The 53,549-nt window shown below is 62.9% G+C and carries 65 protein-coding genes and 1 tRNA gene (2 of these 66 cut by a window edge); 18 read left to right on the top strand and 48 right to left on the bottom strand.

Translation table 11 applies throughout. The features are described from left to right. From ACSC1S_RS12450 to ACSC1S_RS12415, 8 genes are all read right to left on the bottom strand, one after another. On the bottom strand, positions 1–5 hold the start of the coding sequence (locus tag ACSC1S_RS12450; protein ID WP_435364560.1) for a type IV pilin domain-containing protein. 463 nt of this gene lie to the left of the window's left edge; the window shows 5 of its 468 coding nt (coding positions 1–5); it begins with the start codon at positions 3–5; its stop codon lies beyond the left edge, outside the window. A 1-nt stretch (position 6) separates the two neighbouring features. Then, positions 7–423 carry a type IV pilin domain-containing protein gene (locus ACSC1S_RS12445; protein ID WP_435364559.1) on the bottom strand — a complete coding sequence of 139 codons (417 nt, stop codon included), beginning with the start codon at positions 421–423 and terminating at the stop codon, positions 7–9. A 928-nt stretch (positions 424–1,351) separates the two neighbouring features. Continuing rightward, positions 1,352–2,404: a tyrosine-type recombinase/integrase gene (locus tag ACSC1S_RS12440; protein WP_435364558.1), complete on the bottom strand. Its 1,053-nt coding sequence runs from the start codon at positions 2,402–2,404 to the stop codon at positions 1,352–1,354. After that, positions 2,401–2,721 (bottom strand): hypothetical protein, encoded by a 321-nt coding sequence (locus tag ACSC1S_RS12435; protein WP_435364557.1) that lies wholly within the window; start codon positions 2,719–2,721, stop codon positions 2,401–2,403. Before ACSC1S_RS12435 ends, ACSC1S_RS12440 begins: the two co-directional genes overlap by 4 nt. Further along, positions 2,718–2,873: a hypothetical protein gene (locus tag ACSC1S_RS12430; RefSeq protein ID WP_435364556.1), complete on the bottom strand. Its 156-nt coding sequence runs from the start codon at positions 2,871–2,873 to the stop codon at positions 2,718–2,720. The genes ACSC1S_RS12435 and ACSC1S_RS12430 overlap by 4 nt, the downstream gene beginning before the upstream one ends. A gap of 2 nt (positions 2,874–2,875) precedes the next feature. Further along, positions 2,876–3,688, bottom strand: a complete 813-nt coding sequence (locus ACSC1S_RS12425; protein ID WP_435364555.1) for a DNA polymerase sliding clamp — start codon at positions 3,686–3,688, stop codon at positions 2,876–2,878. Then, complete coding sequence (locus ACSC1S_RS12420) at positions 3,688–4,431, bottom strand: helix-turn-helix transcriptional regulator (protein WP_435364554.1); 744 nt, start codon at positions 4,429–4,431, stop codon at positions 3,688–3,690. Before ACSC1S_RS12420 ends, ACSC1S_RS12425 begins: the two co-directional genes overlap by 1 nt. Beyond that, entirely contained in the window at positions 4,431–4,625 is a 195-nt protein-coding gene (locus ACSC1S_RS12415; protein WP_435364553.1) for a ribbon-helix-helix domain-containing protein, read from the bottom strand. The genes ACSC1S_RS12420 and ACSC1S_RS12415 overlap by 1 nt, the downstream gene beginning before the upstream one ends. Before the next feature lie 518 nt (positions 4,626–5,143). On the opposite strand from ACSC1S_RS12415, the gene ACSC1S_RS12410 reads away from it, so the two are divergent. Further along, positions 5,144–6,967, top strand: a complete 1,824-nt coding sequence (locus tag ACSC1S_RS12410) for a pentapeptide repeat-containing protein (protein ID WP_435364552.1) — start codon at positions 5,144–5,146, stop codon at positions 6,965–6,967. A 331-nt stretch (positions 6,968–7,298) separates the two neighbouring features. Here ACSC1S_RS12410 and ACSC1S_RS12405 read toward each other — a convergent pair whose 3' ends face one another. From ACSC1S_RS12405 to ACSC1S_RS12390, 4 genes are all read right to left on the bottom strand, one after another. Beyond that, positions 7,299–7,547 carry a hypothetical protein gene (locus ACSC1S_RS12405; RefSeq protein ID WP_435364551.1) on the bottom strand — a complete coding sequence of 83 codons (249 nt, stop codon included), beginning with the start codon at positions 7,545–7,547 and terminating at the stop codon, positions 7,299–7,301. Between the two features lie 104 nt (positions 7,548–7,651). After that, on the bottom strand, positions 7,652–7,918 hold the full coding sequence (locus ACSC1S_RS12400) for a DUF8156 family protein (protein ID WP_435364550.1): 267 nt from the start codon (positions 7,916–7,918) through the stop codon (positions 7,652–7,654). A 5-nt stretch (positions 7,919–7,923) separates the two neighbouring features. Beyond that, positions 7,924–8,112: a hypothetical protein gene (locus ACSC1S_RS12395; RefSeq protein ID WP_435364549.1), complete on the bottom strand. Its 189-nt coding sequence runs from the start codon at positions 8,110–8,112 to the stop codon at positions 7,924–7,926. A gap of 154 nt (positions 8,113–8,266) precedes the next feature. Beyond that, on the bottom strand, positions 8,267–9,076 hold the full coding sequence (locus ACSC1S_RS12390; protein ID WP_435364548.1) for a hypothetical protein: 810 nt from the start codon (positions 9,074–9,076) through the stop codon (positions 8,267–8,269). Between the two features lie 542 nt (positions 9,077–9,618). Here ACSC1S_RS12390 and ACSC1S_RS12385 point away from each other — a divergent pair. From ACSC1S_RS12385 to ACSC1S_RS12365, 5 genes are all read left to right on the top strand, one after another. Further along, positions 9,619–9,990 (top strand): type IV pilin domain-containing protein, encoded by a 372-nt coding sequence (locus ACSC1S_RS12385; protein ID WP_435364547.1) that lies wholly within the window; start codon positions 9,619–9,621, stop codon positions 9,988–9,990. A 1-nt stretch (position 9,991) separates the two neighbouring features. After that, the gene (locus ACSC1S_RS12380) at positions 9,992–10,417 is read left to right on the top strand and encodes a type IV pilin domain-containing protein (protein ID WP_435364546.1); all 426 of its coding nucleotides are present in this window, start codon (positions 9,992–9,994) and stop codon (positions 10,415–10,417) included. Then, positions 10,417–10,941: a type IV pilin domain-containing protein gene (locus ACSC1S_RS12375; protein WP_435364545.1), complete on the top strand. Its 525-nt coding sequence runs from the start codon at positions 10,417–10,419 to the stop codon at positions 10,939–10,941. The genes ACSC1S_RS12380 and ACSC1S_RS12375 overlap by 1 nt, the downstream gene beginning before the upstream one ends. A 119-nt stretch (positions 10,942–11,060) precedes the next feature. Next, positions 11,061–11,714, top strand: a complete 654-nt coding sequence (locus ACSC1S_RS12370; protein ID WP_435364544.1) for a recombinase family protein — start codon at positions 11,061–11,063, stop codon at positions 11,712–11,714. Between the two features lie 729 nt (positions 11,715–12,443). Further along, positions 12,444–12,887: a hypothetical protein gene (locus tag ACSC1S_RS12365; protein WP_435364543.1), complete on the top strand. Its 444-nt coding sequence runs from the start codon at positions 12,444–12,446 to the stop codon at positions 12,885–12,887. A gap of 33 nt (positions 12,888–12,920) precedes the next feature. On the opposite strand, the gene ACSC1S_RS12360 is transcribed toward ACSC1S_RS12365, so the two are convergent. Next, positions 12,921–13,100 carry a hypothetical protein gene (locus tag ACSC1S_RS12360; RefSeq protein ID WP_435364542.1) on the bottom strand — a complete coding sequence of 60 codons (180 nt, stop codon included), beginning with the start codon at positions 13,098–13,100 and terminating at the stop codon, positions 12,921–12,923. 51 nt (positions 13,101–13,151) lie between these two features. Between ACSC1S_RS12360 and ACSC1S_RS12355 the strand changes: the two genes are divergently transcribed. Further along, on the top strand, positions 13,152–13,298 hold the full coding sequence (locus ACSC1S_RS12355; protein WP_435364541.1) for a hypothetical protein: 147 nt from the start codon (positions 13,152–13,154) through the stop codon (positions 13,296–13,298). A gap of 6 nt (positions 13,299–13,304) precedes the next feature. Here the strand turns inward: ACSC1S_RS12355 and ACSC1S_RS12350 are convergent, their stop codons facing one another. The 10 genes from ACSC1S_RS12350 to ACSC1S_RS12305 all read right to left on the bottom strand — a co-directional run bounded on the left by ACSC1S_RS12350 (position 13,305) and on the right by ACSC1S_RS12305 (position 19,457). After that, complete coding sequence (locus tag ACSC1S_RS12350) at positions 13,305–13,505, bottom strand: hypothetical protein (protein WP_435364540.1); 201 nt, start codon at positions 13,503–13,505, stop codon at positions 13,305–13,307. Continuing rightward, the gene (locus tag ACSC1S_RS12345; protein WP_435364539.1) at positions 13,502–13,891 is read right to left on the bottom strand and encodes a DUF5658 family protein; all 390 of its coding nucleotides are present in this window, start codon (positions 13,889–13,891) and stop codon (positions 13,502–13,504) included. Before ACSC1S_RS12345 ends, ACSC1S_RS12350 begins: the two co-directional genes overlap by 4 nt. Next, positions 13,878–14,189, bottom strand: coding sequence for a hypothetical protein (locus tag ACSC1S_RS12340; protein ID WP_435364538.1), 312 nt, complete (start codon positions 14,187–14,189; stop codon positions 13,878–13,880). Before ACSC1S_RS12340 ends, ACSC1S_RS12345 begins: the two co-directional genes overlap by 14 nt. A 172-nt stretch (positions 14,190–14,361) precedes the next feature. Next, a complete protein-coding gene (locus ACSC1S_RS12335; protein WP_435364537.1) occupies positions 14,362–15,534 on the bottom strand; it encodes a hypothetical protein in 1,173 nt (390 codons plus the stop codon). A 3-nt stretch (positions 15,535–15,537) separates the two neighbouring features. Next, a complete protein-coding gene (locus ACSC1S_RS12330) occupies positions 15,538–16,401 on the bottom strand; it encodes a DUF8125 domain-containing protein (RefSeq protein WP_435364536.1) in 864 nt (287 codons plus the stop codon). Beyond that, the gene (locus ACSC1S_RS12325) at positions 16,398–16,964 is read right to left on the bottom strand and encodes a DUF8063 family protein (protein ID WP_435364535.1); all 567 of its coding nucleotides are present in this window, start codon (positions 16,962–16,964) and stop codon (positions 16,398–16,400) included. The genes ACSC1S_RS12330 and ACSC1S_RS12325 overlap by 4 nt, the downstream gene beginning before the upstream one ends. 25 nt (positions 16,965–16,989) lie before the next feature. Then, on the bottom strand, positions 16,990–18,603 hold the full coding sequence (locus ACSC1S_RS12320; RefSeq protein ID WP_435364534.1) for an Env/VP5 family phage fusion protein: 1,614 nt from the start codon (positions 18,601–18,603) through the stop codon (positions 16,990–16,992). Beyond that, positions 18,590–18,838, bottom strand: coding sequence for a hypothetical protein (locus tag ACSC1S_RS12315; protein ID WP_435317946.1), 249 nt, complete (start codon positions 18,836–18,838; stop codon positions 18,590–18,592). Before ACSC1S_RS12315 ends, ACSC1S_RS12320 begins: the two co-directional genes overlap by 14 nt. After that, a complete protein-coding gene (locus ACSC1S_RS12310; protein WP_435364533.1) occupies positions 18,835–18,987 on the bottom strand; it encodes a hypothetical protein in 153 nt (50 codons plus the stop codon). The genes ACSC1S_RS12315 and ACSC1S_RS12310 overlap by 4 nt, the downstream gene beginning before the upstream one ends. A gap of 35 nt (positions 18,988–19,022) precedes the next feature. Then, positions 19,023–19,457: a DUF8023 family protein gene (locus tag ACSC1S_RS12305; RefSeq protein WP_435364532.1), complete on the bottom strand. Its 435-nt coding sequence runs from the start codon at positions 19,455–19,457 to the stop codon at positions 19,023–19,025. A 130-nt stretch (positions 19,458–19,587) separates the two neighbouring features. On the opposite strand from ACSC1S_RS12305, the gene ACSC1S_RS12300 reads away from it, so the two are divergent. Further along, on the top strand, positions 19,588–20,802 hold the full coding sequence (locus ACSC1S_RS12300) for a hypothetical protein (protein WP_435364531.1): 1,215 nt from the start codon (positions 19,588–19,590) through the stop codon (positions 20,800–20,802). Between the two features lie 15 nt (positions 20,803–20,817). On the opposite strand, the gene ACSC1S_RS12295 is transcribed toward ACSC1S_RS12300, so the two are convergent. The 10 genes from ACSC1S_RS12295 to ACSC1S_RS12250 form a co-directional block, all read right to left on the bottom strand. Then, positions 20,818–20,958 carry a DUF7563 family protein gene (locus ACSC1S_RS12295; protein WP_435364530.1) on the bottom strand — a complete coding sequence of 47 codons (141 nt, stop codon included), beginning with the start codon at positions 20,956–20,958 and terminating at the stop codon, positions 20,818–20,820. A gap of 269 nt (positions 20,959–21,227) precedes the next feature. Further along, positions 21,228–21,728: a hypothetical protein gene (locus ACSC1S_RS12290; protein ID WP_435364529.1), complete on the bottom strand. Its 501-nt coding sequence runs from the start codon at positions 21,726–21,728 to the stop codon at positions 21,228–21,230. Positions 21,729–22,054: 326 nt separating this feature from the next. Continuing rightward, complete coding sequence (locus ACSC1S_RS12285) at positions 22,055–22,540, bottom strand: hypothetical protein (RefSeq protein WP_435364528.1); 486 nt, start codon at positions 22,538–22,540, stop codon at positions 22,055–22,057. Continuing rightward, on the bottom strand, positions 22,537–22,773 hold the full coding sequence (locus tag ACSC1S_RS12280) for a hypothetical protein (RefSeq protein WP_435364527.1): 237 nt from the start codon (positions 22,771–22,773) through the stop codon (positions 22,537–22,539). The genes ACSC1S_RS12285 and ACSC1S_RS12280 overlap by 4 nt, the downstream gene beginning before the upstream one ends. Before the next feature lie 86 nt (positions 22,774–22,859). Continuing rightward, positions 22,860–22,930: transfer RNA gene (locus ACSC1S_RS12275), tRNA-Pro, on the bottom strand. A 70-nt stretch (positions 22,931–23,000) separates the two neighbouring features. Continuing rightward, a complete protein-coding gene (locus ACSC1S_RS12270) occupies positions 23,001–23,876 on the bottom strand; it encodes an RNA-guided pseudouridylation complex pseudouridine synthase subunit Cbf5 (RefSeq protein WP_435364526.1) in 876 nt (291 codons plus the stop codon). A 2-nt stretch (positions 23,877–23,878) separates the two neighbouring features. Beyond that, on the bottom strand, positions 23,879–24,454 hold the full coding sequence (gene cmk, locus ACSC1S_RS12265) for a (d)CMP kinase (RefSeq protein ID WP_435364525.1): 576 nt from the start codon (positions 24,452–24,454) through the stop codon (positions 23,879–23,881). Positions 24,455–24,559: 105 nt separating this feature from the next. Further along, positions 24,560–25,468: a DUF106 domain-containing protein gene (locus ACSC1S_RS12260; RefSeq protein WP_435364524.1), complete on the bottom strand. Its 909-nt coding sequence runs from the start codon at positions 25,466–25,468 to the stop codon at positions 24,560–24,562. 36 nt (positions 25,469–25,504) lie between these two features. Next, complete coding sequence (locus ACSC1S_RS12255) at positions 25,505–26,155, bottom strand: adenylate kinase (RefSeq protein ID WP_435319170.1); 651 nt, start codon at positions 26,153–26,155, stop codon at positions 25,505–25,507. 141 nt (positions 26,156–26,296) lie between these two features. Further along, on the bottom strand, positions 26,297–27,889 hold the full coding sequence (locus ACSC1S_RS12250) for a S8 family serine peptidase (protein WP_435364523.1): 1,593 nt from the start codon (positions 27,887–27,889) through the stop codon (positions 26,297–26,299). Positions 27,890–28,148: 259 nt separating this feature from the next. Between ACSC1S_RS12250 and ACSC1S_RS12245 the strand changes: the two genes are divergently transcribed. Next, positions 28,149–28,607: an NYN domain-containing protein gene (locus ACSC1S_RS12245; protein ID WP_261652140.1), complete on the top strand. Its 459-nt coding sequence runs from the start codon at positions 28,149–28,151 to the stop codon at positions 28,605–28,607. A 143-nt stretch (positions 28,608–28,750) separates the two neighbouring features. Here the strand turns inward: ACSC1S_RS12245 and ACSC1S_RS12240 are convergent, their stop codons facing one another. Continuing rightward, entirely contained in the window at positions 28,751–30,625 is a 1,875-nt protein-coding gene (locus tag ACSC1S_RS12240; protein ID WP_435364522.1) for a S8 family serine peptidase, read from the bottom strand. 288 nt (positions 30,626–30,913) lie between these two features. Continuing rightward, positions 30,914–32,536, bottom strand: a complete 1,623-nt coding sequence (locus ACSC1S_RS12235) for a S8 family serine peptidase (RefSeq protein WP_435364521.1) — start codon at positions 32,534–32,536, stop codon at positions 30,914–30,916. A 187-nt stretch (positions 32,537–32,723) separates the two neighbouring features. Here ACSC1S_RS12235 and ACSC1S_RS12230 point away from each other — a divergent pair, with 187 nt between their 5' ends. The 5 genes from ACSC1S_RS12230 to ACSC1S_RS12210 all read left to right on the top strand — a co-directional run bounded on the left by ACSC1S_RS12230 (position 32,724) and on the right by ACSC1S_RS12210 (position 39,147). Beyond that, positions 32,724–33,563, top strand: coding sequence for a TatD family hydrolase (locus ACSC1S_RS12230; protein WP_435364520.1), 840 nt, complete (start codon positions 32,724–32,726; stop codon positions 33,561–33,563). A 102-nt stretch (positions 33,564–33,665) separates the two neighbouring features. Continuing rightward, positions 33,666–34,247: a DUF2150 family protein gene (locus tag ACSC1S_RS12225; RefSeq protein WP_435319165.1), complete on the top strand. Its 582-nt coding sequence runs from the start codon at positions 33,666–33,668 to the stop codon at positions 34,245–34,247. 49 nt (positions 34,248–34,296) lie between these two features. Next, positions 34,297–36,651: a PKD domain-containing protein gene (locus ACSC1S_RS12220; RefSeq protein WP_435364519.1), complete on the top strand. Its 2,355-nt coding sequence runs from the start codon at positions 34,297–34,299 to the stop codon at positions 36,649–36,651. Between the two features lie 151 nt (positions 36,652–36,802). Then, positions 36,803–38,140: a hydroxymethylglutaryl-CoA synthase gene (hmgB, locus tag ACSC1S_RS12215; RefSeq protein WP_435364518.1), complete on the top strand. Its 1,338-nt coding sequence runs from the start codon at positions 36,803–36,805 to the stop codon at positions 38,138–38,140. A gap of 83 nt (positions 38,141–38,223) precedes the next feature. Then, a complete protein-coding gene (locus tag ACSC1S_RS12210; RefSeq protein WP_435364517.1) occupies positions 38,224–39,147 on the top strand; it encodes a hypothetical protein in 924 nt (307 codons plus the stop codon). Positions 39,148–39,149: 2 nt separating this feature from the next. Here the strand turns inward: ACSC1S_RS12210 and ACSC1S_RS12205 are convergent, their stop codons facing one another. Further along, positions 39,150–39,932 carry a hypothetical protein gene (locus ACSC1S_RS12205; protein ID WP_435364516.1) on the bottom strand — a complete coding sequence of 261 codons (783 nt, stop codon included), beginning with the start codon at positions 39,930–39,932 and terminating at the stop codon, positions 39,150–39,152. Between the two features lie 153 nt (positions 39,933–40,085). Between ACSC1S_RS12205 and ACSC1S_RS12200 the strand changes: the two genes are divergently transcribed. Then, positions 40,086–40,565, top strand: coding sequence for a DoxX family protein (locus ACSC1S_RS12200; protein ID WP_435364515.1), 480 nt, complete (start codon positions 40,086–40,088; stop codon positions 40,563–40,565). 5 nt (positions 40,566–40,570) lie between these two features. On the opposite strand, the gene ACSC1S_RS12195 is transcribed toward ACSC1S_RS12200, so the two are convergent. Then, positions 40,571–41,278, bottom strand: a complete 708-nt coding sequence (locus ACSC1S_RS12195; protein WP_435364514.1) for a helix-turn-helix domain-containing protein — start codon at positions 41,276–41,278, stop codon at positions 40,571–40,573. 102 nt (positions 41,279–41,380) lie between these two features. On the opposite strand from ACSC1S_RS12195, the gene ACSC1S_RS12190 reads away from it, so the two are divergent. Together ACSC1S_RS12190 and ACSC1S_RS12185 are read left to right on the top strand one after the other, a co-directional pair. Beyond that, positions 41,381–42,022: a metal-dependent hydrolase gene (locus ACSC1S_RS12190; RefSeq protein ID WP_435319158.1), complete on the top strand. Its 642-nt coding sequence runs from the start codon at positions 41,381–41,383 to the stop codon at positions 42,020–42,022. 56 nt (positions 42,023–42,078) lie between these two features. Next, positions 42,079–42,567, top strand: coding sequence for a GNAT family N-acetyltransferase (locus ACSC1S_RS12185; RefSeq protein ID WP_435364513.1), 489 nt, complete (start codon positions 42,079–42,081; stop codon positions 42,565–42,567). Positions 42,568–42,583: 16 nt separating this feature from the next. On the opposite strand, the gene ACSC1S_RS12180 is transcribed toward ACSC1S_RS12185, so the two are convergent. Next, on the bottom strand, positions 42,584–43,201 hold the full coding sequence (locus tag ACSC1S_RS12180) for a DUF7978 family protein (RefSeq protein ID WP_435364512.1): 618 nt from the start codon (positions 43,199–43,201) through the stop codon (positions 42,584–42,586). Between the two features lie 227 nt (positions 43,202–43,428). On the opposite strand from ACSC1S_RS12180, the gene sod reads away from it, so the two are divergent. Continuing rightward, positions 43,429–44,031, top strand: a complete 603-nt coding sequence (sod, locus tag ACSC1S_RS12175; RefSeq protein WP_435364511.1) for a superoxide dismutase [Mn] — start codon at positions 43,429–43,431, stop codon at positions 44,029–44,031. Positions 44,032–44,146: 115 nt separating this feature from the next. On the opposite strand, the gene ACSC1S_RS12170 is transcribed toward sod, so the two are convergent. From ACSC1S_RS12170 to ACSC1S_RS12125, 10 genes are all read right to left on the bottom strand, one after another. Further along, entirely contained in the window at positions 44,147–44,770 is a 624-nt protein-coding gene (locus ACSC1S_RS12170; RefSeq protein WP_435364510.1) for a GNAT family N-acetyltransferase, read from the bottom strand. A gap of 2 nt (positions 44,771–44,772) precedes the next feature. Then, positions 44,773–45,396 (bottom strand): GNAT family N-acetyltransferase, encoded by a 624-nt coding sequence (locus tag ACSC1S_RS12165; RefSeq protein ID WP_435364509.1) that lies wholly within the window; start codon positions 45,394–45,396, stop codon positions 44,773–44,775. A 155-nt stretch (positions 45,397–45,551) separates the two neighbouring features. Then, positions 45,552–47,009, bottom strand: coding sequence for a hypothetical protein (locus ACSC1S_RS12160; RefSeq protein WP_435364508.1), 1,458 nt, complete (start codon positions 47,007–47,009; stop codon positions 45,552–45,554). 92 nt (positions 47,010–47,101) lie between these two features. Next, positions 47,102–47,338: a hypothetical protein gene (locus ACSC1S_RS12155; RefSeq protein ID WP_435364507.1), complete on the bottom strand. Its 237-nt coding sequence runs from the start codon at positions 47,336–47,338 to the stop codon at positions 47,102–47,104. Positions 47,339–47,405: 67 nt separating this feature from the next. Further along, positions 47,406–47,861, bottom strand: a complete 456-nt coding sequence (locus ACSC1S_RS12150) for a pyridoxamine 5'-phosphate oxidase family protein (RefSeq protein ID WP_435364506.1) — start codon at positions 47,859–47,861, stop codon at positions 47,406–47,408. An 81-nt stretch (positions 47,862–47,942) separates the two neighbouring features. Then, positions 47,943–49,553, bottom strand: a complete 1,611-nt coding sequence (locus ACSC1S_RS12145; RefSeq protein ID WP_435364505.1) for a Coenzyme F420 hydrogenase/dehydrogenase, beta subunit C-terminal domain — start codon at positions 49,551–49,553, stop codon at positions 47,943–47,945. Then, complete coding sequence (locus tag ACSC1S_RS12140) at positions 49,543–51,234, bottom strand: nitrite/sulfite reductase (RefSeq protein ID WP_435364504.1); 1,692 nt, start codon at positions 51,232–51,234, stop codon at positions 49,543–49,545. The genes ACSC1S_RS12145 and ACSC1S_RS12140 overlap by 11 nt, the downstream gene beginning before the upstream one ends. Before the next feature lie 223 nt (positions 51,235–51,457). Next, positions 51,458–51,778, bottom strand: a complete 321-nt coding sequence (locus ACSC1S_RS12135; protein WP_435319147.1) for a hypothetical protein — start codon at positions 51,776–51,778, stop codon at positions 51,458–51,460. A 111-nt stretch (positions 51,779–51,889) separates the two neighbouring features. After that, a complete protein-coding gene (locus tag ACSC1S_RS12130) occupies positions 51,890–52,729 on the bottom strand; it encodes an SDR family NAD(P)-dependent oxidoreductase (RefSeq protein ID WP_435364503.1) in 840 nt (279 codons plus the stop codon). A gap of 48 nt (positions 52,730–52,777) precedes the next feature. Continuing rightward, positions 52,778–53,549 carry the 3' portion of an outer membrane protein assembly factor BamB family protein gene (locus ACSC1S_RS12125; protein WP_435364502.1) on the bottom strand. It continues 407 nt past the right edge of the window, so the window shows 772 of its 1,179 coding nt (coding positions 408–1,179); its start codon lies off the right edge, out of view; the stop codon is at positions 52,778–52,780.

The raw sequence follows: 53,549 nt of genomic DNA, 5'->3' as shown, positions 1-53,549 counted from the left end.
TCCATCTTAGCTCACCGTGTACTCGCCAATGATGTTCGACTTGTCACCGCTCGAAGCTTCCCAAACAAGGCTCACTTTGTCGCCGGTACCAGCACCAGCAGAAACTACCGTCTTAGTCTGGCCTGCACTCCAGGTGTTACCTGAAGAGAAAACAGAATTGTCCGCAGTCGCGCCAGTTGCCTGAACCGTTATCTGGCCCTCTGCGATGTCGTCACCACCCTGGTGCGTAACGTCGACGGTTCCAGCAGCAGTGTCAGGTGCCCAGTCGAACTGCGCTTGCGGTGCAGCTTCCTGCGAGCCACCGATGTTCAGTACGAATGCGCCGATAACTGCGGCCAGAATCACCGTGATGGCGACCATCAGGATGACGCCGATAACCGGCGAAACCGCGTCGTCGTCTGTAAAGAGGTTTTTCAGTTCCATGTTTGCGTGTTGTATCCCACACCGTGCGACAGCCGGCGAGCGCCTGCCAGGGGAACGCGGCAGGTGGGTAGCTCGCCGGTGCCGTCAGGTGTTATCGGATGGAAGGTCATTGGGATGGGATAAACCTATCTCAATATGAAATATTTCTTATCTTAATGGGTAGTTAGGAACCGACTTCAGCAGTGGGTTGTAACCCGTCAAGGCCCCATTGAAACCGACTAAGATAGTTCATATCTCCAGAAACCGAATGATTATCAAAGCTGATTTCTCCAGCGTCTGTGAAAGGTAACTTCCAGAGAAATACCCGGTGTTGGCCGACAGCCTTATTTATAAGTTCGAGTCCGGTTCCGGCAATTCTCTCACGCGCGCTTTCGTGTCGACCCTGTCTGACGTTGAAATCTGACAGAGAATGTCGGAAAGGAACGTGTCGTATGGCCTGTATTGGATTGCAATTGAAAGACATCACCAACAGTGACAACCACAGACACATGCCGCAGCCTGAGGGTGACGAACCGAGATCGTCGCTGCAGTCACGAGGTGGTCGCGGTCGAGTCACTCGTTACTGACTGCCAGCTGTGAAGACACGGTCGCCGTCCTCCCGGCACCACCGTTACCGAGCCAACTGCCGTGCTGGTCGTGGTCGTTCGTGCTGAGAGATATCAGGACTGCTCACTCCGGGCAGGACTTCCTCACGAAGCTCGAGAATGGGACCACGACTGCTCGTTACACTCGCAGTCTGGTACCATTCTCTCACGAGGTTCGAAAATGGGACCACGGTTGCTCGCTACGCTCGCAACCTGCTCCCACTTTTTCTCCACTACGCGCCACTATCGTGGCGCTTCGTTCCGCAAAAGTGGGACCGCCGAGATAGCCACTTTGGCGATACTCGTGGGGTCTGACGGGTCGTGCTGGTGGTGCTGGCAGGCGTTCATGCTTTCGTGTAGTTGAGGTGTGGAATGATGTGGTTGCGGCGCTGTTCCATCTTCGCGTGCTCTCCACGCAGATCGTAGTGGCGAAGGATGACTTCGCGACTCGCGTTGACTCGTGCCTCGACAAGTTCCATCGGGATGCCACACGCGAGCTGCCACGAGATCGACCCGGAACGAACCGGGTGCGGCGACCGCGACGACGGGCAGGCGCTCTCGCCGTTCGGCTTGTTCAGTGCCTCGCACTCGTCGGGGTCGACATCGTGCGGGCACTCTCCGACGCGACACGGAACCGTGAGTCGATACATCCAGTCCCGAATCGTTCCCGGCTTGGGCCGGCCGTAGCGGCTCGTGAACAGTGGCTCCCGGCCGTAGTCGTCGACTGTGTTGTACCGATCTCGGCCATCTAGGTAGGCGTCGAGTGCATCACAGACGCGGCTCGGGAGCGAGACCGGGCGCTCGCCGTCGTACTTGTTCTTGAGCGGCGTATCCTCCGCGGGCTGATGTCGGAACTCGACATACTCGGCATCGCTGTCGTAGTCAGTCACGTCGACGCCGGCGACCGCTCCGGCGCGGGCTCCCGTGCTCCACATGAACTCGAAGAGTGCGTGGTCGCGAGTTCCGTACTCTTCGCTACGCAGGTGGTCGAGGAGCCGAAGCGCCCGGCCCGACTTGAGGACCGTCTCGCTGACTTCCTCGTGTTTTGACGGGGTGGGCGGGTCGATCTTCTCACTGAGTCCCTCCGGGGCGCACTCGATGCGCTCGCAGAACTCGATGAAGTTCCGTAGCGTGGTGAGTTCGCCCTTCAGGGTGGTCGCAGCGAGGCCCTGCCCGCGCCGGTGTCGGTCGTACTGGTGGAGCGTCCGGCCGTCGAGCTGGTGGATGGACGTGATATCCTGGTCGTCGCACCAGCGCACGAAGTGCCGGAGTCGCTGCCGGTGGCTTCGGATGGTGGAGTCTGCGAGGTCGACACTCTGGTGGTCGATCCATTCGTCGCGGGCGTCACGCGGCTTGATGGGGTAGAGGCCCTCTGGAGTCTGTTGCGCGTGACTCATGCCGTTTCCTCCTCGCCGCCGTGATCAGGGGCGGCGAACTGGTCGAGCGTGTGGTGGCAGTCGCTGCTGAGGTCGTCCGTCTCGTCGAGGATGTCGTCGACAACCTCATCGACGAGCTGGCGGAACTCGTGGTCGGTGAGGGTACCGCGGGCAGCCGCTTCTGCCGCGGCAAGGATGTCTTCGAGGCTGACATCGTCGTCCGCCGGGCCCTCTCGAAGCGTGTCGGTGACGACCTCGTCGACGGCTTCGGTGTTGACCAGATCCCGCGGGTCCGCACCGAGTTCGCCCTGCGTGAGCGTGGAGTTCTTGTACGTCACGGGAGCGCACCTCCGGTGATGGCGAGGTACCAGTTACAGTCTGGGTTGTCGCACTCGCGGTAGCCCTCGCTCCGGTTCCCGAAGGACTCCGTCTCTTCTGCCGTGGTCGTACTGCCGCACTTCGGGCAGTCGCGGATTGCATCTACAGGCATGGTCAGTCTCGCTGAACCCGGGGTGCGATGGTGTACTCGGCCGTGGTGCCGGCGCGTTCGAACTCGAAGATACCGGGGAACTCGCCGGAGAGCGTGACTGTGACGGTGCCAGCCATCTGTGCGACTGTCTTCTCGACGTAGTCGAGGCTGAGGAGTGTCTCCGTATCCTCCTCGATGTCTGTGCCGTAGAGGTCGTCTTCTCCGAAGTAGAACTCGAGGTCGTCGGTGTCGCCGTCGCCGATGACGTGGAGTTCACCCTCTTCGGCGTGAGCGAGGAGTTTCAGATGATCGTCGACGAGGTCGACACCGGAGGCGGCGCGCTTGAGCTGCCCAGCATCGATGTCGATGGTGTTCGTCCGTGGCAGGTCAGGCGTTCCGGGCCGACTCCGGATGGCGTCGGGGTCGATGGGCGCGACGGCGTAGTTGAAGTCGTGCCCGGACACGTCGACCTTGTAGGTCTCGGCATTGAGTTCGAGGGTGACCAGTGCATCCTTCCCACTGGCGAGGCCGATGGCGTTCTTCAGCGTCGCGATGTCGATGCCGAGGATGCCACCGTTGGCGGTGTAGCTCTCGAACTCGGCCGCGGGGAGGGTCACGTCAACCAGAGCGACGTTCCCCGGATCGTTCGCTCGGGTATGGAGGCCGTCTTCGGTGAGTTCGATGATGGCCTCCTCGACGAGTGCGCCGAGGATGTCGAGGTAGGCGTCGAGGGTGCCGACGTCGACGATGGCCTTGAACCCGCCAGTGTGGAATGCCTCCGTGTTGGTCTCTGGTTCTTGATCGTCGGCCGTGTCAGCCTCGGCTTCGGCGCTCATCAGTCCGTCACCTCCCAGTCTTCGCCGCCGTCGGTGGCGGGCTGCCGAACGGTGAACCCGCAGGCGTCGGCGAGTCGCTCGGCGTGTTCTTCGAGCATCGCCTCAGCCGCGGCGGTGAGAGTGTACTCGTTGGTGCGCTTGTCGAGTGCGGTCTTCTCAACGAGGTCCGCTTCGCGCAGCTGGTCAAGGTTGGGATAGAGGCGACCGTGGTGGATTTCCTCGGCGTAGTTGTCCTCCAGGTCGCGCTTGATGGCGAGACCATAGGTGGTCTCGTCGTCGCGGTCGAGGCGGTGGATGGCCTCCATGCAGTCACGCTGGAATGCGGTCAGGTCCGCCCAGGTGGTACCGCCGTCGGCGATGAGTATCCCGTGGTCCTTCATGACTTCCGCGCCGTCACCGTCGTCTGCGAGCGCGGCCAGTACTTCGGTAGTGGAGCCGAACGGGACACAGGGGCTCTCTTCGGGCAGGTAGAGCTCACCAGTCTGGTAGCGACAGGAGAGTTCGTGCCAGGAGAGCGTGCGGGGTCTGCCGTCGTGATCGAGCGGGTGGAGGGCCGGTTTGGCGTCAGCGTGAAGCTGGAACCGGAGGCTGGTGCGGTCGGTCGTGGCGACGGTGATGCCGTCGATCTCCTCACGGAGGTCGGTGGTCTCTTGTTGCTGGCAGGTGTCAGCGTCGTTCGGGGTTACGCTGGCAGGCGTCTCCCCACTTTCCACGGGGTTCGCGTGTTGGTGTTGGTCCGTCATCACGCGGCCCCCTCTTTCGTACCTGCGGGCTGGTCGTCGTCCGTCACAGTGGTATCGAAGTATTCGCGGAGTGCCCCACGCACGACTTCGCTCTTATTCGGCCTGTAGCCGGTCTTTTCTTCGACGTTATCGAGGTGCTGCTGGAGTTCGTCTCCAACATCACCCAGTCGGACAGTCACTTGCATTGTCTGCATTGCAGGCATTCATAGCAACACATAATAAGTGTTGCGGGCATTGCCTGCAATGCAGTGGGTGCCGGTGATTTCTTCTGAGCATTCACATAATGAGAGACAAATCCTGTAGTATGAGCAATGCCAGTGGTTCCGGGGACACACAGATTACGTTTCGTCTCGACCAAGAATTAGAGGAACAGTTTATGTTGGCGTACAGGCAGGCCGCAGTGGATGGTCATGCACCGGCCGACGGTAGCCGGAGTGATGGCCTGAGGCAGTTGATGCGGGCGTTCGTAAACAACCCCGAGATAATCAAGTACGGGGGTTCTGACGCTGAAGTTGAGGATTAGAGGGTCTGTTGTAACTCCAGAGCATGACCGGAGCGGCGTGCTGAATACAGGGCGCGTATCTTGCAGATCATTCTGTACCTATTTGCGGACACCACCGACGCTCCGCCGGAGTTGTAGTAGCAGATTGGTCGGTTCATGCACGGGGAAGTCGGGCGAACGATTATTGTTCGGCCCGTTCGTGTGCGGGATATGGTCATAGATGTACCCGACGACGTGTGTGGCTTCACGCTTCAGCCAGAAGACGTCGGAGAGGTAATCGAGGATTTGCCTTTAATTGATGACCTACTGGAATGGTACGAATCCCGGAATATTGCTTGCTGTACGCGGCCACCATGGCGAGACGAGGACCGTTGTATCTGGCATGCCGAAGTTGATGGCAAGCCCACCGATGACCTCGTGGCGGCGCGGGGCGACGGGCCGGAACATTTAGATGGAGCATTCGTTGTCGGCGTGGAACTGGAGGCCCAGATTTCGTTCGATGAATGTCGACTCCGAGGCGCTAACCTCTCTGGTACCGACCTTACAGGTGCATCTCTCTTTGGGGCCGACCTCAAGGAGGCGAATCTCCGAGAGGCCAACCTTCGGGCGGCGACCCTCCCCTCGGCCGACCTATCGAGAACGGAGGCTCAGAGATCTGACTTGCCGAAAGTGAATCTTATTAAAGCCGATTTGTCGGGGGCAAATCTTAAGCGTGCCAACCTGTCGGAAGCAAGCCTCTCCGGGGGCGATCTGTCCGAGGCGAACCTCTTTCGTACCGATCTGTCAGGAGCACGCCTTGCAGAGTCCGAACTGCCGGAGGCAAACCTCCAGCATGCCGACCTACCGGGGGTGACCCTCTACCGAGGCGATCTGTCGGGAGCAGATCTCCGAGGTGCCAACTTGTCGGGGGCGAACCTCAAACATGCCGACCTGCCGGAAACGAACCTCCGACGCATCATCCTGTCACAGGGGTATCTCTATGGAGCCGATCTGTCGGGGGCAAGTCTGAAGTTTGCCAATCTGTCGGGAGCAAATTTGAAGTTTGCCAAGCTGTCGAAGGCGAATCTTCGGGAGTCCGATCTGTCGAAGGCGGATCTCCAGAGTACAGATCTGAGGGATGCAGATCTCGGAGCAGCCGATATATCGGGAGCATTCCTCCGGGGCGCTGATCTGTCAGAGACGAATCTCATTCGTGCCGACCTGGTGGAGGCAGATCTCAAAAATGCCGATCTGTCGGATTCAACCCTCACCAACGCGGTTCTCACTAGTACTGATCTTCAGAACGCCACGCTCAACCGCGCCGTCTTCGAAGAAACGCTCCTCGCCAACGCAGACTGCCGGGATGCAAATTTCCAGGACGCTCGCTACTACCAGGCCGTCTTCCGTGACACTCGCATCAACAGCAAAACACATTTTGTTGACTTGGATGGTGGATCCTTCGGCCAGTGTGACTACGAACAGCGCCCTGACAACCCGCTTGAAGACTACGACCAACATCCCTACGAGGCCGCCGCGTGGACCTACCGCCGCTTGGAGGTGCTCCATGAACAAAACGCGATATCCGACCGCGCCCGACAATTCCACATCCGCAAGCAGGAGGCCCAACGGAAAAACCGGCACCGACGCGCCCGCGAAATGAACTGGAACGACCGAGAAAAGTACCTTCTCCACGCCCGCGCCAAGATTGACTGGCTCAACTACCGCGTCTCCCGCCATGGCGAGAGTTTGGGCCGTATTACCGCTACGTCGGGATTGATCATCCTTGGCTCCGGACTTCTATACCCGTTTCTCGGTGGTGTTGAGGATGCCGGGATTCGGTATTGCCTGCTCGGTCAAGCCTGCCAGAACACTGACATACTGGCGAACCTCGGGCGCGGCTTGTACTTCAGCATTATTACGTTCACGACCATCGGCTACGCCAATGTCGCACCACAAGGAACTGGCTCCCGGGTACTGGTGGGAATTGAATCCCTTGCTGGGGCGCTGCTTATCGCCCTGTTTATTTTCGTGCTCGGGAGGCAGGTCAATCGCTGATGGTTCCAAGATTTATTTATTAATATCTATTAAACTCAAGCCAACATGTCGAATTCAATCTCTGTATTCAGCACGGTCCCAATAAAACGTCAATAACTGAGGGTTTCAACAGAACCGGATTAGAGGCAGTCTGGGCAGATTCGCTCTGGGTCACCGTGAACGTTGAGCAGTCGCCAACCGCGGGAGTATGCGTTCACGCGTGGAGTTTTTCGGTCACAGACCGAGCACTGGGTGGTCTCGTCTGAGTTCTCACCGGTGCTGAGCCGGCGGTCGTCCGGCCCGATGGTAATCTCGAGGCTATGCGAGGTCTCGATGCGTGCGAGAAGTGAGTTCATCGGCCGTTGCCTCCGTAGACGTCTGTATATGGGCCTGCGTAGGTCATGAGTTCGAGTTCGTCGCGGTGGTAGGTGTCGCCGGTGCGTTCGTCTCGGAGTTCGTCGAAGACGGCGTCAGCGTCTGGTTGGTTGCTACAGGTCTGGCACCAGAAGTGGTGGTTGGTGGGCTCCCAGTTGCGGTGGCCATTGGGGCAGCTCCATCGCCAGCGGTCGGTCTCGTCGTCGACGTTCACTCTGACTGCCATCGTGACTCCTTGAGGGTGGTGTGGTAAAAGGCGGAATCCTTGTCCGGGGTGAAAGTGAAAGTGATGTTAATCATCTTAGAAATTCTGTTCGAATACGTCGAGTATCACTCCTCAGACCCTGCTTCAATCTCCTCTACCCGCTCCTGCAACTGCCGAATCTGATGCTGTTGGCAGGTACAAATCGATAACATAATCGTCTCTGTCGGGTTGGTGCTGTTGTAGTACATCCCCGCGTGGGCGACCTGATCGGCGTGTCGGCGTACCTCGTCGAAGGCCTCCTGACGCTCTCGTCGGAGTGCCCGCCGGAACGTATCAGTGTCCTCTCGCCACATCCGGACGTGGTCGCGGTAGGTCGGGTTGGTCTTTCCCATCGGAATCACACCCGCTGGGGCTCGCCGTCTGCTTCGGCGCGTTCGATTCTCGCGCGGCACTTCAGCGCGTATTGGACGACTGCATCCTGCGGGGTGTCACCGTGGCCGACGATGTCGGTCCCATCCTCGGTCGCATAGTAACCGTCGTCTTCGGTCGATACTCGAATCGTGAACAGCCTACTGTTCCAGGGCATCGAATATACGGAGGGGAAGGTGTAAGATAAGTGTCAGAGTGTCCGTTCCGGAAGTTCCGGAAGTCGGCTGAAGTGCGGGTATCGAGAGCTTCAGGGGGTTCTAAATCCGGAATCGCGCCGTTCCGGAAAGGGGCCGGAAGTCGTTCCGGAACGTTCAGTCGAGGACTTCCTTGACGAGGTCGTCGGAGAGGTAGAGGTTGTGCTCCGAGATCGTCGCGCCGTCGAGACCGGCGACTGTCTCGAAGAACTCCGCAAGCTCCTGGTGGTACGCATCAGGTCGTTCCTCGGCGATACAGAACCGGTGATTTGGTCGGCCCTCCCGCTCAACCGCGCGATTCAGCAGGTAGATTCGGCAGAACTCGCGCTGGTGGAATTTGAACACGTCCGGAAGCCAGTCGGGGAGAGTTATCGACGTGGATTCGTTCTTGTCGCCGACCGGTGCGCCGGCGGCGGCCAGCAGCCGACCGAGGAGAACCGCGTCCGACCCCGGCCGGACTTCGGTCGCGCGGCCGTTCTCGCGTTGCACGACGGCCGGCTCCGCTCCGAGTTCGTCGAACGCGGTCTCCAACACGGTGAGGTCGATGTTGTCGGGCCCGCCGAAGCTACTTCGGACAGCGAACGTCGGACGGTAGTCCTGGGCGCTGATGGAGCCGCCGGAGTAGATCCAGGCGACGAGCTTGACGAGGCCGCTGGCCTTGTCGGTTCCTGGCGCGATGTCGAGCCAGCCCAGCTCGTGGGCGTGGTCGATGGCGTTCACAGGGTCGGGTTTGCTATCACTGTCGAGCCACGGGCGGATTCTCCCCCGCGGGACTTCGAGCGCGGTCGAGATGGCGCTACTTCCCTTGTTCGGGTGCTTCGAGGCGTAGGACATGACTTCGCGATACTCTTCGACACGGTCCCATGCGGTGAGTCCTCGCTGGGTTGGAAAGGTGTCGGCGAGGTCGCGCTCGGTGACGAGTGCCATCGGGGTGTTCTCAGGTTCAGTGAACGCTGTGATATATTTATACATTCGCAGTTCATGGGCCAAGATAGGCGGGGTCGTCATGCTCGCCTACAGTATCCCACACCGGGTTCAGGGAGGGGGTTGCTTTCCCCGAATCCGTTTTGAATCGAATGTCTGACAACGACCCGTTAGTGAGCGCGCGTGAGAGTCTTGCCGGTGTCGGCACGACTCGTATAAATAAGCCTGTCGGCCCCGACTGATTATTTCTCTGGATTTTACCATTTTTAGACAACGGAACTATCGCGATTGATATTCGGTCGGTTTCTGGAGTTGTGAACTATCTATGTCCATTTCAATGCAGGCTTGACGGGTTACAGTCCACTGCTGAAGCCCATTACTAAGGAACGGTTAGTGCCAGAATTTTTTCATAATGGGATACCTTTATCCCACACAAGATAGGTGAATCTGGCAACACCAGACGGTTCCGGTGAGCACGGGACCTGCCGCATTCCCCAGGCAGGCGCTCACATGCGGCCGGACGGTGTGGGATACAACACGCAAACATGGAACTGAAAAACCTCTTTACAGACGACGACGCGGTCTCGCCGGTTATCGGCGTGATCCTCATGGTCGCGATAACGGTCATTCTCGCGGCTGTGATTGGAGCATTCGTACTGAACATCGGTGGGAGTCAGGAGAAAGTCCCGCAGGCCAGCATTACGATTACAAATTCTGAGGTCACCCATGACGGTGGTGACTCAATCGATGAGTCTACGATAACCATTGAAGGAAGTGGCTCCTACTCCAAAGTTACTGACGACGGTACTTACTCGGCCGGAGACACCATGGCCGATAGTGGAACAGGTGGTGAGGTAATTGTGGTCTGGACCTCGTCCAGTAGCGATAACTCTCAAATATTGGCCCAGAGTGAATAAAATGGATCTGAAAAACCTCATTACAGACGACGACGCGGTCTCGCCGGTCATCGGCGTGATCCTCATGGTCGCGATTACGGTCATCCTCGCGGCGGTCATCGGCGCGTTCGTCCTGAACATCGGCGGTAGTCAAGAAAAAGTCCCATCAGCGAGCTTCTCGTTCGATGAGGAAACCTCGGCCGTTACGACGGACTGTGCACTTGGTGGCACGGGTTCTTACGTGACGGTCAACCACGATGGTGGTGACGCGATTGACGGCGCAAACCTATACCTGAGTGATGGTACAGAGACGGATTGGAACACTTGCACCTCCTCCAGTGGCGATGTCACTGCTGGAAATTCTGCTACCGTTCAATACAGTGGCGAACTCAACGTCATCTGGAAGAGCCCGTCGAGTGACTCGACTCAGATACTAGCAACCAAGTAATGAATCTGAAAAACCTCTTTACAGACGACGACGCGGTCTCGCCGGTCATCGGTGTGATCCTCATGGTCGCGATTACGGTCATTCTCGCGGCTGTCATCGGTGCGTTCGTGCTGAATATCGGCGGTAGTCAAGAGAAGGTCCCGCAGGCCTCCTGGGCTGCGGAATACCCAGACACTTACGAAACCGGCGGCGCGGACGCTACCGATACAATCGTCCTAACACATGAGGGCGGTGATTCAATCGACGTATCGACTCTGTCGGTTTCCATTGGCGGGAATGGTGCAGATACTGTAGAGAATTTAGGTGCAGCTGGGAATTACATTGCCAGCGGTGACCAGTTCAGTTCGAGCACCGTCTCTGCAGGCGCCTCAGTAACAATAACGGAATATAACGCCAGTGGTGCCAGTTACCCTAGCAGTGGTACTGACGACCTTGCTATGGAACCTGGAGACAAGGTTCAGATAATCTGGAGTAGTCCGTCCAGCGACAGTAGCCAGGTTATCTTCACTAGCCAGATTCCGTAGCTTCGGGACTGAATCTATTTTTTTAGATTGGGAAGTCTATTAGGGCTGAGAATTCTCGGACGTTCTTGGCCAGTCTGTCCATAAACTACTTCATTTATTAGTTGACACACCCTGGCCGAATGTTCGCCTGCTACTGTCGCGTTTCGACCGTGGAACAGAACCTCGACCGCCAGCTCCAGTCCACTCACGACTACGCCCAAGAGCGACTCGGTGCGGGTCTCGACGAGATCGAGACGTACCGCGACAAGAGCACGGGCACCGACACCTCGCGTGAGGGGTACCGCGAGATGATGGCGGATGCCGAGGCGGGCGAGGTCGAGGCCATCGTGGCGCACAGCATCTCGCGCATCTCTCGGTCCATCCGTGACCTGGAGCGGACTGTCGACCGGCTGGAGGAGGTTGGCGTGGAACTGCACATCATCTCGGAGTCGCTCGTGATTCGCCCGGGTGATGATGACCCGTTCCAGAACGCGCTGTTTCGGCTCCTCGGCGTGTTCGCCCAGTTGGAGGCGGAGATGGCGCAGAAGCGGACTCGCGAGGGTATCGCGGCGCGGATGCAGAACGAGGACTACCATCATGGGCCGGCTCCGCTTGGGTTCGAGAAGGACGACGGTGAGCTGGTCGAGGCGGAGACCTACGACCAGGTGACGACGGTGCTGGATATGGTGGCGTCGGGTGACCTGAGTAAGCGGAAGGCGGCTGGTGAACTCGACTGTGGACGGGCGACTATCTCGCGGGCAATCAAAGACAGAGGTGAACTGTACGGGCTATAGTTATTCAATTTATCTAGATAGGACCACATTTAATTCGACATATTCTTTTCCAACTACAGAATAGGGTAGTAGAGGGCCCGAGAAAATCATCACAAACATAACACGGCCAACAAATATATGCACCCGCCGTATGGAATGTTTGGAAATGGGACTGTTTAGTTCATCTCCATCATACAGGGCAGAGTTTGAGAGTATTTGGACCGATTGTCCTTCCTGTGATTATTTTGAAGCACCGTTGCAGTGTGAATGTGGGGGAATATTCTATTACAGTAGGCGTGCTGACGAAGTCATGTGTGATGCCTGTAACGACGGTCTTCACTACCCACTCGAACATCGATGCAAACAATGTGCGTATACGTATCTAATAGACGAGAACCAAAATGCTGAGTGGGTTAAATTCAAAATTGAAGACTGAAATTTAGTATCTGGGCGAGCCTATTAGCAGCACACCGTTTCATATTAGATGCACTATTTGTACAGAGAATCCTATTCATTGGTAAAACCTCAAACCTACGGGAGAGATTATTGATACCAATCTTGTTTTGATGTAGTTCGATTGCACGTTAGGGGGAAAACACGAAATGAGCCGGTTCTGGGAATGGGTGGATCTCGGAAGATGGCCCGCACCGCGTTCAGGGAGGTGTTAGAATAGTGGCGTAGAAACAAAAATTATCCTACAAGAAAATTATCCTACAAGTATTATTAACGGTGCGAGATTAGTATACACCAATGGCAAATGAACAAATCGTTCTGTCTTGGATTGGCGGGGGAATCGCCGCCTTACTTCTATTTACTGTCGTCGCAAGAGTGATTGATGCACTTAAACCAGAAAATCAGAAACGGACTGTCACTGGAGTTGCTGTTTCAGCAGGCTTGATATATTCAATCGATCTTTCGCCTTTTGGTGATATTGCAGTAGAAGTAGCACATCTTTTTGAAGTAGTGCCAACAGGTTTTCCGGAATGGATAACGGCGATTGTAACTATTGAGACCGTCTTAACCCTGATTCTTGGGCTGGGTGTGATGTGGGAAAACGGCAGATGGTTCGCCGCTGGCTCATTCGTTGTTGCACTGTTCGGGGGAATGGCCCTCCCGTACGAACCCTTCGGAGGAGTAATGCTGATTGGAATCGCGTGGATGCTAATGGAAGCGTCTCCGACGAGCCGCTGGTAGTAGCTTTCCTGGTCGGTGGACCGACGCAACTAATCAATTCAGGACTGCTCGGACAAGACCGACAAACAGAGCGATGAACACGAAGAGGACAGTTAGGGGTTGAATCAGCGAACTGAGTCCTGTAGTGTCGATACCGTACAAGTGAGCCAGAAAGACACCTATTACGATAATCATCAGGGGAATAGCCACGATTCCAGCCTCAAGCTCTCCCATGCCTACAGATTTTTACGGAAAGAAATAGTATTTTCGGCGATAGGATTATCGGTGTTTGAGCGATTCGAGTTCGGCGAGACACCGGTACTCCATGGCGATGGCGGCGCTGGTCCCGGGTCCGACACCGGAGACTTCTTCTACAGCGTCGCGGACTTGCTGGCGGTCCTCGTCGAGAGCGAGAGCGAGACGGCGCTCTAACTCGGTCTAGGTGATGTCGCCGTCTAAGTAGGCACGGCGGGCAGCTTCGGCGTCATCGATGTCCTCGGCGTCCTGACGACCCTGGTACCAGCAATGGAGTGCCGCGCCGATGATGATGAACGCTGCGGCGGCGTAGATGCCAATGGGTTCGAGGAGTACGACACCGATGGCTGAACCGATGAGCGTGGCCTTACTGATGGTCTTCATGCCACCACCCCGAGGACCACGAGATTCCCAAGCGTCAACTGCGCCCCGCTCACGAGGACACCAGCCGGGATGGCGTGATACACTGGCCAAGCGTCGATGCCCAGATGTCTCTCGACGAGTCGCGGGCTCACGCGATAGATGACCAACAGCGAGGCGAGCACGACGACCTTGATCGCGACGAGGCCGAGGATACCGGCGTGCTCCATCGCCCACGAGTTGATCGGGACGCTCTCGAAGGCGTAGGGGTGCCGTATGCCCATCCACGTCGTGACGGTGTCGCCGACACCCCAGGTGAGGACAGCGAGACTCCACAGGTACGCCCCGAGCCAATCGTGGAGAAACTCACGGACGACGTCGAGGCGGAGCTGGCGCTCAGTCGTCGCCATGTCCATCACCTCCAGGAACCTCACTGTCTGGCTCCGGACCGAAGCCGTAGATCCGCGCAATCGAGAACGCGGCCACCAGGGGAACCCCAAACGAGAAGATCGGGAGCCACGTCGGCACGGGCTGGTACCGAGCGTCGACGACCTCGCGTCCCTCGTAGCCCGTGACCGTCTCCTTGGGAACGTCGAGGGCGGCGTCGGGGACCATCCAGAGGCCAAGCCAGACGCCTGCGACGAGTGCGAGCGCGCCGACACCGACGATAAGCGTCTTCTCTCGCTTCGAGAGTTCGAATCTCGCCATCGTCAGTTGCACACCCCTTGATTTCCGCTCGAAATCGCTCTCAGAACCGATTTTCGGGCCCCGGTTCGGGTTCGGGTGTCCGGAGAAACCCGGCCAGGGCCCCCCGTATAGTATATACTATAATGCCGTCCGGGGGGTGTGTGGTGGTGGACAGCGCCCACCCGTCGCGCCATCATGCGTTTTCACCCCTCGGGTCGTCCACGAGGTCGCGGTACTGTCCGCTCTTCCACTCGCGTACCTTCTCGCCGACCCAACTCTTCCCGTATGGCACGATTCCGTTGCTCTCCTCGCCGTTCTGGCTGGTGTCGGCTATCTCGCGGTAGTTCATCCCGCCGTCGTCTGTCCACGGCTTCGCGGCCCGGATGGCCGTCTCGATGTCCTTGCGCTTCTCGACCTCGGCGACACTCGGGCCGTCCTCGTCTTCCTCGTCTTCGTCGAGGACGATGCGGAACGAGCTGGCCTCGTGTTCGGGGAACGTCTCGCGGGAGTCGGTGAGGCCGGTGAACTCGGCGATCTTCTCGCGGGAGTCCTCGCCGCCCTCGCTCTCCCAGAGCACGACCTTCCCCGGGTCGGCGCGCGAGGGCTTCTGGATGACGAGCGTGGTCATCTCGCGGGTCGGCTTGTTCATTCGCCCCCAGACGTGCGAGACCAGCAGCAGACTGCCTTTCTTCGGGTGCGGGCCATGTTCGTCCTCGCGTTTCCTAATGAGGCTGGCCCGGGTCGCGAACACTTCGGCCTTCTCGACGTCGGCCCCGCGGCCCGTGAGTTCCTGCATCGTCTCGTCGAGGACGCCCAGCGAGGGATTCTTGTGCGAGGCCATCGCTTCCAGCATCTCGAGGTCGCTGCTCACGACCTGGTCGAAGCCGTCCCAGGTGGTGACGCCGTACATCTTCCCGCCGGTCCATGCACCCCAGGCGCGGGCGATGTCGACGGTGGTCGACGTCTTCCCGGCACCAGGCGGGCCGGTGACGACCGCGATGGTTCCCTCTTGGGAGAGCCGGCGGACGATTTCGGCGAGGGCGTCAGTTGCGTCGTTCTGCTGTCTCACGAGACCGACCGCGCCCTGGAGCTTCGAGACCTGTCCATCGGAGAACGCGCGGTCCATGCTCTTCGTGGCGGCGTCCCCGACGACGATCTCGTACAGGCGAGTCGATTCGAAGTCCTCGCCGACGTCTTCGTAGATGCTCTTCCAGTAGTTGAGCTGTTCCAGCGTCTCTTCGTCGTCGATGAGGCCGGCGTACTGGTTGATAAACTCGGGGTCGAGTCCGTCGAGATCGCCACGGAGGAACTGGCGGGCAAGGCCAGCGGCGTAGACGCTCTGGTCTGATTTCTTGTTCTGGCTCATGGGTTAGTCGTCCCCCGGAACGGGTCCGGTTGCTGGTTCGTCGAGTGTGGGCGGTTCGTCGGTCTCCTCGCTCTCCTCTGCGGCGTCTTTGAGCTGGTCTTCGGCGGCCTCACTGACGCGGTCGAAGTGGCTCTTGCCTCGCGGGTCGATGTCTTCGACTCGCGCCTGGAAGCGGTCGGGGAGGATGTCCTCGGGGAGCATGTTGTTCAGCAGTTCGTCGACAGTCCCATCTCCCATCGAGGGCGCGAGGTGGCCGGAGAGCGCCTTGTTCTGGGCGTCGAGCCGCTTCTGGTCGAGTTTCCGCACGAGAATCGGCAGGTGCGTCTGGATGTACCGGGCCTTGTGGACCTGGCTCTCGTACTCGTTACGCATCCCGACGACTTCCTCCTCGATCTCGCTGGGCTTCGCACCCATGATGTCGGCGTCGTCGGGCACCTGATCCCACGTAACGTGAGCGACCGGGTTCTCTACGTCGTGGTTCCAGAAGCGGACCTTGTAGTGGCCGTCGAAGCCCTCGATGGGGCGGAGACGCCCGCCGATGACGAGCATCTCGCGGACGACCTGGGGCGTCACCTTGCTCACCCGCGGCGTGCTGGGGTCGTCCTTGTTGACCTCGTGGATGTACTGCCAGTTGGGTTCTTTCTCGTCGCCCCACATGCTCCAGGCGGCGCTGCCGAGGACGGCGAACCCGCCGAGGGTCAAGCCTGCAAGCTTGAACTGTGGCGGGATACTGATTGCATCGAAGGGCAGGTCGACACCGAACTCACTGACGGCGAGTGCAAGCGCGAGCGCCCCGGCGAATATCTCGCGGAAGTACCGCCGGAGGATGTCGCCGGGGAGCTGGGCGTAGCTCGAGAACGTGCTCATTCGACGACCTCCATGTCGCGTTTTTTCTGTTCGTCCTTGGCGGCCTGCTCTCGGCGCTTCGCACCGTAGATGCCGCCAGTGAACCCGCCGACGGACCCGACACCGACGAGGCCCCAGTTCGCGGGCGAGTTGAACAGTTCGAAGCCGTTGCCGGCCTGGAGCATGACGCCGTAACCGTCGTTGATGCTCTGGCTGGTGGTGATAGTGACGACGGCCTTGTTGTCGAACTTCTGGGCTGGGATGGTGGTCTCTACGACGTTTCCCTCGGTGAGGTTGAGCTGGCGAATGTTGAATCGTCCCGAGCCGGCGGACTCCATTGTGACCTGCTCGGAGATCGTTGCGGTGGAGACCGGCGCGTCAGTGCGCATCTGGATGTTGAATGCGCCGTCGGTGTAGTCGTAGTCGAGGATGTCGACGGAACCGACTTCGCGGACTACGCTCTGGGGCTCTGGTTTCTGTGTCGTGGTGGTCTTCGTGGTGTTCTCTTGGGCGAGTGCGGGTTGGCTGGCGAGCGTTGCGGCTCCGGTCGTGGCGAGGCTGGTGAGGAACGTCCTGCGTTTCATGGGAAATGTGGGTCTGGTGGGGTGGTTAGCTTGCGCTACGGTCTGCGAGGAGGAGGAGGCCAGCGATGGCGACGAGACTGCCGATAGCGGCTCCTCCGAAGCTGACCCCTTCGAATAGACTACCACCACCTCCGCCGCCAGTGTCGTAGTTGTCGATGACTTGGTCTCGGTAGTCGAGGAGCGATATCATCTCCTCTCTGGTGGAACTGGCATTCCACGTTTGCTGGTTGCGAGATTCAAGCGTGGTCGAGTTTATTTCGTTGCCAGAGGTCACGTCGACGAGCGACTCGATGGTAAACTCTCCGTCTAGCTCAATGACGGTCGAACTGTTGGCGCTCTGGTTGACGAAGTAGACCGGAGCGTCAGCGTTCGAGGTGTTGTAGGTCATGCCTCGTTCGAACGTCCCGTTCGTGCTCGACGGAGCCCAGCCGGTAAACAAAGTACCGCTCATGTTGACCGACGTGATGTTGGCGGAGTCAGTGAAGTTCCCAGAGCCGTTCAGGGTCCCTGCGTACTGGTCGGCAGCGTGAGGCGTGTAGTTGATGGTGAATGAACTATTGACGTTCCCTTCGAGACCAGCGAGGCCCATTTCAGCGGCAATCCAGCCGTAGGAGCCGGTAGTGTTGAGGTTCGTACTCCACTCACTAGTCAGCGTGATTGGATCCAGAACCTCGGTTACGTTCACCTCGGAGTAGTTACCGTAGGTGTCGTACAGTGCATCGACATACGCAGAACCGTTGGTCTTGGTCTGATTGAACTGGACCTCGATGTCGCTATAGGCGAGGTGGTAGGAACCACCATCGTATGCGAGCCCAGCCGTGTCGTTCGTGTAATTGATTGGGAGACCACTGGTGTAGTCGTCCGGGTCAGACACACCGAACGCAAGGATGTATCCGTTCGAAGCAGAGTGACTGTGATCTGGATTGGTGGTCGCGTAGTAGAAGGTCCCAGCAGTGTCCCACATCTTGATAACCGGAATCGAAACGTTCGACCCGTTGAGAAGAGTGGCGTTTTGAGTACCATTGTGGAACTCGTAGTTAGAGTCCGAGATGGGGTTATTCATCGTTGATAGGTTGAGAGGGCCCTCATACGCATTGTTGGTGTTTGAAGTCCCGTAGCCGACAGACGAGTCGGGGAGACTGTTGTTGTTGTAGACACCGATGATGTAGATCATCTGGTTCACGTTGCTACGGTGGACCTCCAGCAAGTTGCGCTGAAGTGTGACGTAGTAGTCCTCCAGAGACTGGTTTACAGCCGCTTTCGCTTCAGAGCGGTTGGAACCATTCTTGAACTGTTCCAGGGCCTCGGCCTTCGCGATGGTTTTCGCCGAGGTCCGGGCGTCTTCGAGGTGGTTGCGGAGCGCGACGATATTCGATTCTTCGAGGTCCTCGAGCGCGAGCGAACTCGCGTAGAGGTCTGCGTGAGTCGCATTGACGAACTGTTGGGCCTCGTTACACCGCCCCGCATCGTACACGTGCCCCCAGATCCCACCGTCGACGATGAACTCGATGACTCCCTCCTGGCAGGGGTTGTCTGGCGTCGAGGCCGCTGCCGGAGCGACCAACGTAACCTGCCCGACGATGACCAAAACCGCGAAAACAGTCGCGATTCGCCGAAGCCGCGAACTACCGTCGCTCATCGCTCACCACCTCCGGCAACACCGACAGGTCGGTGAGCAACTCGGCCAACTTCACCAGGCCGACGATACCGACCGCGGTCATCAGCAGGCTGCCGTACTGGCTGCCGAAGATCGTCGTCACGGCGTCGACGCCGAACAGTTCTTGCAGGCCCCGGTTCGCGCTCCCGATGGCGAGGGTGAGCGCGACCAGTGTGGGGCCGAGTCCGTGCTTCTCGAATTCGTCTGTAAGGCTCATTCATGAGTCGCGTAGCAGTCGAGCGCCCGCGACGGGTCCTGGTAGGACTCCCCGCAGGTGCAGGTAAGTTCGACCGTCGGCGTGCTGCTGAGGCTGGGGCCGGTGAGGTCGTGCAGTTCTGGGGCCGCTGAAAACGGGTGGGATGACATGGGTGGATGGGTCTCTCGGGTAGGGGTAGGGTTGGTTATCCGCCGTAGGCCGCGACACCTGCGCCGGCGACCATCGTAATCGCGGCCGCGGTGCCGGCGATGTCGCTCCCGGTCACGAAGCTGCTGAACTCGGTGACGAACACCATCAACAGCGGGATGAGGATGAGCCCGGCCGCGGCGACGCGGTAGGCGGTCTCGAGGTTCTTGCTCTTGTTCTGGGGGTCGTCTCCGTCAGAGACCATCCCGATCCAGTCGCCGAGCTCGACCTCGTTGGTGACCGAGATCCAGACCGCACCGGCGACGACCAGGAGTGCGGCCCAGCTGATGGCCTGGCCGCCGAGATTGAATGCGGTGTCTGCGAGGCTGTACCCGTACACGCTGATGGTACCGATCTGCGTGAGGCCGATTGCGCCGAGCACGATGGCGGCGAAACCGGGTGCGTCTTCTGAGTCAAATTCGCCTGAAGTCATGGAACTTCGGCGAGGGTGTGTCAAATCGGTCTAGAAAATTGTTTTGATTATTAAATTGACCAATCCTCTAAGGAATACCGCACCACCAATATTTTTGACTTCAACTAAGGAATCGGTGTGTAAGATAGTCATGGAAGGGCCATTCTATGGTGCATTGGCTGCATCTGCTAGTGTTTTTGTAGCGATTTTGACTGCACTATTAGTAAACAACTATGTCCAAATCAAAGGGGACCGTAGACAGGTTTTACAGCGTCTGAGTAGAGTTACAGGTGAAATTGAGAAGTTAGAAGATCAGCGGGACAAATATCAAGAAACGGTTGATTCGATTAGGTCTCAACGTGAACAGGAAAGAAGAGAATCGGCTGAAAAGACGGTGGATGAATTTATAGAGGAATTTGACTGGGAAGATATTCAAGAACCAGTTGAGAACTTATCATTGGAGGATATATACGAAACCCTGTTGGAATTCTCTGATGAAGACGATTTCGAGGAATTGGAGGGTGATGGAGAAGAATCACATCACTTTGATATTTTAAAAGAAAAACAAAACACAATATTCGAGAAAATTGCCGCTCGATTTGCACGCGAACACGCTGAAGAGCATAGAGGGAAAGGGTGGGAATCGGAGGTAGATCATTCAGAATCATACGAAGATGAATTCGACGAAGAAACAGCCGAATTTCTGGAATCTATCGGGCCTGGTGAGCCACTGTCGTTTGAAGATTTTGTAAATAAATATCGAAAGAAGCACGATCTCGACAGGCTATCTAAGATTACCAGTGACGAACTTCAAAAACAGTATGACGAAGTCGTAGATAACATAAAGGATTTCAGCGAACGTTTTGACAATTCTCTTTCTGGCACTTTTGGCAAAACGCTCAACGAAGCAAAAAACCAGATGGGGGGTGAGCTGGACGAGGATATATTCGCCCATCCAGACCGAGGGTCTACAATCGATTTAGAGGGCATGCTTGGAGAAGATGAGCTTGAGCAATCAAAAGAAAAACTAATCGAAATAAAGTTGGAAATACGTTCAATGAAAAGGGAACAGAATGAACTTCAACAGCAAAAAGAGCGCCTCAATCCAGAGGAATTAAACGATGCACTGAGTGCGAATATATTAACAATCATATTCTCAGTTGTTTTCCCTATGGTGGCATATATGTCGATAGTTGTGGGTTTCTCTTTTGGAATCGAACAAGCCCCAGATTATTTGGATGTCTGCATAGTCTTCTTATCATGGCTTCTCGGGCTGATAACTGTATTTGACACGATTAGCTCCGAGATTAATGACCGAAACCCAGTGATATACCCAAAATTCCAAAGCTGGTTGCCAATGATTTGATAAAATAGAAGGAGATTATGGCGGAGCGGTACTTCGTAGATGTCTATCTACACTTTGGTGTGAGCAGTTGGGGCACTCGTGAACGACACCGCCGATCGCGTTCACTCGTGCGTAGGCTCTGCTGACGTGTTCGCCGCAGGATTGACATCTGGGCATGGCTATTGTCCTCCCGCGGGCCCGCTCTCGTGCTCTACGTCGGAGTTAGAGCGGGGGGGCTTGTTTCTGTGGTAGGGTTCGGTGAGTCGCCGTTGGCGGACATCGAGGAGCGCCTCGACGGTACGACGGCGACCGAGGGCTTCGAAGTGTTCGCGGTCGGTGAGCGAGCTGGCACAGCCTCGATGAGCGCGAGTCATCCGAACATCACCACCAGGGGAACCGAGATCCCGAGGGCGATGATGACCATGCCGAGGATGACGAGAGTCGTGTCACGCATCGGCGGCCACCCCCGAACTCAAGGAACGCTTGCGGTACTTCCACTGCTTCGGGTCCGCCGTCGTCGGCTTCACGCGAACGGCGACCTCGGCGTTGAGGTTCTGCCCGTAGACGCCCCCGATCTGGACGCGGACGAATCCGCGCTGTTCCAGCGGACGGAGTGCCGCCACGAGGTCGTCCTTCGAATAGCGGGTGTCCTCGGCGACCATCCCGCCCTTCACTCGAAGGTTGAGGATGAGCTTCTCGTTGGCGTGCTTGAGACAGGTCCGGTAGAGGTCCGCGAGGTCTTCGCGGTCGGGCCAGTACTCGTCGCTTCCTACCTGGCTGGTTCCACCGTTCTCCTCGATGCAGTCCTCGACGAGCTGACGGAGGAGTGCCGCCCTGGACATCCCGTTGTCCTCGGCGACGGCCGCGAGATCGTCGGCCATCTCCTCCTTGATGCGGAACTTGACCTGCTTGTTCCGGTTGTTCTCGTCGTGGATGTGCTTACTCACGGCGACCACCCCGGTTGTCCTCGGATTGGCTGACAGGAATGGTACCACTCTGGTCCGACAGTGGTACCACAGGAAAACCGCCAGACGTGGAAGCTGCGACCCCCGCCAGGGGAACGTGGGTACCATACCCCCCTGGGGCGGCTCCGAGGGTCCCTCGTGCGCCCCCGTGCCTGCCCGCGTGCGAGGGCGACCGCTGCTCGAGGAAGCCTGCAGCCATCATCGGGCGTAGCACCTCCGCTGGCGGTGGTCGGAAGAACTATTCCACGAGTGGAGCCCCTCGTCGTCGAGGCGGGCGTGGGCGGTCGCTGACGGCCAGCGGTATTCACTCACCGGCGCTCACCTCCGTCGGTCGCGACGACTCCACGAGAGGCGCTGTGTGGCGCGCTGTGGTCGAGGGACAACCACCAGGGTGGTTGTTCGTAGTGGCGGCTTGCGTCGACGTCGAGGACGACGAGGCGCTCTCGTGACCACTGCCACCAGAGAAGCGCGACGTGGGCACACCACTGGTTGTACTTCCAGGCGTGGCAGTTGCACTCGGCGCGGAGCTGTCCGTGGTAGATCGCGAAGAGTACCTCGTGAGGGTCGTGGAGGTCGCTGGGCGCGTCGATCTCCCCGAGCATGACCTTCCAGACCGCGGGGTCATCGGTGGGGCCGACGACGTGGTTGGCGGCCTGGGCGCGGTGCCATGCGCCGGAGAATGTCCAGTCTTCGGGGCGCTGGAAGCGCGCGGGTTCGTCGAGTCGTCGGTCGAGGCGCGTCTTCGAGTCGCGGGGTTCGGGCGAGACCGGGACTTCGCGCTGGCGAAGGCTCACGCGGTCTCACCTCCGTCGGCGCGGACGGGTTCAGGGTGGGCTTCGAGGGTCGGGGGGCGCCCTTCGAGTTCTTTCAGTGCCCACTCAGCGCCGGGCGAGAGAGTCCCGGCGCGGCCGCTGGTGGTAGTGTAGTGGAGGACACCGCTGTCGCGGACGTCGAGATCGCTGTCGTGACAGTAGTCGGTCTGAGGGTGGCCACTACCGACCTGGTAGGTGAGGCGGTAGAAGCTCACGCGGACCACCCTGTTTGGGCGGGGCTGAAGCTGTTCGAAGTGTGGGAAACAACCGGCAATCCGCGCCGGTTTGTTTTTAAACTGTATGGGACCGCCGAGAATTGAACTCGGGTCCTACGGACCCCATCCGCAGAGGATACCACTACCCCACGGTCCCTGTACTTTGACCGATGCCCGTCTGCCGTTTAAGGGTGTCGTTTCGTTGGCACCGTGAGAGGTGCAGCCACTCAGACGACGACGCGCTCCAGCTCGACGACGACGCCGGAGTCTGCTCCTTTCTCGCCCACGAACCGTCCGAGACACACGGCGGTTCCCTGCGGGGCGAAGCAGGCCACGAGGTCGCCGGACTCGGCATCGTCGTCCACGTCGATGACGCCCGGGGCGTACACCGGTGCGCCGTTCGCGACCTGCTCCGCGGCGTTCGGTGCGATGGTCACGTGTGGGAGGTGATCCAGTGCCCGCTCGGCGGGCTGGACCACGTCGCGGAGCCAGGACTCGTCGTCCTCCTCGCGGTAGAACGCGAGGGCGTCCCAGAGGTCTTCCAGCGTCACGAGCGTCGAGTCGTCGAAGGGGTCGGTCGCGGTGCGCCGGAGGTGGCCCATGTGGCCGCCGGTGCCCGCGGCGAGCCCGATGTCGTGGCAGAGCTTGCGGATGTAGGTGCCGGACTCGCACTCGATGCGGAGGAGTGCCTTGCGGTCCTCGATTTCGAGCACGTCGAGGTCGTACACCTCGCGCACGCGCAGGCGACGCGAGACCGCGCTCTTGCGCGGCGGCTTCTGGTAGATGGGTGCCTCGAACTCCGCGACGGTGGCCTCGAAGTCCCCGGGGGCGGTCCCGTGGAGTTCGAGCACGCTGACGTACTCCTTCGAGCCCTCGAGGAACACCTGGGCCATGCGGGTGGCATCGCCGAGCAGCATCGGCAGGCAGCCCGTCACTTTCGGGTCGAGCGTGCCGGAGTGGGCGGCCTGCTCGACGCCGGCCTCGTCGCGGACCCAGGCGGCGACCTGGTGTGCGGAGGGTCCCGGCGGTTTGTCGAGGTTGACGACGCCGAATTCGAGCAGTTCCTCGGGCGAACGGTCGTCGGGCGGTGCGCGAAGACTCATGCTTAGAACTCGTAATCGAACTCGACCGGGCTCTTGCCTTCGTCGGTGTCACCGTCGTGGGCGTCGACGGCTCCGACGAGGATGTCGACGACGGTGTCGGCGTCCCAGCGGGCGGTGTTGAGACAGACGTCGTAGATAGAACGGTCGCCGATGTCGATGCCGTAGTACTCCTGGTAGCGCTTGGCCTCGCTGGCCTCGCGGGCCTGGGTCTCCTCGGCGGCGGTCTCGGGCGCCTTCTCCTCGCGGTCGGCGATGCGCTCGCCGCGGACCGAGAGCGGGGCGTCGAGCCAGAAGCGGAAGTCCGCGGCGTCGCCAGCGAGCCAGCCCGCGAGGCGGGATTCGAGGACGACGCCGTCGCGTTCGTGAGCGATCTCTCGGAGGCGTCGGTCGAGGTCGATGTCTATCTGCTCGTCCTCCTCGGCGAGCTTGTTGAATTCCAGGGGCGTCATGTCCCGCTCGGCGGCGAGTTCGCGGAAGATGTCGCCGCCGGAGATGTGTTCCAGGTCGAAGGCCTCGGCCAGCCCGGCTGCTGTGGTGCTCTTGCCTGTTCCCGGCGGTCCGGAGACGGTCAGTAACATATCCACCCTCGGAGCGTGCCGGTAAAAGAGATTGTGACTTCAGCCGGGCACGCGGGGGCGTGTCACGACTGGGTGTGGCGGTTCGAGACGAAGAGAGACGCGAGCTTACGTCGGCGTCGCGTCGAGGTCGAGCGTCTTCCGGATGAGCTGCGTGAAGCCCATCGAGCAGAGGAAGTACCAGATAATCCACGCCGGCATCGGGCCGACGCCCTCCTGCCAGCCGTGCTCGCCGAAGATGGGCATGATCATGCCGCCCTCGATGGCCGTGTTGAGGTGGCCGTCACGGATCATCCAGTACATCCAGAGGAACGCGGGGATGGTGAGGAGCATGATCCACGCCATCGGGCGGAAGTTCTCCTTCATCATCTCGCCCTGGTCCCCGATTGCGTCCATCTTCTCCTCCTGGATCTTGTCGAGCGCGTCGTCGTCGCCGCGCTCCTTGGCGGCCTTCTCGCGCTCGTTGATGTCCTGCATCTTCTTCTGGATGCCCTTCACCTTGCTCTGGTCGACCATGTTCGCCTGCAGGAGCGTCGAGTAGAGCCCCGTGAGCAGGGCGATCGCGAGGATGACCGCGTAGAACGGGAGCACGTTGTTCAGTGGCTGGAACACCACGTCGATGGTGCTGCCGACGACGTTCCGGATGGGGGTGTAGTAGTACCCGGCCATCATCGCGAGCGCAACGACACCGGCGACCTTGTCCTCGGTGCGCCAGCTCGACCCGCTGCTGGCCTCGTCGAGGTCGACGCTACTGGAACTGACCGTGAGGTCCCCGTCGAGGGCCTTCTGGACGGCCTCGGGGTCGGCGATCTTGAACCCGTCGTCGCTGTCGACGAGCAGGTCGGTCTGGATGAGTCGGCCCCACCGGCCGCTGTCCATCCCGTTCGTGTCCTTGACGTCCTTCCATTCGAGGGCCCTGTCGCCGTCGTCGCTCGCGTCCATGAGGACGGTGAGCGCCTCGGCCATCTCGGGGTTGTCCTCGATGAAGGAGGCTACCTTGTCCGCTGTCCACGCCATATGGAGACGTGTTAGGAACGGATGGGTAAGAAGCTTTTACTCTGCGCGCGCTTCGATGGCGGCCTTCACGTCCGCCCAGACGGCGTCGGGTGCCTGGTTACCGTCGATGGCGGCGAACTCGTCGCGGCCCTCGTAGAACTCGATGACGGGGACGGTGTTCTCCTCGAACACGTCGAGGCGGTTCGCGACGGCCTCCTCGGTGTCGTCGTCGCGCTGATGCAACTCGCCACCGCACTCGTCACAGACGCCCTCCTCCTCGGGCTGGTTGTACTTGACGTGGTAGTTGGTCCCGCACTCCTCGCAGACGCGGCGGCCGGTGAGGCGGTCGGTGAGTTCGCTGCGGTCCACGTCGAGGTGGAGGATGACGTCGAGGTCGGTCATCTCGGCGAGTTCCTCGGCCTGTTCGAGGTTACGCGGGTAGCCGTCGAGGACGTAGCCGTCGGCGCTGGAGAGCGCCTCCTCGACGATGGCGTTGACGACTTCGTCGGGGACGAGGTCGCCCTGCTCCATGTACTCTCGGGGGGTGTCGTACTCCGTGTCCATGTCGCTGATGTCCATGTCCTTGTTCCCGCGGAGCGCGTCGCCGGTGGTGACGTGCTCGACGCCGAACGTCTCGACGATGTGCTTGGACTGCGTGCCCTTACCTGCCCCGGGCGCACCGAGTATCAGGATGTGTGGTTTGCTCATGTGGGGGGCATCTCGGTGATGACGTAAAGAGTTAAAGAAAGCAGTCAGCGATGCCAGCCCGTGTGGGTGGCTGGCATGGTGGCAGGGGGTGTCGACGGTGAAACGTCGACGGGAGTGTGGCTCAGTGGGGTGTGTCCTGTCTTACTGGTACTCCGTGATGGTCAGGTCGTAGCTGCCGGAGCCGGAGTACGAGTCCACGTCGATCTGGAGGTCCGTGGAGTCGTCGGGGTTGTCGATGGTGATGGACTCCTGGCTGTCGGTCGAGTAGGAGGCGTAGTCGTAGTTCGAGGGACTGGCGTTCGACGTCGTGCCGGTGTTGACGTACAGGTCGAAGTCGGCGTCGGCCGGCCCGTCGAGTTCGATGACGACCTGGCTCGGGTCGCTGTACTCCCACGCGTAGGACCAGTCGTCGTAGTCCCAGTAGCCCGAGAGGGAGTCGCTGACTGACGCCGTGGTGGAATCGCCACCGCCGCCGCCACCGCCACCGCCACCGCCGTCGCCGCCATCGGACGGGTCGGTCGTGACCGCGGCGTAGGCGTCGACCTGACCGCTGCCCTGTTGGGTCGAGGAGAGACCGATGTCCTCGGCCGTGTTCTTCAGGTGGGTGCGGAGCTCGTTGTTGGCGAGGCTCGACCACTTCGCGAGGGTGAGCCCGGCCACACCGGAGGTGACCGGCGTCGCCATCGAGGTGCCCGAGAGCTTCTCGTAGCTGCCGCGGGCCTCGGTGGTCGTCGAGAGGACGTCCACACCGGGGGCACACAGTTCGACGCTGTCGCCGTACTGGCTGAAGCTCGCGAGGTTCTCGTTGGAGTCGACCGCCGAGATGGCCATACATTCGCTGTAGGCCGCCGGGTACGACACCGAGCTGGAACCGTTGTTCCCTGCGGCGGCGATGATGAGCGAGCCGTTGTCCTGGGCGTAGCTCACCGCGTTCTTCATCGTGCTCGTGTAGCCGCCGCCACCGAGGGACATGTTGATGACGTCTGCGCCCTGGTCGGCTGCCCACTGGACCGCGTCCGCGATGTCGCTGGTGGAACCGCTCCCGCTCTCGTCGAGCGAGCGGCCGTTGATGAGCGAGGAGTTGCCCTGCCCGGCGACGCCGGTGCCGTTGTCGACGACGGCTGCGGCACAGCCGGAGACGTGGGTGCCGTGGTACTCGTCGGAGGGGACATCCGGGTACGGGTCGGAGTCGCCGTCGGCGAAGTCCCTGCCGGGGTTGGACTTGTAGTTGCCCGCGAGGTCGGGGTGGTCGTACTGTGCGCCCGTGTCTATCACCGCGATGGTGACCGAGGAATCACCGAGCGTGGTGTCCCACGCCTGGTCGGACTTGACCTGCTGGGGGGCGTACTGGTCGCCGAACTGCGGGTCGTTCGGCGACAGCATCGTCGTGTGGGTCGTGTTCGGTTCGGCGTACTTCACGCCGTCTTTCTTCGTGACCGCCTCGATGAAGTTCTCACGAGCCGCGTCACTGGCCGTACTCGGGAACTTCACCGCGACGTAGCTGAGTGTGTCGTTCTCGTGGACGATCTCGGCGTTGCCGGGGACCGCCTGTTCGACGGTGGCACGCCGGTCGACGCCTGCCGAGACGCCGACGAGGACCTCGTCCTCTTTCGGACCCGGTTTGCGTCCGGGAGTTGCACTCACCACGCCGCCGAGTGCGGCAGCGCCTGCGACTGCACCGGTTGCTTTGACGAACTGTCGCCGCCCGAATTGTGGGGTGTCATCATCTGCCATGAGACGAGATACCGTCCCGAGAGATACTATTAAACTGTTACGAAATGCCTGCAATAAATGTCCGATTTCCGATGGCTATTACCAATCGATATAAAAATATATCGCCGCCTCAGCGGGGACAGAATCTAATTCAAATATATTTTTACTTTGATTTTATTTATTACTTCACGAAACACCGTGTGGATGCGGTGGCGCGCGGTCGCCGACAGCGACGACAGAAACCGCCATGGCTTTGAGCGCGACCCCGATACTCTGGGGCATGAACGAGCGGTTCAGACGGCTCCTGCCGGGCACCGAGCCCCATCCTCGTGCGCGAATCGGCCTGTTCGTGGACGGACCGAACGTGCTCCGTGACGAGTTCGACGTGGACCTCGACGACGTGCGCGAGGCCGCTCGAGCCGAGGGCGACCTCGTCGTGACGCGACTCTACCTCGACGAGCACGCCACGCCGGGGCTCATCCAGGCGGCCGAAGCCCGGGGCTACGAAGTGATAGTGACGAGTGGCGACGTCGACGTGAAACTCGCCATCGACGCCACCGAAGCCGCGGTGACCGAGGCGATCGACACCCTCGCCATCGTCTCGCGAGACACCGACTTCAAACCGGTCCTGGAGACCGCGGGCCGACACGGCCTGCGCACGCTGGCTATCGCGCCGGGCGAGTACGGCCGGTCGGATGCGCTCCAGAACGCCGCGAACGACGCTATCGTCCTGCAGTAGCGACCGTCTCGGGCGGTGCCGCCGCTGTTTCTCTCGGGTCGGTGGGCAGAAAGAACGCGCGGGAGCCGCGCCAGTCGACACCGTCGAAGGGGCGCTACCCGCGCAGTCGTGGTGGGTGGGAGACCGAGTGGCGTCCGGAGCCGTTACTTGCCGAGCTCCTCGACGGAGACGGTGTAACTGCCGGAGCCGGAGTAGGAGTCGACGAGGATGCCGATGGTCTGTCCAGCACTCACGTCGTCCAGGGTGATCTGCTCGTTGCTGTCCTGGGTGATCGAGCGCTTGTCGTAGTCGTAGGTGCTCGGGGTGCGCCCGTCTTTGGTCACGTACAGGTCGAAGTCGGACCAGTTGCCACCGTTCAGCGAGATGGTGACCTGGCACGGGTCGGCGAGGTCGAGGTCGTACGTGTAGGAGTCGGAGTCGTAGTAGCCGTAGAGGTAGCCGTCGGCGGAGCCGCCGGAGGTGGCGTCGCCACAGGAGCCACCGCTGCTGGACTCGACGGTGATGGCGACGGAGTCGGACGAGCTCGCGCCGTCGTCGTCCGTGACGGTCAGCGTCGCCGTGTAGTCGCCGGCGGTGTCGTAGGCGTGGGTCGCGGTCGCGCCGGTCGCGGTCGCGCCGTCACCGAAGGCCCACTCGTAGGAGCTGATGGACCCGTCGGAGTCCGAGGAGCCGGAGCCGTCGAAGGTGACGTCCTGGCCGACCGTGACGGTCGCGGAGGACGCGCTGATGTCGACGGTCGGGGCCGTGTTGCCGTCGCCGCCACCGCCACCGTCGCCGCCTGCGTCGACGAGGTTGGCTGCGTCGACGCGACCGGCACCCTGCTTGTCCGAGGAGAGACCGATGTCGACGGCCGTCTCCTTCAGCTTCGAACGGAGCTGGGTGTTCGTCCAGTCGGGGTTCGCGGCGAGACCGAGCGCGGCGACACCGGCGGCGGCCGGGCACGCCATCGAGGTGCCGGAGATCTTGTTGTACTTGCCGCCGTACTGCGAGACGTTCTCGGTCCACGTCGAGAGGATGTCCACGCCGGGGGCGACGACGCTCTGGTTGGGACCGTACTGCGAGAAGCTCGCGAGGTTCTCGTTCTCGTCGACTGCACCGATGGCCATACACTCGTCGTATGCCGCCGGGTACGACACCGAGCTGGAGCCGTCGTTCCCGGACGCACAGATGATGGTGACGCCCGCGTCTGCGGCGTAGCTGACGGCGTTCTTCATCGTGTCCGTGTAGCCGCCGCCACCGAGGCTCATGTTGACGATGTCGGCGCCCTGGTCGGCTGCCCACTGAACGGCGTCGGCGATGTCGGCCGTCGACCCGGAGCCCTGCTCACTGAGTGCGCGGCCGGAGAGGAGCGAGGAGTTCGACATGCCGGCGATACCGGTGCTGTTGTCGGTGGTCGCGGCACAGATGCCGGCGACGTGGGTGCCGTGGTACTCGTCGCTCATCGAGTCCGGGTACGGGTCCGAGTCGGAGTCGACGAAGTCCTGGCCCTTGTCCGAGCCGAAGGCGGCCGAGAGGTCGGGGTGGTCGTACATGACACCCTGGTCGACGACCGCGATGGTCACGTCCGAGCTTCCCTGGGTCGTGTCCCAGGCGGTCGGTGCGCGCACCTGCTGCGGTGCGTACTGGTCACCGAAGTCGGGGTCGTTCGGGGTCGCGAACGCGTAGTGCGTCTTGTTCTCCTCGACGTACTTCACGCCCGCCTTCTTCTCCATCGCCTTCGCGACGGCGGAGTCCGCCTGTGCAGCGGCCTGGTCGGGGAGTCGAACGGCCATGTAGCCGAGGCCGTCGTTCCGGTGAACGACCTGTGCGTTGCTGGGGAGCGCGTCCTGGACGCGCGACTGGGCGGTCGACATGCTGGTCGATGCCGAGATACCCACGAGGAGTTCGTCCTCTTTCGGTCCGGGGTCGCGACCGGGCGTCGCCGATGTGACGCCTGCGAGAACAGCGGCTGCGCCCGCTGCACCCGTCGCTTTCAGGAAGGTACGCCGTGCCCACGATTGACTGTTATCGTCTGTCATGACACACGCCAGCAGATGTACCGCCACTACTTATATTTTTACAAAACTGGGCTAAATTTATAGTAGATTGAGACTATTTCCGAAGAAATTCGGATAAAATTGTGTGGCAGCACAGATAGAAACTATTGTGAACGGGGCACTGGTTGTTCGATATCCGGCACCTCCGCGTCTCGCGCCGTGGTTGACAGCGACACCCACGGCTCGGCGAGTCGTGTTCGTCGTGCGATACTGCGAGAAAAAAGCGGCGGGGGATTCGCTGGTGGCGTGACGCGATTCGGGCAGCCGTCGTTACTTGCCGAGCTCCTCGACGGAGACGGTGTAACTGCCGGAGCCGGAGTAGGAGTCGACGAGGATGCCGAACTCCTGCCCGGAGCTCACGGTGTCGATGACGATCTGCTCGCTGCTGTCCTGGGTGATCGAGCGCTCGTCGTAGTCGGACGTGCTCGGGGTGCGCCCGTCTTTGGTCACGTACAGGTCGAAGTCGGCACCGGCCGGCCCGTCGAGGGTCACCGTGACCTGGCACGGGTCGGCGAGGCTGGCCGTGTACGAGTAGCTGTCACTGTCCCAGTAGCCCGAGAGCGAGCCGTCCGCGGAGCCGCCGGAGGACGTGTCGCCACACGAGCCACCGTCACCGCCATCGTCGCCGCCACCGCCGCCACCGCCGCCGCCGCCGCCGACGATGTTCGCCGCGTCGACGCGACCGGACCCCTGCTGGTCCGCGGAGAGGCCGATGTCGACTGCGGTGTTCTTCAGCTTCGAGCGGAGTTCGGACACCGTGAGAGTCGGGTCGGCCGCGAGGCCGAGTGCGGCGACGCCCGCGGCGGCGGGGCACGCCATCGAGGTACCCGAAATCTTGTTGTACTTACCGCCGTAGGCGCTCTTGTACTCGGTCCAGCACGAGAGGATGTCGACGCCGGGTGCGGCGACGTCGATCTTGCTCCCGTAGTTCGAGAAGCTCGCGAGGTTCTCGTTCTCGTCGACGGCGGAGACCGCGACACACTCGTTGTACGCGGCGGGGTAGTCGACGGAGCCCTCGCCCGCGTTCCCGGCGGCACAGATGGGCAGCGCGCCGTTGTTGACGGCGTAGCTGACGGCGTTCTTCATCGTGTCCGTGTAGCCGCCGCCACCGAGGCTCATGTTGATGATGTCGGCGCCCTGGTCGGCTGCCCACTGGACGGCGTCGGCGATATCGGCCGTCGACCCGGAGCCCTGCTCGCTGAGCGAGCGCCCGGAGAGCAGCGTGGAGTTCGACATGCCGGCGACGCCCGTGCCGTTGTCGATGGTGCCCGCGCAGATGCCGGCGACGTGGGTGCCGTGGTACTCGTCGCTCATCGAGTCCGGGTACGGGTCCGAGTCGGAGTCGACGAAGTCCTGACCCTTGTCCGACCCGAAGCGAGCGGAGAGATCGGGGTGGTCGTACATGACACCCTGGTCGACGACCGCGATGGTCACGTCCGAGCTTCCCTGGGTCGTGTCCCAGGCGGTCGGTGCGCGCACCTGCTGGGGCGCGTACTGCCCGTCGAACTTGGGGTCGTTCGGGGTCCCGAGCGCGTAGTGCGTCTTGTTCTCCTCGACGTACTTCACGCCCGGCTTCTGCTTCATCGCCTCCGCGACGGCGGAGTTCGCCTGCGCGGCGGCCTGGTCGGGGAGCTTGACGGCCATGTAGCCGAGCTCGTCGTTCTCGTGAACGACGTCCGCGTTCGCGGGGAGGTCGCTTGTGATAGCTGCCTTCGCGTCGGCGACGCTCGCACTCGCGGCGACGCCCACGAGGAGTTCGTCTTCCTTCGGTCCGGGGGAGCGTCCCGGCGTTGCGGCGGTCAGGCCGGGGACGGCTGCCGCACCTGCGGCGATACCGGTTGCTTGTAGGAACGTACGTCGGCTTGGGGACGGCTGGTTGCTATCGTCTGCCATGCCTACCACTATCGAATGGTGATTACCACTTATATTTTGCCAAATGTTGCCATAAATCAATTCTGAGCTACACTAGTTTACAGATTGAACCGTAGAGAAACTGTACGCCGGCGTCGCGGCGGTATCGCAGGGCGAGCGACCGCTGGGGACAGATTTTTCACTCGCCCACGCGCACGCACGACCAGCAATGGCCGAACTCGACACGCCGGTACTGGACAACCACATGCACCTCGACCCGGCGCACGGGCGCGGCATCGAGGCCGTGAAGGACTTCGCGCGCGTCGGCGGCACCCACCTGCTCGTGGTGAACAAGCCGTCGTGGCACCTCGGCGACCTCCCCGCCGAGCGCTCGGACTTCCGGCACGTCTTCGAGACGACCATCGACGTGGTCGCCGACGCGACCACCGAACTCCCCGGCAGGGCGTGGCCCGTCCTCGGCGTCCACCCCGGGCTCGTCTCCAAACTCGTCGACGCGGGGCACTCCCCGGCAGACGCCCGCGACCTCATGCAGGCCGGGCTGGACCTCGCCGCCGAGTACGTCGACGACGGCAAAGCACTCGCGCTGAAGTCCGGCCGTCCCCACTACGAGGTCTCCGACGCGGTCTGGGAGGCGTCCAACGACGTGATGCGCCACGCCTTCAGGCTCGGCGCTCGCGAGAAGTGCGCCGTCCAGCTCCACACCGAGGGCTCCGACGACCTCACCGAGGTCGCCGAGTGGGCCGAAGCGGCTGGTCTCGACCGCACGCACGTGGTGAAACACTACGCAGGTGGCAAACTCGCTGGTCCTGTCCCGAGCGTGATGAGCGAGAAGGACCGCCTGGAGCTGGCGGCCGAGCGCGACGACCACTTCCTGATGGAGACCGACTTCGTCGACGACCCCGACCGCCCGGGTGCGGTCCTCGGCCCGAAGACCGTCCCCCGCCGGGTCCGCTGGCTCCTCGACGAGGGGTACGACGAAGCGGTCCGTCGGGCCCACGTCGAGACGCCAAAGCTGGTGTACGACATCGACACCGAAGCGACCCTGTGACCGACTGGCCGATGTCACATGTTACGCTCGGGGCGGATGTGCACCGTCCCCACGGGGCCCAAGTAGAGAAAGGCATTTGACTACGCCGGGGTAGGTTCACGTATGAGCACGCCCCCGACCGAGTACTACTCGGCCGAACGTTGGCAGAACTGGGTGGACCGCATCCGCGAGGAAGAGATAGACGCCGAAGACGAGGACTCCATGCGCGTCTTCGACCTCATGCAGGACGACGCGGCCATCGCCGCCGCCAAGATCGTCTCCAGCTTCGACGACGGCGACCTCGACGAAGAGGGAGCCTCCGAGAAGATCAACGAGATCGGCGACATCGTCTTCTCCGAACCCGATTTCGACGACGAGGACAAGGTGTTCCTCGTCGGGAGCGTCCAGGAGAGTCTGAGCATCGTCCTCCACGCGTGCATGGAGTACATCCACGCCGGCGCTGCCGAAGAGGCGAGCATCGAAGAGTACGTCGCCGCCGCCGCCGACGCCGAGGAGGAAGAGGACATCGAGAGCGCCCGCGGCTTCCTCGTCAAGGCCGGGACGCTCATCATCGACGGCGATAACCTCTCGCCCGAACTCGGCAAGGACCTCGAGTACGGCCCGGTCGCGGAATGGCTCAACGGCCTCGCGAGCCTCCAGTCCGCCATGGAAGACCCAGAAGTCGTCGAAGAAGACGACGAGTAACCCCGGTTGGCAACAAGGGTTTTAGTCTCACGCGGGATAGGACAGACAAATGGATAGCTGCGGGGACGAGCGCGCCGTGACCGTGCAGGTAGGCGCAGTCATCTTGCTCGCGTTCGTCGTCATCGCCATCGCGACCTACCAGGCACAGGTCGTCCCCCAGCAGAACTCCCAGGTCGAGTACAACCACAACCAGCAGGTCCAAACGCAGTTGCAGGAGGTCCGAAACAGCATCGTCACCGCTGCGGTGACCGGGCGAGCGACACCCCAGACGGTGAGCCTCGGGACGACCTATCCTTCGCGGACCATCTTCGTCAACCCTGGACCACCAGCAGGGTCCTTGCGGACCGTCGGCACGCAGAACACCAGTATCAACGTCTCCGTGGCCAACGGGACCGCGGTCGACGGCGAGATAGACGACTACTGGGACGGCACGGCTCGGAACTTCTCGACGGGCGCACTCGTCTACCAGCCCAACTACAACGTCTACGAGAACGGGCCGACGACGGTGTACGAGAACTCGCTCCTCTACAACGTCTACCGGTCGGCGAACATCACCGTCGCCGGGCAAGGCATGGTCGACGGGACGGAGATCACACTCGTCGCGTTGGGTGGTGAACTCCAGGCCAACTCGGGTGGAACCGAAACCGTTGACGTGTCTAGCCTGAGCACCTCCGAGAACACGGTCGAACTGACGAACCAGACCGGCACGAACCTCACCATCACGTTCCCGACGTACCTCAACCAGACCCAGTGGCAGGACGCCATGGGTGACGAGGTCGACGGGTCAGGGAACACCGGGAACGACGCCTACATCCACAGTGTGAGCTACCAGCCGGTTCCCGGACAGCAGTTCAACCTCGTCACGCTGGAGTTCGAACAGGACGTGACCTACCAGCTCGACCTCGCCCGAATCGGGGTCGGGAAGACGAACGGCGCGGACAGGACCAACGCGACGTATCTGACCCTCGTCGGCGACCCACAGGTCAGCGAAGGCGAGACGGGCACGGTGACGTTCGAGGTCCGCGACCAGTACGACAACCCAGTCAGTGGCGTCCCCGTGAACGCGAGCGCGTCGAGCGGTACCATCACGAGTTCGAACCCGCAGACGACCGGCTCGAACGGACAGGTCTCGTTCTCCTACCAGGCTCCGAGCGACGTGGACGGGAGCGACAACACGGACACCGTCAATGCGAGCTTCACGGTGAACACCTCGACGACCAGTATCGACCCCGACGCCCCGGAGAACGTCTCGGCGACCGTCGAGATACAGAACTCGGACGGCAGTGGTGGCGGGGGCGCTGGCAACTACGACATGATGTGGGACTTCGACTACATCGAGAGCCAGAACACCTACACCCAGTGCTACGCCGCCAACGAGACCTGCGTCTACAACATCAGCCAGACGACCAACGACAACCTCGACATGCGCGTCAACACGACGCCAGCGACCTCCGAGGTGTTCGTCGACTTCGGTCACAACGACAGCACCATCGTGAAGGCGTTCAACCCGTCCGAGGGCGCAACCGACGGGAGCGGCTACCGGACGACCACGCTGTCGTTCGAGAACGGTGACCCAACCGGTACCCTCAGACTGCTCGCGTCCGCAGTCGAGGACCCCGAGACGATGACGCTGAAAGTCATCGGGAGCGGCGGTGGCGGTGGGGCGAACAACCCGCCAGTCGCAGATGCGGGTGGGCCGTACACCGTGGACGAGGGGAACAGCATCACGCTCGACGGGAGCGCGAGCAGCGACAGTGACGGGAGTATCTCTACCTACGACTGGCAGGTCATCAGCGGCTCGGGGAGTATCTCGGACACGGATAACACGACTCCGACTGCGACCTACAACGCACCTGCCAACGTCGGGTCTGACACGGACATGACTGTCCAGTTGACGGTCACCGACGACAACGGGTCGACGAGTACGGATACGACGACCGTGACCGTAAGGGATACTGGAGGGAGTGGTGACTCGACGGCACCGACTGTTGGGAGTGCATCTGCTGAAGCGCAAGACACCTCCGGTAGTAAGCAGGACGTCGAGCAGGTCACGTTCACCTACCAGACGAGCGACAACGTCGCAGTCGACAATGTCACCCTCCGTGTGTTGGACTCCTCTGGTACGGAGTTAAATAGTTCAATCTCTCAACAGGCAAGTGACACTGTCGTGGTGGGGATACCGGCGACCGCCCTCAACGGTAATAGATATATCACTGTTGAGATGGTGGTTCAAGATACGAGTGGGAACTCACGGACGTGTACCGGTAGAATCGACAATGTCGGGCAGCAAATCACGAAGTCGGGTGGTGGCCTCGATTGTTCGACGACCGCAACCGCCAATGTCCGATTCGGTTACAACTACGTGGACTCTTGGATTGCTGCCCGTTACGCCGACCTGAAATAGGTTCGCTTGTCAGCAAGTGAAACTGATGTGATTGATATTGTCGTGACTTCCTTCTGAGATGGCTCTCTTACTCCCAGAGGAAAAAGATTCGACAACCGTCGAACTCGCAGTCGACAATATCATATAGAACCGACACGCACACTCTCGTATCATGACCACCGTCGGAATCGACGCCATGGAGATCTGGACAGGAAAGCTCAAACTGGACCTGCCCAACACGTTCGCGCCGGAGAAGGGTGAGGACCCCGCGAAGTACACGAAGGGGCTCGGGCTGAACGCGTCGTCGTTCCCCGATTCCTACGAGGACATCGTGACGATGGGGGCCAACGCCGCGAAGCAGCTGATGGACCGAAAGGGTCTGGAACCCGACGACATCGGCCGAATCGACGTGGCCACGGAGTCCAGCTTCGACAACTCCAAGCCGATTTCGACGTACATCGCAGGCTGTCTCGAGCAGGTGTACGAGGGTGACTTCCACCACGCGAACAAGGGCGAGCGCAAGTTCGCCTGCATCGCGGGCACCCAGTCCATCGACGACGCCTACAACTGGATTCGCGCGGGTCGCAACCGCGGGCGCGCCGCGCTCGTCATCGCGACCGACACCGCACTGTACGCCCGGGGCGACGCCGGCGAGGCGACCCAGGGCGCGGGCGCGGTCGCCATGCTCATCGACGAGGAGCCGGACCTCGTCGAACTCTCGATGGAGCAGGGCTACGGCTCCGCCGACGAGACGGACTTCCTCAAGCCGAACCAGCAGTTCCCGAGCGTCGACGGCAAGCGCTCGGTGAAGGTGTACCTCGCCCGCATGCGCGAGGCCCTGGAGGACTACGAGTCCGTCGCGGGCAAGATCCACCCCGACGACTTCGCCTACGGCCCGTTCCACACCCCATTCCCGGGCATGGTCCGCAAGGCCGCCCTGCTCGCGTACCGTCACATCATCCGCGACACCGAGGTCGAAGACGAGCTCGCCGAGGAGATCGGCCGCCAGCCTCGCCAGGAAGCGTTCGACGACGACGAGGCGTTCACCGAGGCGCTGCGTGAGTACATGGACGCGCTGAAAGGAACCGAGCAGTACCAGGACTGGTACGGCCGCACCATCGAGCCCACCCTGGGTATCTCTCGCGAGGTCGGGAACTGGTACACGGGCTCGGTCCACATCGCTCGTCTCTCCGCGCTCAAGCACGCCGCCGAGAAGGGCGAGGACCTCGCCGGGAAGAAGCTCCTCGTCGGCTCCTACGGCTCCGGTGCACAGGCGGAGATTCACGCCGAGACCGTCTCCGAGAACTGGCTCGAGGAGGTCGAGGCGCTCGACGTCGAGGAGCAGATCGACGCCCGCTACGACCTCTCCTGGGCGGAGTACGAGGAGGTCCACGACCGCCACAACCACGAGAAGGACAAGGAACTCGAGGAGTTCACCGCGCCGCAGAACGAGTTCGCCTTCGACGGCTGGGGCCGCATGGGCGAGCGCAAGTACCGGTACGTCGAATAGTCGCGGTTCGTCTTTTCTTCCGCGCGGTCGGTGGATGATACCATACGAAATCTATACCGACACCCCGGCGTAACCTCGGGCAGATGGTGGCTCGACCGACGCGGCGAGGCCTGGGTGTCCTCGTCGCCGTCGCTTTGCTGGTGGGTGTACTGACGAGTGTGACGGTCGTGGTCGTCGCGGACGACGACGAGACGGGAATCCTCGAAAGCGGTGAGGACCTGGCGCGGGACCTCGGCCTGGTCGGGAGCGAGACGATGACGAAGATTCGCGACGGCCTGCTCCTCGGAGACGGTCGAATCGGTGGCACCCCCGACCGTCCTGCCCCGGACCGCGACGGCGACCTGCTCGCGGATTCGTGGGAGCGCGCCGGCGAGTTACCCGACGGCACCCCGCTCCCGGGCGCTGACCCGGACCGGAAGGACATCTACGTCTACCTGAGCTACGGCTCGAACGTCGAGCGACTGACCCAGGGCGAGAAGATACGACTCAAGCGCATCTGGGCGGAGATGCCGGTGTCGAACCCCGACGGTTCCACGGGCATCGACCTCCACATCGTCAGAACGGACCGGCTGGACCACGCCGTGACGGTCGAATCCGTCGACGCCGAGGCGGTCCGCGGGCACTACACTCGTGAGCGACTCGACGGCGGGCTGTGCACCTACTACGGCGTGACGGTCGGCGAACTCGACGCGGGCCGGTACCTCGGCCTCGGGGACGCACCGGGCTACGCCAGCGTCGTCCACCGTGACGCGCCGTGGTACGCCCACAACGGGACGGGCGTTTCGGGCGTCATCACGCACGAGTTGCTCCACAACGTCGTCGGTCGAGTCGGCGAGGACGGGCACACCGGCGAGGGCTGGCTGGCGGGCGAGCAGGGCGGCCCGCGGGACTTCCTCTCCGAGCCGACCCGGACCCGGCTGAACGAGACGGGCTTCGTCTTCCCCGACGCGAACCACGGCTACTACTACCGGCTCTGCACGGGACGGGAGACCACGACAGCGAACTGAGTCTATTCGTCTGCGTCGGACGTTTCGGTTCTGATGACTGACTCCGTCACGTGGACCGTGACCGCGGTGTTCTCGTTCGACACCACGAACCGGTAGTCGGCGGTGAATCCGTCCGGGAAGGAGAAGGATTCGGACTCACCGGGGAGGGGAACGGTGACGCGACAGTCACAGGTCTCCACGTCGACGGTCGCCTCGTCTGCTCCGACCACGGCGAGCTGACTGTCCGTGACGGAGAGGTGGGCGTCGTCGCTGGCGCGGTGGACGGTGGTCCCGGTCCGGTGCGAGACGTTCCGCAGGTCGACCGTCGCGTGGTCGTCGTAGGCGAGAGTCGCCGCTGGCTCGGTGGTGAACGCGACCGTCTTCGCAGTGAGACTTCCCTGGCCACGGACCGTGAGAGCTGGGTCGTCAGCACTGGCCCCACCACCGAGCTCGAGGACCGATTCTTCGAGGACCAGCGAGCCGCCGTCGGCGACGACGACGTCACCGGTCACGACGAGCCGGACCGACTCGTATCTCGTGGGGGTCGTCACGACCAGGTCGCCCTCGTGGCGAATCGTCCGCGTCGGGTCGGGAGTGGCCGCGGGGCCGATCGGTCGCGGCGGCTCATCGCCGGCCCCGGCTGCCGCGTCCCCCGAGGTCCGCGTGCTGGGAACCGGGTCGTCGCTGTCGGCGACCACGGTCTCCGAGGAGGCGGGGTCGGTGCCGACGCCGAAGCCCGTCGCGCTACAGCCCGCGAGCACCACCAGCACGGCGACGGCCAGCAGGACGGTGGGTCGACCTCGCATGTCGAGTTCGAATCGGTCGGTGGGCGATGTAAACACTACGGCCGGGCGAGACGCGCCTACATACCTCTATCGGCCGATGTCTCGGGTTCTGAGGGTTTCTTTCCCCAGCGGACGAGAATAGCACAAATGTCTCTGCGCCCCATCTTTCCGGGTATGTCTACAGTAACCGGGCGGCTCGACCTGGACCGGGTGTCGAACACGGACCTGAGCGTCTTGACCGTGCGCCTCGGCGTCGGCCTCATCATGCTGGTCCACGGGCTCGGGAAGCTCACCGGGGCCGGGCCCGCAGGCTCTGGAATCGAGGGGTTCGCGGTGGCCCTCGTCAGCCTCGGGGTGCCCGCACCCGTGCTGACCGCCTGGCTGGTCGGGTTCGCCGAGGCCGTCGGCGGCCTGCTGGTGCTCGTCGGTCTGTTCAGTCGCATCGGCGCGGCCGCCATCGCGGTCGTGATGGTCGGAGCCATTTTGCTCGTCCACCTGCCGAACGGCTTCCTCGTCTCCAACGGCGGCTACGAGTTCGCCCTGCTCGTCCTGCTCGCGTCGGTGTCGCTCGTGTTCACCGACCCCGGGAAGTACTCGGTCGCACACTGGCTGGCCGAGCGCGAGGAACGGAAGACTGGGCGGCCCGCGGCCTGACTCTCCTACGGCAGTTCGCGCAGCGCGTCGACCATCTCGTCGACGGGTTTCTTCGTTATCGCGAGCGAGAAGCCGTCGGCACGCGCGAGTTTCGAGGCGTGCCGCCAGAGGTCCTCCTCCTCGATACCGTGGAGGACCACCGCGTTCGGGGTCGGCGTGACGACCCGCATCGCGACCAGCGGGGACTCTCCGCGGGTGATGTCGGTGAAGACGAGCGCCCGCGAGGTCGACTGCCCGTAGAGCCGGTAGAACTCCTCCGAGGAGAGGCGCGTGATGGCCGCGATGGAGTTGATGACGGTGTGGCCCGAGATGTTGCGCTCCTCGGCGGCGTGTATCTCGGTGGCGTCGATGGCGTCGTAGAAGCGCGACAGCGGGATGGTCGTCGGGTACTCGCGCAGGTCACGGACGATGTCGCTCTCGAAGCCGGCCGAGAGGACGCGGGCGTACTGCCGGATGTGGTTGCCACCACGTGCCTCGTCGATGTCGAGGAGGGCGTTCACCATCCGGCTCACGACCCCGATACCGGGGTTCTCGCGGCGTCCGCTCTCGTAGTCGGAGATGACCGACGACGAGACGTCGAGGTGGGCTGCGATGTCGGTCTGGGAGACCCCAAAGTCGGTCCGCCACTTCCGCAGGGTCGCGCCGGGGTCGTCCGAGAGGGTCACCTCGCCGGCGATCTTCGTCGCCAGGTTGCGCCGTGGACTGTCACTCATCGTCACGGAATGGTGCGACGCCGGGCAAAAGCGTATCGAAACCGCACTTCGACAGACGACGAACCACGAGGGATTTCACCATGGGTACCGATACCGTCTCCTATGCCCTCGACCGTCGTCCACGTCGCCCTCGCCGCCATCATCGGCTGTGCCCTCCTCGGGCCAGCCTTCTCCGGCCGTGCACTCCTCGTCGTGATGGGCCTGACAGCGTTCGTCGACCTCGACGTGTTCCTGGGGTTCGTCCTCGTCGGCGCCCACCGGGCCGCGTTCCATACGCTGCTGTTTCCCGCGGCCCTCGCGGGTATCCTCGCGTTCGACCTGCTCGCCGACCGTCCCTCGAAACTCGTCGCGCGGTTCGGCCCGCACGCCCCCCGGATCGCCGGTGTCGCCGTCGTGGGGGCAGTGTTCGGTGCCATCGGCCCAGACCTGATGACCAACGGCGTGAACGTGTTCTGGCCGCTCCACGACCAGTTCTACGCCCTGACCGGCAAGCTCCACCTCTCGAACCAGGAGGGTATCATCCAGACCTTCGTCGAGTTCGAGAACGGCGAACCGACGAAGAAGGTCGCGAAGGGCTCCACCAGGGAGTTCCAGTACTACACCGGCGTCGACACCAACCCGGACCGCACCGGGGAACCGGTCACCCGCGAGCGCATCTTCCCGCTGGTCGACTCCGGCGTCCAGCTCCTGCTCGTCCTCACCGGGGGGTTCGTCTCGGCGGCGCGGCTGTGGGAGGAGCGATGACCGGCGTACCAGGCCGCGAACGAAACGGTGAGGTGGGCCCCTGCTGAAGTGTGACCATGACCAGACCGTACGACCCCGACAGCGACGCGGAGACGCTCTGGGAGCTGAAGCGCGGCTTCGAGCTCGGGCTCGGCTCCGGGACGGGCGGCGACGAGAAGCAGGCGAAGTACGCGGAGAAACTGGACGACGACTATCGCGAGGAGTGGCTCGACTGGGTCGAGCGATGTGTCGACGAGGACGAGCGCTGTGTGACGGTCGCCGAAGACGACGACGGGACGGTCGCGGGCTACGTGTTCGTCCTCCCGTCACGATTCGCGTTCATCTGGGACGCCGCGGTCCTCAACGAGCTCTACGTCCGACCCGAGTACCGCGGCACCGGGGTCGCAGACGACCTGATGGCCGCCGCGGTCGCGCTCGCCCGTGACCAGGACCTCCCGCTCGACCGGCTGGTGCTGGACGTCGACCGGGAGAACGAGCGCGCGAAGTCCTTCTACGACCGCCACGGGTTCGACCACTGGGGCGAGATGGTCGCCCGACAGCTGTAGGGTCGGTCGGTCAGTGTCAGTCCGCGAGGTGGGCGATGACGCCACCCAGCCCACCACAGATGACCGGGTAGACGATACCGGCGACGACGACCGCGTTCACCAGCGGGACCGACAGCGACGTGCCGTCACCCGAGGCCGCGAACAGGACGGAGCCGAGGGCCGACAGCACGAGGTAGCCCACGGCGACGAGTGCGCCCGCGACGGCCGAATCGGCGATGTCGTCGGCGAGACCACTCGTGCGCGCCGCGAGGAAGCCCGCGGCCAGGAGCGCCAGCGGGACTACGACGTAGGTCACCTGCACGAGCCCGCCGCCGGCGAGGTCGATGAGGTTGAACGACCCGCTGGCGAACGGGCCTTCGTAGGCTAGCTGGACGAAGTGCCCGTTGAACAGCACCATCCCTGCAGCCTTCCACGTCGCGACGCTGTCACGGATGGCACTGATGAAGGCCTGTTCGAGCGCCTGCCCCAGCGAATCGGGCTGTGGCAGCTGGGTCTGCGTCCACAGGACGAACGCCAGCAGATAGCTCGCGACGAACGCACCGACGCCCGCGGCGGCGCTCCGTGCCACCGTCGTCGCGTCGAGCGTCGCGCCCTCGTTACCGAACGTCGCGGACAGACTATTGTCGGTCGACATGATAGTTCCGGCTTCCGGCGCGTCCGGTAAAGACATTGTGTAAACCGCGACTTTGTTGTAAGTATCAATTACATTTATCACAAACAAGATAAGATACGTAGGGTCGTCGTTGAAGTCGGGGCGAAACGAACTCGCTAGCTTCGACGGTCCCCGACCTATCACCTTCACTACTGGAATGCGCTTCAGATTACGGTTAACAGGGGGCGGCCCCTGCGTCCGAACGTACCATGACCGACTACGAACTGCCGCCACTCCCGTACGACTACGACGCACTCGAACCGCACATCTCCGAACAGGTGCTCACGTGGCACCACGATACCCACCATCAGGGCTACGTGAACGGCTGGAACGCCGCTGAGGACACGCTCGCCGCGAACCGCGAGTCGGGCGAGTTCGGTGACTCCCCGGGTGCCATCCGCAGTGTCACCCACAACGGCTCCGGGCACGTCCTCCACGACCTGTTCTGGCAGAGCATGAGCCCCGAGGGTGGCGACGAGCCCGACGGCGACCTCCGTGACCGAATCGAGGCCGACTTCGGCTCCTACGACGCCTGGGAGGGCGAGTTCCGCGCCGCCGCCGGGAACGCCGGTGGCTGGGCGCTGCTCGTCTACGACGCCTTCAGCAACCGGCTCAGGAACGTCGTGGTGGACAAGCACGACCAGGGCGCGCTGTGGGGTGCCCAGCCCATCCTCGCGCTCGACGTCTGGGAGCACTCGTACTACCACGACTACGGCCCGGCCCGCGGCGACTTCGTGGATTCGTTCTTCGAGGTCGTCGACTGGCGCGAGCCGAGCAGCCGGTACGAGGACGCCGTCGCCGCCTTCGAATAAGGTCCACGGACGCTTCGGCCCGCTATCGCCTCTCTCGATGTACAACCGCCAACCCGCCGACGTGACGCCGTGGGCATCACACGCGGTCGTCCCGGCGGGCAGTCATCCCCTGTTCTCACCCGAAAAATCGCACGGCAGGGTTGACGTCACTCGCGTCGTAGTCCTCGCGGGTGATGCTGTATCGGTGGACGCTCGCGGGGTCGTCGCCGTGGGTCTGCAGGTTGCGGAAGTAGCCGTCGTGCTGACCGCCCCACCTGCCCACGTACTTCTCGATGGCTCGTTTCGACTGCTCGTTCTCGTCCAGCACCGTCACGGCGACGAGGTCGAGGTCGAGCCGGTCGAACGCGAGCGTGACAAAGGCGTCGGCACGCTCGCCGGAGTAGCCCCGGCCCCAGAAGGGCTTGCGGAGCCACATCCCGAAGGTGACGCTCTGGCGGTCCCAGTCGGGGTGGAGGCCCGCGGTACCGGCGAACTCGCCTGCGCCATCCTCGCCGGCCTTCGGGTACAGGGCGTACAGTTTCCCGTCGCCCGCATCGGCGCGATCACCCATCGCCCGGACGAACTCCCACGTCTCCTTCGGGGTCTGGTGGGGCTCCCAGGTCATGTACTGCGTCGCCTGCTCGATTCCCTCCTCGGTGGAGTAGTAGGGGTACACGTCCAGAGTATCGACGGTGTCGAGTCCGACGCGCTCGAAGCGCAGGCGGTCGGTCTCGAAGCTGTCGGGGAACAGGTCGGCCATCGCTATTCCCCGCCCTCGTGGACCGTCATCTCCACCGCCACGTCGGCCGCTTCGTACTGCTCGCCGGTGATGGTGTACCGATGCAGGTCACGCGGCTCGTCGTCGAGGACGACCCAGTTCCGGAGGAGACCGTCGTACTGGCCGCCCCACCGCTCGACGTACTTCTCGATGGCCCGTTTCGAGGCGTCGTTCTCGTCGGTGTGGGCGGCCGCGACGAGTTCCAGGTCGAGGCGGTCGAACGCGAGGTCGACCAGGGCGTCGGCGCGCTCGCCGGAGTAGCCTCGCCCCCAGAACTCCTCGCGGAGCCAGATTCCGAGCCGGGCGGTCCGGCGGTCCCACAGCGGGATGAGTGAGGCGACGCCGGCGAACTCGCCCGCGCCCTCCTCGCCGTCTTTCGGGAACATCGCCCAGTTCGCACGGTCGGCCTCCTCCCACTTCTCCGCGCTCTCACCCAGGTAGTCGAAGGTGTCCTTCGGGGTGTCGTGCTGTGACTTCGAGATGTGCTCGACGGTGTCGCCGAAGCCCGGCTGGCTCATCACGTCGTACAGCTCGAACACGTCGACGGACTGGTCGAGGCGCTCGTATCGGAGGCGTTCGGACTCGAAAGCGGTGGGGAAGAGGTACATTGGTCGCCGGTTCGCCCGGTTCGATAAAAAGCGTTCTCGATGTGTGACAGGAATTCGCGTGGGCTGGTTCGCTGGCTCTCTACCCTGATGGGGTTCGGCCACCCTGTATTCTGGTGGCCTTCGGCCACCCTGTATTCTGGTGGCCTTCGGCCACCCTACGTGACGAACAGCCTATCCCGCGCCGCCTCGCAGGCGGCCCGGAGCGCGTCGTCGCGGGCGCAGGCGTCGACCCAGTCGAGGTAGTCCAGTTCGCCCGGCCCGCCGAGGTGGCCCAGCGCGTACACCGCCTCGCGGACGGTTCGGCGGTCGTGCCGCGTCGGATCGGCGTACCACCTGACGACGGCGGCCGGGTCGGCCAGTGGGTCGGGGACCGGTCCGGGGGCTGCCTCCGCGGCCTCGGCTGCTGCCTGGAGCGATGCCTGCACGTCGTAGCCCGCGGCGTCGAGGTAGTAGAGGCCGACGAGTCCGGCCAGGACGCCAGCACCTGTCCCGCAGGCCAGGGTCTCGAAGCGGTCGGCCCGGCGCGCACCCAGGACGGGGGAGGCCAGCGTCAGGTTCGCGAGGGTGATACCCGCGAGGAACCGGACCGCGGGGCCGGCATCGGAGTCCAGCACAGCGGCCACGCGGCTGGTGTACGGTTCGACGACGTGGGCGTGGGACCGGGCGAACTCGCGCAGGGCCGAGAGCGCGAGCGCCCGCGAATCGGGGTCGTCCTCGTCGAGCATGGCGACGAGACGGGGCACGACCACGCCGTCGTCGACCGACAGCAGCGCGTCTGGGCGCTCCCAGGCGAGGGAGGCGACCGCGGCGGCGCTCGCCTGTCGAATCGGCGCGTCGTCGTCCGCGAGGGAGGCGACGAAGCGCTCGCGGACCCGCCCGTCGATGGTGCCGAGGTGGGTCAGCGTGGTCGTCACCGGGTGGAGGAACTCGCGGGAGACCACGACGGCCCCTCGCTGGGACTCGAACGCCCGGAGCAGGCTCTCGGTGACCGGGCGGACGGCGTGCGGGTCGTACGCCCCGATCTCGGCGAGTCGGTGCGCCGCATCTGTGGGTAACTCCTCGGCGTCGAGTCGCTCCGCGAGGTCGAACGGTTCGTCGGGATGGGGCTGTGCTGGCGTGGTGCGGGTGGCCTCGACGAATCGCTGCATGGCCTCGCGGTGATGGCCCTCGCAGACGTGGTAGGCGATAGCTTCGCCGGTCACGACGGACAGCTCGCGGTGTTCGCAGTGCTCGCAGTCGGAGACGGTCTCTTCGACCCAGTCTCGGGTGCCGTCGTGCGCCCAGTAGTCGGGTCGTGCCGACGGGCGAAGGTCGGCTCCCGCCCTGGCGTACGCCTGCACGAGACGGGTGAGGTCGGTCAGCTCGTCGGCGCTGTTCGGGTGGTCGTACTGCGCGAACGCGGGCCGCCACGAGAGCGTCTTGAGTCGGTTCGCGATGCGGTGGAGCGCGTCGTTGTCGAGGTCGCGCTCGAGGTTGGTCGCGAGCTCTCGCCGGAAGAAGACTGCATAGGCGTCACGAAACGCGTCGGCGTCGCTCACGCCGATGGCTGCGGCCGGCGGGTCGAACGACACGGCGGTCGTCGCCGGGAGGTCCCAGCCGGTGTCGATTGGCATACCGGCGATTCCGCGTGCCGATGCTTAATGGCTCCGTCCGAGCACGCTAGCCTGTGACACGGCCTGGCAGGTGGCTCCGTGCGTCGGGGTGGTCAGTCCAGGGCGGCCGGGTGCGTCTCCGGCTCCGTCTCGGCCTCCGCCTCGTCCACGTAGCCCATCGCGGTCCGGTACTGCTGTCGGGTGATACTGAACCGGTGGACGTCGTGGACCGTCTCACCGTCGGGGAGCCAGTTTCGCAACAGGCCATCGTACTGGCCGTCGAACGCGTCGGTCATGTGCTCGAAGATGTTGTAGGCGTGGTCGTTCCCGTCGATGGCGTCCGCGATCATCAGCTCGAACTCGAGGTCACAGAAGCCGAGGGCGTGAATCGCCTTCCCGTACTCTGGGTCCGCCCGCTCAGTCCTCGGTGTGGGCTTCCCGTTTGCCCGTGAGTTCGTACGGTTTCATCCGGAAGAACTCGAAGGTGAGTTCCTGTGGGTCGCGGTCGAACGTGTCGACCAGCGGGATGTGGATGCGGCGCATCCGGTCGAGGATCTGCGTCCCGACCGCCCCTTCGGTTATCGGGGAGAGCTGGCCGGCCGCAACGATGCTCTTCCAGCCGTCATCGGTGTGTTCGTGGGTGACGAAGGAGACGTGGCTGTCGCGCTCGAGCAGGTCGGCCTTCGTGCTGTCGGTGCCGAACGCGAGCCGGAAGTAGAAGGTCTCCTCCTCGGCGTCGAAGCCGTAGGAGATGGGGATGGAGTACGGGGCCTGTTCCTTCCCCGACGAGAGCGAGAGAACCCCTGTTCCACCCCGTCCGAGGAACTCGTTTCGCATCTCTTCGTCCATCTGTACGGAGCGGATGTCTTCCATGGGGAATGATAGCACGCCAGCGCAGAAAAGTGTTCGTCAGAATCTCGATACTCGAGTGCCCCCGGCGAGACCGTCCCAGCGTCAGTGCCCGTGCTCGTGTGGATTCAGGCTCGTCCCGTAGTACTCGGCGTGTTCAGTGTACTCGATGAACCGCGGAGCGGTCGGGTCGAAGGGGCGTTGCAGGGCCTCGAACGCCTGCTTCTTGTCCCATGACTGTAACTTTCCGATGGCGGAACGGTCCTCGAGGTCGTGGGACACCAGGTCGGGTTCGGTCAGTTCCCACGCCTTCAGTCCCTGCTCGGTCCGGACGATGACGCTGGAGAACTCGTCGCTCGACCCGACGGAGCCGACGGTGAGGTCGGCGCAGTAGCCGGTGAAGTCGGCGCACTCGCTACAGCCCTTGAGTGCGGCATCGTGGAAGTTCTTCACGTCCTCCTCGACGAGCAGGTCGCCGTCGTGGTCGTACGCCAGCAGCTTCCCGTGGAGCACGTCGAGTTTCCCGATGTCTGCAGGGCTGATGCCGCGTTTCTCCTCCAGCTGCTCGCCGATGAGGGAGTAGTAATTGAAATTCTTCGTGCACATCAGCGCGATGGTGTAGTCGATGGCGCGCACCCCGGCTTCCTGTGCGCCGTACTCCCACTCGAAGTCCTGCAGGGCGCGGATGCCCTCTATCTCGCAGGGCGTCCCGACCAGTGCGAGCGAGAGGGCTTCCGGGTCTTTGTCCGGAAGCTGGTCGGCCCACTGCTCGGGGTCCAGACTGCCGAGCGCCATCGTCTGGTTGTAGAAGCTCCCCGAATTCGCGACCAGGTCCTCGTGGCTGGTCGCGAGGAAGGGTTCGGCCTTCCACTCCTCGTCGTCGCTCTCGGTCGCGATGAGTGCGCCGTCTATCTCGCCCGCCGCGAGCAGGTGGCTCAGCACCGAGGTGACCACGCCGCCGTCCTGTGCGCCCTCGCGCCAGTCCTCGTCGACGCGGGCGGAGAACTCGGTGATGGGGTCGCCCGCACCCGTCACGTTGTCCTCGCCGCCGGTTATCGTCCACTGGCGCTCGTACCGCAGGCCGCCCCGGGGGCAGAAGTCCCAGCACAGCGAACAGCCGGTGCACATCTTCACGAGTTCGGGGAGGTCGTCGTCGCCGATGCCGATGGAGTCCGAGGGACAGGCCGCGACGCAGGTGCCACACTGGATGCACCGCCCCTCGTCGATGACGGCCTCGTCGAGTTCCATGAACCAGGTCTTCCCGTCCGGCGTCTCGATGTCGTTCATCTCGCTCCTGATGGCGGCGGGTGGCGTCTCCAGGCTCGCGCCGTCCGGCAACTGGACCCGGGTGGCGGGGTCGCCGTCGTCGACGTTCTGGCTGGTGTTCTCGGCAGGTCGGGTGAACGAGAGGTCGCCGAGGCTCCCGTCGGCATCGACGTTCACGGGGCGGCTGCCGCCGTCGGTGACGGGGGCAGCGTCGCCGCAGGTGCAGGTGGTGCCAGAGCAGCCGGCGTCACCCCCTGCCGAACTGGTCGAAACGGCCGGAACTGTCGGGTTCCCGGCGTCCCGGTCGGTCTCGGGGACGTGCGGGACGGGGGCTGGGTCGCCGTCTCGCTTGCCGCCCCCCGGTTCGGTCAACTCCGGGGCCACGTCGGCCGGAATCACGGACTCGTACTGCTCCGGGCCGTCGCCCCGCTCCTCGTCGTCAGTCGCCATGTGCGACACCTCCCGAGACGTCCGCGTCGGCCCGTTGCATGACCTGCCGAAGCCGGTCGTTGCCGACCCGCCGGCACCACTGGTAGAAGCGCTCGCCGGCCTCGCGGTCGGTCACGAACGACTGCAGGAGCTGTTCCAGTGCGGGAACCACCGCGTCCGCAGGCACCGCGGTCTCGACCCAGTCGAGGAACTCGTTGTCGCTGCCGAGACTCCCGCCGAGGCCGAAGTCGACGCCCTCGACGATGTCGTCACCCTCGCCGCCGCGGTCGATCTTGACGGTTTCGCCGCGGAAGCCGACGTCCGCAATCTGTGGCTGGGCACAGGAGGCGGAACAGCCGGACAGATGCAGCCTGACCACGTCCACGTCGTCCGGGACGGCGACCTGCTCGTCGAGTGCCTTCGCCCACCGGCGGATGCGGAGCTTGGTCTCGATGATGCCGTAGTTGCAGAACTCGCTGCCGGTGCAGCCGACCGCGCCGCGAGAGAACGGGCCGGGGTCGGGCTGGTAGTCCGCCGCAAACGGTTCGGCGAGCAGGTCGTCGACCCTGTCTTCGGGGATGTGACTCACGAGGAAGTTCTGGTCGGTGGCGAGTCTGACGGTCGCGTCCTCGGTGCCGTACGCCTGGGCGGCGCGGGCGGCCGCGGCGAACTCCTCGCCGCCGATACGGCCCGCGATGACGTTGAACCCGACGTACCTGAGCGAGTCATCTTTCTGCGTGTGGACGCCGACGTGGTCGCCGCGGTAGCCCTCGGTCAGGTCGGTGCCCCTGCCGGGGAGGTCGACCGTGCAGCGGTCCCGGACCGCCTGCTCGAACGTCTCGGGACCGAGTTGCTGGACGAGGTAGCGCATCCGGCAGACACCGCGGTTGTGACGGTCGCCTAACTCCTTGAACGTCTGGGCGACGGCGCGACAGAACTCGACTACGTCCTCGGGTCGGACGAACACGTCGAGGTCCGAGGCCATCCGCGGGCCGTCGGAGAGACCGCCGCCGACCCGGACGTGAAAGCCGTAGAAGTCCTCACCGTCCACGACAGTGCGAGCCGGAACGAGCCCGAGGTCGTTTATCTGGGACTGTGCGCAGTCGTGCCGGCAGCCCGTGATGGTGAGCTTGAACTTCCGGGGCAGGTTGGCGTACTCGCGGTTCCCGGTGAAGAAGTCAGAGACTGCGTCGACCACCGGCTGGGCGTCGAAGCACTCGTGGTGGTCCAGTCCGGCCGCCGGGCAGCCCAGCACGTTCCGGGCGGAGTCGCCACAGCCCTGGACCGTCGTCAGGCCGACCTCGTCGTAGCGGTCCCATATCTCGGGGAGGTCCTCGATGCGGATCCAGTGCATCTGCACGTCCTGTCTGGTCGTGATATCGAGGTAGGCGTCGCCCCACACGGGGTTCTGGTCGCTCCCACCGTGTTCGGGGGGTGCGGTCGCGTACTCGGTGGCGACCTCGCCGATGACCCTGGCCTGTTCGGGTGTGAGTCGGCCGCCGGGGACCTTCGTCCGCAGCATGAAGTAGCCGCGATGGTTGCCGTGGGCGTACAGCCCGGCCCACTTCAGCCGTTCCCACTCGCCGTCGCCGGCCCGTTCCTCGATCTCCGCGAACGAGAGACCTTCGGCGGCGTACTCCCGCACGTCGTCGAGCACGTCGAGCGGGTGCTTCTCCTGTTTCCAGCGTTCGACCGTGTTCATGAGTAGAGTTGCGCGTTGCTGCGCTAGGTAATCACATACACGCGGGTTGCGGGGTTGTACCTCCCCGTCCCGGCCATACCTGTCGCGTCACCGAGATGGCGTCCGGTGTTGCCGCTTTCTGTGTCAGTTGCGACTGGTCGGCGCGAACACTGGTGATCGGCTCCTCGAACGACGGGCCGGTTCCATCGTCGAATGGTTCGATGATGGTGCTTCCGACGCCGTGTTACCGGGACATGCCGGGCCGGTCGGCGAGGACGTTGTACACCCACGCGAAGGCGTAGGTGAACACGAAGGCGATGATGGCCGCCTCGATTATGCCACCCAGGGTGCCGACCACCGTCGGTTCGAAGAACATGTGCCAGGTGACCATCATCTCCACCGCACCCTCGTAGACGCCGACGGTCCCGGCGATGCCGAGGAGCAGCATCACGAGTGCCGAGATGGCAGCCGCTGCCGCCCCGAACGCGGTCGGGTTGAGGTGCGGGAACAGTCCGGCCTCGGTCGTGGTCTCGTGCTCTACCTGCGGAGCTGTCGTCGTGCTCATGGCTAGCAGTAGGCGTGAGTAGCTTTTCTCGATTTCACTTTCGAATCAAAAGTCCGGTGGGCGACGAAAACCCCGGGAGCACCGTGAAACCGCTGTTCGGCGTCGTGCTGTTCAGACCGGGTCGGTCGGCAGGTCGTACGGCTCGGGCTGGCTCCCGTCGGTGTCCGTGAAGTCGTACTCGCGGGCGAGGTCGCCCACCTTGAAGATGCCGCCAGTCTTCGAGAACACGTCCTCGTCGGCCGCCAGCGCGGCCACGGCCCGGCCGACGAACTCGGGCGAGTGGGTGTCGTCGGGCAGCTCCTCGCCGACCGAGTCGAACGACGAGACGACGCGTTCGGTCCGGGTGAAGCCGGGGTAGACCACGAGCGAGGTCACCCCGTCGGGTTCGAGTTCGTACGCCATCCCCTGGTGCAGGCGGTCGACCGCGGTCTTGGCCACGTCGTAGGGGACGCTGCCGCGGAACTTCTCGCCGTCACCCGCCGAGATACCGACGATGAGACCGTCTTGCTGGGCACGCATCAGCGGGGCGGCGAGCTGGCTGGTCGTGAAGTGTGCCCGGACGCCGGCGTCGAACATGCGGTCCCAGCGGTCGATGGGTTGCTTCCAGAACGGGTAGCCGAACGTCTCGTCGTGACCCTCGTAGCCGCCCCAGACGTTGTTCACGAGCAGGTCGAGGCGGCCGTGGTCGCCCTCGATGCGGTCGAACAGCTTCTCGACCGCCGAATCGTCCGTGTGGTCGCACTCGACGGCGATGCCCTCGCCACCGGCCTCGGTGACGAGTGTGGCTGTCTCCGTCACCGTCCCGGGCATTTCCTCCGTCGTGTCGTCCGCGACGCTTCGCCCGGTGACGTACACCGTCGCGCCGGCCGCCCCGAGTTCCTCGGCGATGCCTCGACCGACGCCGCGACTCGCCCCGGTCACGAGTGCGACGGTATCCGAGAGGTCTCTCATGGGGTGTATAGGGCGTCTGCGGTAATGTAACTCGCGTAGGAACAGGCCTCACTCGACGACGTAGCCGGCCGTTCGCTCGGCCGACCCGGCCAGCAGGTGGGTGTCGGCCGAGTCGACCCACTCGACGCGTTCGGGGAAGTCGATGGCGGCGACGACGTCCCCGGTCGCGACTCTGACACCGGTGATGGTCGATTCGCCGGCTGCCCACGCGGTCCCGGTCGCCGACTGGACCGTGACGAGGGCCGGTCCGAGGGGCGTGTCCTGTTCGGCACCGGCCGACTGCTGCCACTGAATCGACCCTGTCGCGAGGTCGAGCGCGGACAGGGTCGACTCCCCGCCGACGAGGAGGGTGTCCCCGACGAGGGTGGCGCTCCGGGCGAGTCCGCCCAGGTCCGCGGACCAGCGGGTGTCACTGGTCTCCAGGTCGATGGCGTGCACGCCGCCGTCACCTGGCACGTACAGGGTCCCGTCGCGTGCGACAGGCGGCCCGCTCACCCCCCTGCTCTCGTCAGCCCACACCGTGGTGAACTCCGGGAGCGAGAACGCCCCGAGGTAGTGGTCGAATCCCGCGTAGAGCGTCCCGTCGACGGCGGTCGCCCCGACGAACCGGTCGCCGACGGGCTGGCCGGACCAGACGAGGTCGAGCGTCTCGGCGTCGAAGGCCAACAGCGTGTCGTCCTCGATGCGCCTGTCCGTCCCGACGACCACCAGTCCGTCGACGAGGCTGGGGACACCGCTGAACGACGAGTCGTGCTCGATGCTCGCCCGCCCCCCGATCGTGCCACTGCCCCGCCGATACTTCGTGAGGACGTTCGTGCTG

It is taken from the genome of Haloarchaeobius pelagicus, from assembly GCF_051207375.1.
In the GTDB taxonomy this organism is placed as follows: Archaea; Halobacteriota; Halobacteria; order Halobacteriales; family Natrialbaceae; genus Haloarchaeobius.
The sequence above is the reverse complement of the archived record's forward strand: the minus strand, read 5'-3'. Positions and strand labels throughout refer to the sequence as shown.

Bases quoted from the DNA above. Each gene is read 5' to 3' on its own strand.
- ACSC1S_RS12445 (WP_435364559.1), bottom strand. From the start codon at position 423: ATGGAACTGAAAAACCTCTTTACAGACGACGACGCGGTTTCGCCGGTT.
- ACSC1S_RS12440 (WP_435364558.1), bottom strand. From the start codon at position 2,404: ATGAGTCACGCGCAACAGACTCCAGAGGGCCTCTACCCCATCAAGCCG.
- ACSC1S_RS12430 (WP_435364556.1), bottom strand. From the start codon at position 2,873: ATGCCTGTAGATGCAATCCGCGACTGCCCGAAGTGCGGCAGTACGACC.
- ACSC1S_RS12425 (WP_435364555.1), bottom strand. From the start codon at position 3,688: ATGAGCGCCGAAGCCGAGGCTGACACGGCCGACGATCAAGAACCAGAG.
- ACSC1S_RS12420 (WP_435364554.1), bottom strand. From the start codon at position 4,431: ATGACGGACCAACACCAACACGCGAACCCCGTGGAAAGTGGGGAGACG.
- ACSC1S_RS12415 (WP_435364553.1), bottom strand. From the start codon at position 4,625: ATGCAGACAATGCAAGTGACTGTCCGACTGGGTGATGTTGGAGACGAA.
- ACSC1S_RS12410 (WP_435364552.1), top strand. From the start codon at position 5,144: ATGGTCATAGATGTACCCGACGACGTGTGTGGCTTCACGCTTCAGCCA.
- ACSC1S_RS12405 (WP_435364551.1), bottom strand. From the start codon at position 7,547: ATGGCAGTCAGAGTGAACGTCGACGACGAGACCGACCGCTGGCGATGG.
- ACSC1S_RS12400 (WP_435364550.1), bottom strand. From the start codon at position 7,918: ATGGGAAAGACCAACCCGACCTACCGCGACCACGTCCGGATGTGGCGA.
- ACSC1S_RS12395 (WP_435364549.1), bottom strand. From the start codon at position 8,112: ATGCCCTGGAACAGTAGGCTGTTCACGATTCGAGTATCGACCGAAGAC.
- ACSC1S_RS12390 (WP_435364548.1), bottom strand. From the start codon at position 9,076: ATGGCACTCGTCACCGAGCGCGACCTCGCCGACACCTTTCCAACCCAG.
- ACSC1S_RS12385 (WP_435364547.1), top strand. From the start codon at position 9,619: ATGGAACTGAAAAACCTCTTTACAGACGACGACGCGGTCTCGCCGGTT.
- ACSC1S_RS12380 (WP_435364546.1), top strand. From the start codon at position 9,992: ATGGATCTGAAAAACCTCATTACAGACGACGACGCGGTCTCGCCGGTC.
- ACSC1S_RS12375 (WP_435364545.1), top strand. From the start codon at position 10,417: ATGAATCTGAAAAACCTCTTTACAGACGACGACGCGGTCTCGCCGGTC.
- ACSC1S_RS12370 (WP_435364544.1), top strand. From the start codon at position 11,061: ATGTTCGCCTGCTACTGTCGCGTTTCGACCGTGGAACAGAACCTCGAC.
- ACSC1S_RS12365 (WP_435364543.1), top strand. From the start codon at position 12,444: ATGGCAAATGAACAAATCGTTCTGTCTTGGATTGGCGGGGGAATCGCC.
- ACSC1S_RS12360 (WP_435364542.1), bottom strand. From the start codon at position 13,100: ATGGGAGAGCTTGAGGCTGGAATCGTGGCTATTCCCCTGATGATTATC.
- ACSC1S_RS12350 (WP_435364540.1), bottom strand. From the start codon at position 13,505: ATGAAGACCATCAGTAAGGCCACGCTCATCGGTTCAGCCATCGGTGTC.
- ACSC1S_RS12345 (WP_435364539.1), bottom strand. From the start codon at position 13,891: ATGGCGACGACTGAGCGCCAGCTCCGCCTCGACGTCGTCCGTGAGTTT.
- ACSC1S_RS12340 (WP_435364538.1), bottom strand. From the start codon at position 14,189: ATGGCGAGATTCGAACTCTCGAAGCGAGAGAAGACGCTTATCGTCGGT.
- ACSC1S_RS12335 (WP_435364537.1), bottom strand. From the start codon at position 15,534: ATGAGCCAGAACAAGAAATCAGACCAGAGCGTCTACGCCGCTGGCCTT.
- ACSC1S_RS12330 (WP_435364536.1), bottom strand. From the start codon at position 16,401: ATGAGCACGTTCTCGAGCTACGCCCAGCTCCCCGGCGACATCCTCCGG.
- ACSC1S_RS12325 (WP_435364535.1), bottom strand. From the start codon at position 16,964: ATGAAACGCAGGACGTTCCTCACCAGCCTCGCCACGACCGGAGCCGCA.
- ACSC1S_RS12320 (WP_435364534.1), bottom strand. From the start codon at position 18,603: ATGAGCGACGGTAGTTCGCGGCTTCGGCGAATCGCGACTGTTTTCGCG.
- ACSC1S_RS12315 (WP_435317946.1), bottom strand. From the start codon at position 18,838: ATGAGCCTTACAGACGAATTCGAGAAGCACGGACTCGGCCCCACACTG.
- ACSC1S_RS12310 (WP_435364533.1), bottom strand. From the start codon at position 18,987: ATGTCATCCCACCCGTTTTCAGCGGCCCCAGAACTGCACGACCTCACC.
- ACSC1S_RS12305 (WP_435364532.1), bottom strand. From the start codon at position 19,457: ATGACTTCAGGCGAATTTGACTCAGAAGACGCACCCGGTTTCGCCGCC.
- ACSC1S_RS12300 (WP_435364531.1), top strand. From the start codon at position 19,588: ATGGAAGGGCCATTCTATGGTGCATTGGCTGCATCTGCTAGTGTTTTT.
- ACSC1S_RS12295 (WP_435364530.1), bottom strand. From the start codon at position 20,958: ATGCCCAGATGTCAATCCTGCGGCGAACACGTCAGCAGAGCCTACGCA.
- ACSC1S_RS12270 (WP_435364526.1), bottom strand. From the start codon at position 23,876: ATGAGTCTTCGCGCACCGCCCGACGACCGTTCGCCCGAGGAACTGCTC.
- cmk (WP_435364525.1), bottom strand. From the start codon at position 24,454: ATGTTACTGACCGTCTCCGGACCGCCGGGAACAGGCAAGAGCACCACA.
- ACSC1S_RS12260 (WP_435364524.1), bottom strand. From the start codon at position 25,468: ATGGCGTGGACAGCGGACAAGGTAGCCTCCTTCATCGAGGACAACCCC.
- ACSC1S_RS12255 (WP_435319170.1), bottom strand. From the start codon at position 26,155: ATGAGCAAACCACACATCCTGATACTCGGTGCGCCCGGGGCAGGTAAG.
- ACSC1S_RS12250 (WP_435364523.1), bottom strand. From the start codon at position 27,889: ATGGCAGATGATGACACCCCACAATTCGGGCGGCGACAGTTCGTCAAA.
- ACSC1S_RS12245 (WP_261652140.1), top strand. From the start codon at position 28,149: ATGAACGAGCGGTTCAGACGGCTCCTGCCGGGCACCGAGCCCCATCCT.
- ACSC1S_RS12240 (WP_435364522.1), bottom strand. From the start codon at position 30,625: ATGACAGACGATAACAGTCAATCGTGGGCACGGCGTACCTTCCTGAAA.
- ACSC1S_RS12235 (WP_435364521.1), bottom strand. From the start codon at position 32,536: ATGGCAGACGATAGCAACCAGCCGTCCCCAAGCCGACGTACGTTCCTA.
- ACSC1S_RS12230 (WP_435364520.1), top strand. From the start codon at position 32,724: ATGGCCGAACTCGACACGCCGGTACTGGACAACCACATGCACCTCGAC.
- ACSC1S_RS12225 (WP_435319165.1), top strand. From the start codon at position 33,666: ATGAGCACGCCCCCGACCGAGTACTACTCGGCCGAACGTTGGCAGAAC.
- ACSC1S_RS12220 (WP_435364519.1), top strand. From the start codon at position 34,297: ATGGATAGCTGCGGGGACGAGCGCGCCGTGACCGTGCAGGTAGGCGCA.
- hmgB (WP_435364518.1), top strand. From the start codon at position 36,803: ATGACCACCGTCGGAATCGACGCCATGGAGATCTGGACAGGAAAGCTC.
- ACSC1S_RS12210 (WP_435364517.1), top strand. From the start codon at position 38,224: ATGGTGGCTCGACCGACGCGGCGAGGCCTGGGTGTCCTCGTCGCCGTC.
- ACSC1S_RS12205 (WP_435364516.1), bottom strand. From the start codon at position 39,932: ATGCGAGGTCGACCCACCGTCCTGCTGGCCGTCGCCGTGCTGGTGGTG.
- ACSC1S_RS12200 (WP_435364515.1), top strand. From the start codon at position 40,086: ATGTCTACAGTAACCGGGCGGCTCGACCTGGACCGGGTGTCGAACACG.
- ACSC1S_RS12195 (WP_435364514.1), bottom strand. From the start codon at position 41,278: ATGAGTGACAGTCCACGGCGCAACCTGGCGACGAAGATCGCCGGCGAG.
- ACSC1S_RS12190 (WP_435319158.1), top strand. From the start codon at position 41,381: ATGCCCTCGACCGTCGTCCACGTCGCCCTCGCCGCCATCATCGGCTGT.
- ACSC1S_RS12185 (WP_435364513.1), top strand. From the start codon at position 42,079: ATGACCAGACCGTACGACCCCGACAGCGACGCGGAGACGCTCTGGGAG.
- ACSC1S_RS12180 (WP_435364512.1), bottom strand. From the start codon at position 43,201: ATGTCGACCGACAATAGTCTGTCCGCGACGTTCGGTAACGAGGGCGCG.
- sod (WP_435364511.1), top strand. From the start codon at position 43,429: ATGACCGACTACGAACTGCCGCCACTCCCGTACGACTACGACGCACTC.
- ACSC1S_RS12170 (WP_435364510.1), bottom strand. From the start codon at position 44,770: ATGGCCGACCTGTTCCCCGACAGCTTCGAGACCGACCGCCTGCGCTTC.
- ACSC1S_RS12165 (WP_435364509.1), bottom strand. From the start codon at position 45,396: ATGTACCTCTTCCCCACCGCTTTCGAGTCCGAACGCCTCCGATACGAG.
- ACSC1S_RS12160 (WP_435364508.1), bottom strand. From the start codon at position 47,009: ATGCCAATCGACACCGGCTGGGACCTCCCGGCGACGACCGCCGTGTCG.
- ACSC1S_RS12155 (WP_435364507.1), bottom strand. From the start codon at position 47,338: ATGATCGCGGACGCCATCGACGGGAACGACCACGCCTACAACATCTTC.
- ACSC1S_RS12150 (WP_435364506.1), bottom strand. From the start codon at position 47,861: ATGGAAGACATCCGCTCCGTACAGATGGACGAAGAGATGCGAAACGAG.
- ACSC1S_RS12145 (WP_435364505.1), bottom strand. From the start codon at position 49,553: ATGGCGACTGACGACGAGGAGCGGGGCGACGGCCCGGAGCAGTACGAG.
- ACSC1S_RS12140 (WP_435364504.1), bottom strand. From the start codon at position 51,234: ATGAACACGGTCGAACGCTGGAAACAGGAGAAGCACCCGCTCGACGTG.
- ACSC1S_RS12135 (WP_435319147.1), bottom strand. From the start codon at position 51,778: ATGAGCACGACGACAGCTCCGCAGGTAGAGCACGAGACCACGACCGAG.
- ACSC1S_RS12130 (WP_435364503.1), bottom strand. From the start codon at position 52,729: ATGAGAGACCTCTCGGATACCGTCGCACTCGTGACCGGGGCGAGTCGC.